General features: G+C 72.2%; 47 protein-coding genes (2 of these 47 cut by a window edge). 23 read left to right on the top strand and 24 right to left on the bottom strand.

Annotated elements, in window-relative coordinates; translation table 11 throughout:
* Nucleotides 1–1,367: the 5' portion of a bifunctional diguanylate cyclase/phosphodiesterase gene (locus tag HJC40_RS38790; RefSeq protein ID WP_250008561.1), read on the bottom strand. The gene continues 961 nt to the left of window position 1, outside the view; only the first 1,367 of its 2,328 coding nucleotides appear in the window; the start codon lies at nucleotides 1,365–1,367; its stop codon lies beyond the left edge, outside the window.
* 71 nt (nucleotides 1,368–1,438) lie between these two features.
* Nucleotides 1,439–3,082 (bottom strand): phosphoglucomutase (alpha-D-glucose-1,6-bisphosphate-dependent), encoded by a 1,644-nt coding sequence (gene pgm / locus HJC40_RS38785; protein WP_250008560.1) that lies wholly within the window; start codon nucleotides 3,080–3,082, stop codon nucleotides 1,439–1,441.
* Between the two features lie 281 nt (nucleotides 3,083–3,363).
* Between pgm and HJC40_RS38780 the strand changes: the two genes are divergently transcribed.
* Nucleotides 3,364–3,708 (top strand): STAS domain-containing protein, encoded by a 345-nt coding sequence (locus HJC40_RS38780; protein WP_250008559.1) that lies wholly within the window; start codon nucleotides 3,364–3,366, stop codon nucleotides 3,706–3,708.
* A 9-nt stretch (nucleotides 3,709–3,717) separates the two neighbouring features.
* Nucleotides 3,718–4,515, top strand: a complete 798-nt coding sequence (gene yaaA, locus HJC40_RS38775; protein WP_250008558.1) for a peroxide stress protein YaaA — start codon at nucleotides 3,718–3,720, stop codon at nucleotides 4,513–4,515.
* A 1-nt stretch (nucleotide 4,516) separates the two neighbouring features.
* On the opposite strand, the gene HJC40_RS38770 is transcribed toward yaaA, so the two are convergent.
* Nucleotides 4,517–5,146 (bottom strand): FKBP-type peptidyl-prolyl cis-trans isomerase, encoded by a 630-nt coding sequence (locus tag HJC40_RS38770; protein WP_250008556.1) that lies wholly within the window; start codon nucleotides 5,144–5,146, stop codon nucleotides 4,517–4,519.
* A 229-nt stretch (nucleotides 5,147–5,375) separates the two neighbouring features.
* Here HJC40_RS38770 and HJC40_RS38765 point away from each other — a divergent pair, with 229 nt between their 5' ends.
* Nucleotides 5,376–6,287: a hypothetical protein gene (locus HJC40_RS38765; protein ID WP_250008555.1), complete on the top strand. Its 912-nt coding sequence runs from the start codon at nucleotides 5,376–5,378 to the stop codon at nucleotides 6,285–6,287.
* A gap of 62 nt (nucleotides 6,288–6,349) precedes the next feature.
* On the top strand, nucleotides 6,350–11,386 hold the full coding sequence (locus tag HJC40_RS38760; protein ID WP_250008554.1) for an MMPL family transporter: 5,037 nt from the start codon (nucleotides 6,350–6,352) through the stop codon (nucleotides 11,384–11,386).
* Between the two features lie 100 nt (nucleotides 11,387–11,486).
* Here HJC40_RS38760 and HJC40_RS38755 read toward each other — a convergent pair whose 3' ends face one another.
* Both HJC40_RS38755 and HJC40_RS38750 read right to left on the bottom strand, forming a co-directional pair.
* Nucleotides 11,487–12,224, bottom strand: a complete 738-nt coding sequence (locus tag HJC40_RS38755; RefSeq protein ID WP_250008553.1) for an SDR family NAD(P)-dependent oxidoreductase — start codon at nucleotides 12,222–12,224, stop codon at nucleotides 11,487–11,489.
* 153 nt (nucleotides 12,225–12,377) lie between these two features.
* Nucleotides 12,378–13,274: a DMT family transporter gene (locus HJC40_RS38750; RefSeq protein WP_250008552.1), complete on the bottom strand. Its 897-nt coding sequence runs from the start codon at nucleotides 13,272–13,274 to the stop codon at nucleotides 12,378–12,380.
* An 87-nt stretch (nucleotides 13,275–13,361) separates the two neighbouring features.
* Here HJC40_RS38750 and HJC40_RS38745 point away from each other — a divergent pair, with 87 nt between their 5' ends.
* Nucleotides 13,362–14,273 carry a LysR family transcriptional regulator gene (locus tag HJC40_RS38745; RefSeq protein ID WP_250008551.1) on the top strand — a complete coding sequence of 304 codons (912 nt, stop codon included), beginning with the start codon at nucleotides 13,362–13,364 and terminating at the stop codon, nucleotides 14,271–14,273.
* 166 nt (nucleotides 14,274–14,439) lie between these two features.
* Complete coding sequence (locus tag HJC40_RS38740; RefSeq protein ID WP_250008550.1) at nucleotides 14,440–15,852, top strand: SDR family oxidoreductase; 1,413 nt, start codon at nucleotides 14,440–14,442, stop codon at nucleotides 15,850–15,852.
* Between the two features lie 133 nt (nucleotides 15,853–15,985).
* Here the strand turns inward: HJC40_RS38740 and HJC40_RS38735 are convergent, their stop codons facing one another.
* The 7 genes from HJC40_RS38735 to HJC40_RS38705 all read right to left on the bottom strand — a co-directional run bounded on the left by HJC40_RS38735 (nucleotide 15,986) and on the right by HJC40_RS38705 (nucleotide 23,606).
* The gene (locus HJC40_RS38735; protein ID WP_250008549.1) at nucleotides 15,986–16,546 is read right to left on the bottom strand and encodes a hypothetical protein; all 561 of its coding nucleotides are present in this window, start codon (nucleotides 16,544–16,546) and stop codon (nucleotides 15,986–15,988) included.
* 142 nt (nucleotides 16,547–16,688) lie between these two features.
* On the bottom strand, nucleotides 16,689–17,600 hold the full coding sequence (locus tag HJC40_RS38730; protein WP_250008547.1) for a hypothetical protein: 912 nt from the start codon (nucleotides 17,598–17,600) through the stop codon (nucleotides 16,689–16,691).
* 63 nt (nucleotides 17,601–17,663) lie between these two features.
* Entirely contained in the window at nucleotides 17,664–20,630 is a 2,967-nt protein-coding gene (locus HJC40_RS38725; protein ID WP_250008546.1) for a DEAD/DEAH box helicase, read from the bottom strand.
* Nucleotides 20,627–21,082 (bottom strand): DUF5990 family protein, encoded by a 456-nt coding sequence (locus HJC40_RS38720; protein ID WP_250008545.1) that lies wholly within the window; start codon nucleotides 21,080–21,082, stop codon nucleotides 20,627–20,629. Before HJC40_RS38720 ends, HJC40_RS38725 begins: the two co-directional genes overlap by 4 nt.
* A 36-nt stretch (nucleotides 21,083–21,118) precedes the next feature.
* Entirely contained in the window at nucleotides 21,119–22,357 is a 1,239-nt protein-coding gene (locus HJC40_RS38715; RefSeq protein WP_250008544.1) for a hypothetical protein, read from the bottom strand.
* Between the two features lie 25 nt (nucleotides 22,358–22,382).
* Nucleotides 22,383–23,201, bottom strand: coding sequence for an esterase family protein (locus HJC40_RS38710; protein ID WP_250008543.1), 819 nt, complete (start codon nucleotides 23,199–23,201; stop codon nucleotides 22,383–22,385).
* A gap of 54 nt (nucleotides 23,202–23,255) precedes the next feature.
* Nucleotides 23,256–23,606, bottom strand: a complete 351-nt coding sequence (locus HJC40_RS38705; protein WP_250008542.1) for an STAS domain-containing protein — start codon at nucleotides 23,604–23,606, stop codon at nucleotides 23,256–23,258.
* 215 nt (nucleotides 23,607–23,821) lie between these two features.
* Here HJC40_RS38705 and HJC40_RS38700 point away from each other — a divergent pair, with 215 nt between their 5' ends.
* Nucleotides 23,822–25,300: an amino acid permease gene (locus HJC40_RS38700; protein WP_250008540.1), complete on the top strand. Its 1,479-nt coding sequence runs from the start codon at nucleotides 23,822–23,824 to the stop codon at nucleotides 25,298–25,300.
* Nucleotides 25,297–26,163, top strand: coding sequence for a universal stress protein (locus tag HJC40_RS46440; protein ID WP_250008539.1), 867 nt, complete (start codon nucleotides 25,297–25,299; stop codon nucleotides 26,161–26,163). Before HJC40_RS38700 ends, HJC40_RS46440 begins: the two co-directional genes overlap by 4 nt.
* Nucleotides 26,164–26,183: 20 nt before the next feature.
* Here the strand turns inward: HJC40_RS46440 and HJC40_RS38690 are convergent, their stop codons facing one another.
* A complete protein-coding gene (locus tag HJC40_RS38690; RefSeq protein WP_250008538.1) occupies nucleotides 26,184–27,200 on the bottom strand; it encodes a serine/threonine-protein kinase in 1,017 nt (338 codons plus the stop codon).
* Between the two features lie 96 nt (nucleotides 27,201–27,296).
* Here HJC40_RS38690 and speB point away from each other — a divergent pair, with 96 nt between their 5' ends.
* Nucleotides 27,297–28,397: an agmatinase gene (speB, locus tag HJC40_RS38685; RefSeq protein ID WP_250008537.1), complete on the top strand. Its 1,101-nt coding sequence runs from the start codon at nucleotides 27,297–27,299 to the stop codon at nucleotides 28,395–28,397.
* Between the two features lie 329 nt (nucleotides 28,398–28,726).
* Nucleotides 28,727–29,287 (top strand): winged helix-turn-helix domain-containing protein, encoded by a 561-nt coding sequence (locus tag HJC40_RS38680; protein WP_250008536.1) that lies wholly within the window; start codon nucleotides 28,727–28,729, stop codon nucleotides 29,285–29,287.
* 122 nt (nucleotides 29,288–29,409) lie between these two features.
* On the opposite strand, the gene HJC40_RS38675 is transcribed toward HJC40_RS38680, so the two are convergent.
* Nucleotides 29,410–30,654: a GNAT family N-acetyltransferase gene (locus HJC40_RS38675; protein ID WP_250008535.1), complete on the bottom strand. Its 1,245-nt coding sequence runs from the start codon at nucleotides 30,652–30,654 to the stop codon at nucleotides 29,410–29,412.
* Between the two features lie 1,203 nt (nucleotides 30,655–31,857).
* Here HJC40_RS38675 and HJC40_RS38670 point away from each other — a divergent pair.
* Nucleotides 31,858–32,949, top strand: coding sequence for a M20 family metallopeptidase (locus HJC40_RS38670; RefSeq protein WP_250008533.1), 1,092 nt, complete (start codon nucleotides 31,858–31,860; stop codon nucleotides 32,947–32,949).
* Nucleotides 32,950–32,974: 25 nt separating this feature from the next.
* Here the strand turns inward: HJC40_RS38670 and HJC40_RS38665 are convergent, their stop codons facing one another.
* The 3 genes from HJC40_RS38665 to HJC40_RS38655 all read right to left on the bottom strand — a co-directional run bounded on the left by HJC40_RS38665 (nucleotide 32,975) and on the right by HJC40_RS38655 (nucleotide 35,743).
* Nucleotides 32,975–33,457 (bottom strand): response regulator transcription factor, encoded by a 483-nt coding sequence (locus tag HJC40_RS38665; RefSeq protein ID WP_250008532.1) that lies wholly within the window; start codon nucleotides 33,455–33,457, stop codon nucleotides 32,975–32,977.
* Nucleotides 33,458–33,816: 359 nt separating this feature from the next.
* Entirely contained in the window at nucleotides 33,817–34,728 is a 912-nt protein-coding gene (locus tag HJC40_RS38660) for a hypothetical protein (protein WP_250008531.1), read from the bottom strand.
* 79 nt (nucleotides 34,729–34,807) lie between these two features.
* Complete coding sequence (locus HJC40_RS38655; protein WP_250008530.1) at nucleotides 34,808–35,743, bottom strand: sulfotransferase; 936 nt, start codon at nucleotides 35,741–35,743, stop codon at nucleotides 34,808–34,810.
* Between the two features lie 827 nt (nucleotides 35,744–36,570).
* On the opposite strand from HJC40_RS38655, the gene HJC40_RS38650 reads away from it, so the two are divergent.
* The 5 genes from HJC40_RS38650 to HJC40_RS38630 all read left to right on the top strand — a co-directional run bounded on the left by HJC40_RS38650 (nucleotide 36,571) and on the right by HJC40_RS38630 (nucleotide 42,758).
* On the top strand, nucleotides 36,571–37,446 hold the full coding sequence (locus tag HJC40_RS38650) for a glycosyltransferase family 2 protein (RefSeq protein WP_250008529.1): 876 nt from the start codon (nucleotides 36,571–36,573) through the stop codon (nucleotides 37,444–37,446).
* 44 nt (nucleotides 37,447–37,490) lie between these two features.
* Nucleotides 37,491–38,456, top strand: coding sequence for a glycosyltransferase family 2 protein (locus tag HJC40_RS38645; RefSeq protein WP_250008528.1), 966 nt, complete (start codon nucleotides 37,491–37,493; stop codon nucleotides 38,454–38,456).
* A complete protein-coding gene (locus HJC40_RS38640) occupies nucleotides 38,453–39,802 on the top strand; it encodes a glycosyltransferase family 2 protein (RefSeq protein ID WP_250008527.1) in 1,350 nt (449 codons plus the stop codon). Before HJC40_RS38645 ends, HJC40_RS38640 begins: the two co-directional genes overlap by 4 nt.
* Nucleotides 39,803–39,876: 74 nt before the next feature.
* Nucleotides 39,877–42,309, top strand: a complete 2,433-nt coding sequence (locus HJC40_RS38635) for a hypothetical protein (RefSeq protein WP_250008526.1) — start codon at nucleotides 39,877–39,879, stop codon at nucleotides 42,307–42,309.
* Between the two features lie 74 nt (nucleotides 42,310–42,383).
* On the top strand, nucleotides 42,384–42,758 hold the full coding sequence (locus HJC40_RS38630) for a hypothetical protein (protein WP_250008525.1): 375 nt from the start codon (nucleotides 42,384–42,386) through the stop codon (nucleotides 42,756–42,758).
* On the opposite strand, the gene HJC40_RS38625 is transcribed toward HJC40_RS38630, so the two are convergent.
* From HJC40_RS38625 to HJC40_RS38615, 3 genes are read right to left on the bottom strand one after another with little or no spacing between them, the layout of a single operon-like run.
* Nucleotides 42,755–44,146 (bottom strand): right-handed parallel beta-helix repeat-containing protein, encoded by a 1,392-nt coding sequence (locus HJC40_RS38625; RefSeq protein WP_250008524.1) that lies wholly within the window; start codon nucleotides 44,144–44,146, stop codon nucleotides 42,755–42,757. The two genes, HJC40_RS38630 and HJC40_RS38625, sit on opposite strands and share 4 nt — an antisense overlap.
* Entirely contained in the window at nucleotides 44,143–45,147 is a 1,005-nt protein-coding gene (locus tag HJC40_RS38620) for a glycoside hydrolase family 26 protein (RefSeq protein ID WP_250008523.1), read from the bottom strand. Before HJC40_RS38620 ends, HJC40_RS38625 begins: the two co-directional genes overlap by 4 nt.
* Nucleotides 45,144–45,956, bottom strand: coding sequence for a polysaccharide deacetylase family protein (locus HJC40_RS38615; protein ID WP_250008522.1), 813 nt, complete (start codon nucleotides 45,954–45,956; stop codon nucleotides 45,144–45,146). The genes HJC40_RS38620 and HJC40_RS38615 overlap by 4 nt, the downstream gene beginning before the upstream one ends.
* Nucleotides 45,957–46,115: 159 nt before the next feature.
* Between HJC40_RS38615 and HJC40_RS38610 the strand changes: the two genes are divergently transcribed.
* Nucleotides 46,116–46,406: a hypothetical protein gene (locus tag HJC40_RS38610; RefSeq protein WP_250008521.1), complete on the top strand. Its 291-nt coding sequence runs from the start codon at nucleotides 46,116–46,118 to the stop codon at nucleotides 46,404–46,406.
* A gap of 118 nt (nucleotides 46,407–46,524) precedes the next feature.
* Nucleotides 46,525–47,130 carry a hypothetical protein gene (locus HJC40_RS38605; protein WP_250008520.1) on the top strand — a complete coding sequence of 202 codons (606 nt, stop codon included), beginning with the start codon at nucleotides 46,525–46,527 and terminating at the stop codon, nucleotides 47,128–47,130.
* On the opposite strand, the gene HJC40_RS38600 is transcribed toward HJC40_RS38605, so the two are convergent.
* Nucleotides 47,119–47,766 carry a ScyD/ScyE family protein gene (locus tag HJC40_RS38600; RefSeq protein ID WP_250008519.1) on the bottom strand — a complete coding sequence of 216 codons (648 nt, stop codon included), beginning with the start codon at nucleotides 47,764–47,766 and terminating at the stop codon, nucleotides 47,119–47,121. The genes HJC40_RS38605 and HJC40_RS38600 overlap by 12 nt on opposite strands.
* Nucleotides 47,767–47,853: 87 nt before the next feature.
* Here HJC40_RS38600 and HJC40_RS38595 point away from each other — a divergent pair, with 87 nt between their 5' ends.
* Both HJC40_RS38595 and HJC40_RS38590 read left to right on the top strand, forming a co-directional pair.
* A complete protein-coding gene (locus HJC40_RS38595; protein WP_250008518.1) occupies nucleotides 47,854–48,534 on the top strand; it encodes a nucleoside/nucleotide kinase family protein in 681 nt (226 codons plus the stop codon).
* Nucleotides 48,535–48,552: 18 nt separating this feature from the next.
* Nucleotides 48,553–49,737 (top strand): metallophosphoesterase, encoded by a 1,185-nt coding sequence (locus HJC40_RS38590; RefSeq protein WP_250008517.1) that lies wholly within the window; start codon nucleotides 48,553–48,555, stop codon nucleotides 49,735–49,737.
* A 206-nt stretch (nucleotides 49,738–49,943) separates the two neighbouring features.
* Here the strand turns inward: HJC40_RS38590 and HJC40_RS38585 are convergent, their stop codons facing one another.
* The gene (locus tag HJC40_RS38585; RefSeq protein WP_250008516.1) at nucleotides 49,944–51,071 is read right to left on the bottom strand and encodes an aminoglycoside phosphotransferase family protein; all 1,128 of its coding nucleotides are present in this window, start codon (nucleotides 51,069–51,071) and stop codon (nucleotides 49,944–49,946) included.
* Between the two features lie 115 nt (nucleotides 51,072–51,186).
* Here HJC40_RS38585 and HJC40_RS38580 point away from each other — a divergent pair, with 115 nt between their 5' ends.
* Nucleotides 51,187–54,669 (top strand): ABC transporter ATP-binding protein, encoded by a 3,483-nt coding sequence (locus HJC40_RS38580; RefSeq protein WP_250008515.1) that lies wholly within the window; start codon nucleotides 51,187–51,189, stop codon nucleotides 54,667–54,669.
* Nucleotides 54,670–54,715: 46 nt separating this feature from the next.
* On the opposite strand, the gene HJC40_RS38575 is transcribed toward HJC40_RS38580, so the two are convergent.
* Both HJC40_RS38575 and HJC40_RS38570 read right to left on the bottom strand, forming a co-directional pair.
* Entirely contained in the window at nucleotides 54,716–55,762 is a 1,047-nt protein-coding gene (locus tag HJC40_RS38575; protein WP_250008514.1) for a hypothetical protein, read from the bottom strand.
* A 204-nt stretch (nucleotides 55,763–55,966) separates the two neighbouring features.
* Complete coding sequence (locus tag HJC40_RS38570) at nucleotides 55,967–56,875, bottom strand: S1C family serine protease (protein ID WP_250008513.1); 909 nt, start codon at nucleotides 56,873–56,875, stop codon at nucleotides 55,967–55,969.
* 269 nt (nucleotides 56,876–57,144) lie between these two features.
* Between HJC40_RS38570 and HJC40_RS45840 the strand changes: the two genes are divergently transcribed.
* On the top strand, nucleotides 57,145–57,423 hold the full coding sequence (locus HJC40_RS45840) for a peptidoglycan-binding domain-containing protein (protein WP_284044333.1): 279 nt from the start codon (nucleotides 57,145–57,147) through the stop codon (nucleotides 57,421–57,423).
* A gap of 87 nt (nucleotides 57,424–57,510) precedes the next feature.
* Nucleotides 57,511–57,671, top strand: the 5' end (the start) of a protein-coding gene (locus tag HJC40_RS38560) for a TIGR03089 family protein (protein WP_250008512.1). 547 nt of this gene lie beyond the right edge of the window; 161 of the gene's 708 nt are visible here — the first part of the coding sequence; it begins with the start codon at nucleotides 57,511–57,513; its stop codon lies beyond the right edge, outside the window.

The raw sequence follows: 57,671 nt of genomic DNA, 5'->3' as shown, positions 1-57,671 counted from the left end.
TGCTCGCCGACCTTGAACGGCTCGGCCAGGGCCTGGATGAGGCGGTCGGCCGCCGCCTCGGCCGACGCCTCCTCCTCGATGTCGAGCAGCACGGCGAACTCGTCGCCGCCGAGCCGGGCCGGCAGGTCGACCTCGGCCCGCGTGCGCGACAGCCGCTGCGCGACCTGGTAGAGCAGTTGATCGCCGACGGCCGGGCCCATGGTGTCGTTGACCGTCTTGAAGTCGTCGATGTCGATGAGTAGCACGGTGGCCGGGTGGTGCCCGGTCAGGCGCTCGTTGAGCGCGCTGGTGAACCGGGCCCGGTTGGCCAGACCGGTCAGCGGGTCGGTCAGGGCCAGGCGTTCCAGCTCGACCTGCTGCTCGTGCAGCCCGGTGAGCATGCGCCGGTGGTCGCGCACGCCGAGCAGCTGGCGGGTCACCATCAGCGCGGTGATCAGCACGGCGCCGACGATCACGGCCCGTTCCCGGCCGCTCATCTGCTGGGCCGAGACGATGGTGACCAGCGCGGCGGTCACCACGATGGCGGCGAAGGGCAGCAGCTCGTAGACGGACCGGCGACGGCGTACGGGAGCCGTCCCGGCCGGGTCGTCCAGGGTCAGCCGCTGCCGGTGGGCCCCGGCCGCGAACGACAGGGCGACCAGCGGGCTGCCGAGCACCGAGATCAGCAGGCGGAAGAAGTCGTTGCCGGCGATCAGCAGGACGGCCAGGGCGACCGCGACGAGCGGGGCGACGGCCAGGATGCGCAGGGACACCGGGTCGACCGGGCCCTCCGGGCTGGCCCCGGCCTTGCCGATCACGACCAGGCAGAGCAGGCCGGCGACACCGACCGAGCCGGCCGCGGCGCGGGTCACCAGATCGGTGCCGGGCGGCGCGAAGCTGAGCACGACGTAGTAGAAGACCAGCCCGCCGGCGACGGCCACGGTGGCGCCGTCGAGCACGACCCGGGCCCAGCCGAGCGGCGTACGGTCGCCCATCGGCAGCCGCAGGAAGGCCGCCATGGCCCAGAACATGCCGGTCAGCAGCGGCACGGCGACGTAGAGGGACATGCCGGCGTTGTTGTTGGCCAGCGCCAGGGCTGTGGCCGATCCGACCAGCAGGATCATCGAGGCGTGGGCCAGCTGGCGCCAGAAGGCGCGGACCACCCGGGGCAGCATCACCGTGGCGCCGAGCCGGTGCAGCGACCACACGGCGGCCAGCATGGCGACCGGGCTACCGACGTAGCCCAGCATCACGTCCTGCTGATCACGCACCAGCAGCCACACGGCGACCGCCGCAGTGGCGGTCGCCGCGATCAGCAGGGGCGTGAGCCCGCTTCCCGCGCGCCGGACGGCGGTGCGCCGAGAGGCGGTGCCCACGGGTTCGGTCATGGGTGTCTACGGCTCCCCGGTCGGTGTCCTTACCGCCTTCCTGTCGGCCGCCGGGGGCGGGATCTGAGGTTTCAGCCCTTCAGCGCGGCCGAGACGACGGCGCGGGCCTCCTCCTGGATGCGGGCCAGATGCTCGGGTCCCTGGAACGACTCGGCGTAGATCTTGTAGACGTCCTCGGTGCCGGACGGGCGGGCCGCGAACCAGCCGGGCTCGGTGACCACCTTGAGCCCGCCGATGGCGGCGCCGTTGCCCGGCGCGGTGGTCAGCACCGCGGTGATCGGCTCGCCGGCCAGTTCCTTGGCCGTGACCTGCTCGGGCGACAGCTTGGCCAGCACCGCCTTCTCCTCGCGGGTGGCCGGGGCGTCGATGCGGGCGTACGCGGGCTCGCCGAACTTGGCGGTCAGGTCCCGGTAGTGCTCGCTGGGCGTGCGGCCGGTGACGGCGAGGATCTCGGAGGCCAGCAGGTCGAGCAGGATGCCGTCCTTGTCGGTGCTCCACGGGCCGCCGTCGCGGCGCAGGAAGGAGCCGCCGGCGCTCTCCTCGCCGCCGAAGCCGATGGAGCCGTCGAGCAGGCCGGGCACGAACCACTTGAACCCCACCGGCACCTCGTCGAGGCGGCGGCCGAGGTCGGCCGCGACCCGGTCGATCATCGAGGAGGAGACGAGCGTCTTGCCGATGGCCGCTCCGGACGGCCAGTCGGTGCGATTGGCGAACAAGTAGTTGATCGCCACCGCGAGGTAGTGGTTCGGGTTCATCAGGCCCCCGTCGGGCGTGACGATGCCGTGCCGGTCGGCGTCGGCGTCGTTGCCGGTGGCCAGCTGGAAGCGGTCCTTCTGCTCGATCAGGGACGCCATCGCGTACGGCGAGGAGCAGTCCATCCGGATCTTGCCGTCCCAGTCCAGCGTCATGAAGCCGAAGGTCGGGTCCACCGTCGGGTTGACCACGGTCAGGTCCAGCCCGTACCGCTCGGCGATCACGCCCCAGTAGGCGACGCTGGCCCCGCCCAGCGGGTCGGCGCCGATGCGCAGCCCGGCCGACCGGATCGCGTCGAGGTCGATGACCGCGGGCAGATCACCGACGTACGTGTCGAGGAAGTCGTAGCCGGAGACCGAGGACGACTGCCGGGCCCGCGCGGCCGGGATGCGCCGGACGTCCCGCAGCCCGCCGGCGATCAGCTCGTTGGCCCGGTCCTGGATCCACTTGGTCGCGTCGGTGTCGGCCGGGCCACCGTTCGGCGGGTTGTACTTGAAGCCACCGTCGTCCGGCGGGTTGTGCGACGGGGTGACCACCACGCCGTCGGCCCGCCCGGACGAGCGGTCGCGGTTGTAGGTGAGGATCGCGTGCGACACGGCGGGGGTCGGGGTGTAGCCGTCGCGGCTGTCGATCAGCGTGGTCACCTCGTTGGCCGCGAAGACCTCGATCGCGGTGATCATGGCCGGCTCGCTGAGCGCGTGCGAGTCCCGGCCCAGGAACAGCGGGCCGTCGGTGCCCTGGGCCCCGCGGTACTCGACGATCGCCTGGCTGGTCGCGGCGATGTGGTCCTCGTTGAAGGCGTTGCGCAGGCTGGAGCCGCGGTGGCCGGAGGTGCCGAACGCGACGCGCTCACCGACGACCCCGGGGTCCGGGTGCTCGGTGTAGTAGCGCGAGACCACCTTCGGCACGTCGATCAGATCGCGCGGCTCGGCGGGCTGTCCCGCGCGGGAGTTGACGGACATGGGCGGCCTCCAAGAAGTGTGGACGCGATAGTCGATCACGTCACCGGACCGGTCGGGCGGGCAGGCAGCACGGCCAAAGGCGGTGAACCTACCGGGAGCGTATCGATACCCCATGCCCCGGGCAGCGGATCGGTATGCGCCCCGCGACCGCCCGCCGGCCACCCCGATCGCAGCGAAGCTGAGCGACTGTCGAGTTCCGGTACCCCGACAAGGTGACTTTCGGTCACCGATTGGGCAGAGACATCCGTTGACAACACTGCGGGGAGAGAACGGGGGCCGTCGTGCACGTGTCTGTGGTCGACAACAGCGACGACTCGGTCGTCGTCACAGTTCGCGGCAATCTCGACATCGACAGCGGGACCACCCTGACGACGACGCTCGATCAGGTGCTCGACCGGCCCGAGCCGCGGGTCGTGATCGACCTGTCGGGCATCGATTTCTGCGACTCGACCGGCCTGAGCGCGCTGGTCGTCGGGCACAACCGGGCGGCCGCGAGGGGCGGCTGGCTCCGGCTGGCGGCGCCCGGCGACTTCCTCGGGCGGCTGCTCGACACGGTCGGGCTGACGCCCCGGCTGGCCGTCTACACCACCGTGGGCGACGCGCTGACCGGCCGCGGGGCCGATTAGTCTCGCGGGGTGCTGATCCTGCTGCCGCCGTCCGAGGGCAAGACCGCCGCTACGGTCGGTGATCCTCTCGATCATCCGTCGCTCTGGTTGCCGGGCCTGGCGACGGCTCGCAAGCGGGTGCTGACCCGGCTCGTGGCGATGAGCAAGCGGACGAGCGCCCGCGCGGTGGCCGACTCGCTGGCCACGCTCGGTCTCTCGGCGGGGCAGCGGGACGAGATCACCCGCAACGCGGAACTGCTCACGGCCCCGGCCGCGCCGGCCGCCTCGATCTACAGCGGCGTGCTGTACGAGGCGCTGGATCTGCCCGGCCTGACCGCGGACGCGCGGGCCTGGGTCGAGGCGCGGGCGGTCGTCTTCTCCGGCCTGTGGGGCGTGGTGCGTCTCGACGACCGCATCCCGGCCTACCGGCTCTCGGTCGGCGTCAGCCTGCCGGGGCTGGGCGGGCTCACCGCGTACTGGAAGAAGGCTCTGCCCAGGGCCCTCGACCCGGTGGCCGGGGCCGGACCCGTGCTCGACCTGCGATCGGGTGCGTACGGCGCGATGTGGACCCCGCCCGCAGGCTGCTCGGCAACCGTGCGCGTTCTCCACGAGCGCGTCGTCGACGGGGTCGCCCGGCGGTCGGTCGTCAGCCACTTCAACAAGGCGACGAAGGGCCGCATCGTGCGCGCCCTGGCCGAGGCCGGCGCGGCGCCGGCCTCGGTCGACGAGATCGTCACGGCGCTGCGCGACCTCAAGCACACCGTCGAGGAGCAGCCCACGGCACCGGGCCGCCCCCGTCAGCTGGACGTCGTCGTCAGCGAGCTGTGAACTACTGAGCGGCCAGGATGTCGACCACGAACCGCAGGTCACCCTGCTCGTCGCCGTAGGCCATGGCCGCGGGCACGTCGATCTGGATGCGGCTGCCGACCTTCTGACCCGGGATGCTCTTGTCCCAGCCCTCGATGACGCGGCCGGTGCCGACCGGGGTGCTGAACGGCTGGCCGCGCTGCCACGACGAGTCGATGATCTGACCGGTCTTGTAGCTGACCAGCACGTAGTTGGCGGTGACGGTCTGGCCGGCCTTGACCGCCGGGCCGGTGCCGGGCACCAGGGAGGTCACCTTAAGCTTGTCGACCGTGCCGGTGCCGCCCTTGACGACGGGCTGCTTGGACAGCGCGGCCGGGGTGTCGACCGGCGCGGGCTGACCCTCGGCGGGGCCTCCGGCGGACGGCGGGACCTCGGCGGACGGCGGGGCCTCGGACGGCACCGCCTCGGCGGTGGGGGCGGCCGACGCCGGCGCCGGGGCGGACGCCGGTTCACCGGAGTCGCCACCTCGTACGGTGATGAAGACGGTCACCAGGACGGCGACCACGGCCAGCCCGGCAACGGCACCGGCGACGGCCTGGCTGCGCCGCTTCGCCGTGTCGCCGGTGATGGGTCGGGCGGTCTCGCTGCTCATAAGTCGTCGACTCTCCTGTATTCGGCATCGGCCGGAAACTTCGGACACGGTACCTGTCCTCGTGACGAAGCCCACGCCGAACCTCGGCCGAACCACCTAGGCCCGTGATCACCCGAACGGACGGTCACGCATTCCGCTCTTCACCGTCACGCATCGAAGTGCGATTGTTGACGCCCCACACACCTTTCTTCGCGTTGTGAATTCGCGCTGTGAAACACAGGAGGGTCGGTTGCCGTCGACCGACGATGGTCGCCGCGGAAGCCGGACCGGCCACCGCGCCCCGCACACCGGCGTCCGCCGCCGCGCCGGTCTCACCGAGGACGGCCGCCAGTGGAACGAGTTCCTCTCGTCCGCCGCGGTGATCCTCGCCGGGGTGCTCGTCGTCATCGGGTTCGGCTTCGTCGCCGTCCGCGGCCTCAAGGGCAATGAGGAGGCGGCGCCGCCGATCGACCCGCCCGCGCCGGCGCTCGGCGACCTGCGGCTGCCGCCGCCGCCCAGCGCCGGGAGCAACCAGGGGCTCATCCCGCTGGGCAGCCCGTCGCCGTCCCCCTCGCGCAGCACCGCCGAGGCGACCGCCCCGCCGCCGCCCTCCCGTGATCAGCTCACGATCGTCCGGGACGCGGTGCCGTCGGTGGTCCGGCTGTCCGACGAGGGGGACAGCGACTGGGTGCACTGGGGGCTCGACGGCACGTTCTCCCTCGAACGCGACAAGAAGGGCGAGTTCCGCATCCTCGAGGGCGCCCCGACCGCCCCGCGGTTCCGGCACTCGCTCAGCCCGCAGCGGTTCGCCTGGAGCGGCGGCGACCCGGTGGCGAGCAACGCGGGCACGACCACCGGCATCCGCACCTGCGGCAAGGGCAACGGCTTCACCCTCTCGGCGCCGGCCGGCACCACGCCGCGGGTGCTCAAGCTCTATGTGGGAGCCGTCTCGGCCCGCGGAAAGCTGACCGCGCGGCTGAGCACGGGCGAGTCCCGCGGCACTACGGTTCTCGAACAGCGCGGCGCCACGTTGCGCACCGCGGTGCTGACCGTCGCCTACCAGGCGCCGAAGTCGGGCCAGGTGCGGCTGACCTGGACAACCGACGCCGCGTACGGGAAAGGTTGCTCAGGGGTGGCCCTGGAAGCGGCGACGCTTTCCTGAAGTGTTCTCATAGCACTCCAGCCGGGATCCGGCGGTAGTGAGGAACGACCAGAGGGGTTGACGTGTTCGCGGGCTGGGGATCGTGGGTCGCCCGCTTCCGGTGGCCGGTACTGATCGTCGCGCTCGTCGCGGTGATCAGCGCGGGCGTCTGGGGGCTCGGTGTTTTCGGCCAGCTCACCGAGGGCGGCTACAACGACCCGGACAGCGAGTCGTCCCAGGCCACCGAGGCCGTCCAGAAGGCGTTCGGCGCGCAGGGCGGCGACCTCGTGGTCATCTACACACCGACCACCGGCAAGATCACCGACGTCGACCTGGGCAAGCGCATCCGGGCCAAGCTCACCGCGCTGCCCAAGTCGGCGGTGAAGAACAGCACGTCGTACTGGTCGACCCGGTCCCCGCAGTTCGTCGCGAAGGACAAGACCAGCGGCGTCGCCCTGGTCACGCTGGCCGGCGCGGACGACGGCGCCAAGCTCGACTCGTTCCGCGAGATCGACGACAAGCTGGCCGTCGCCGGCACGAAGGTGCAGCTCTCCGGCGCTGTCGTGCTCGCCGACGCGACCTCCACCCGCTCGACCCAGGACCTGGCCAAGGCCGAGATCATCTCGCTGCCGGTCACGCTGATCCTGCTCGTGCTGCTGTTCGGCTCGCTGGTCGCGGCCTCCCTGCCGGTGCTGGTCGGCGGGGCCGCGGTGCTGGGCTCGCTGGGCGTGCTGAACGCGATCACCGGCGTGCACGAGGTCAACTCGTTCGCGGTCAACGTGGCCAGCCTGCTCGGCCTCGGCATGGCCATCGACTACGGCCTGTTCATGGTGGGCCGCTTCCGGGAGGAACAGGCGAGCGGTCGCACTCCGGCCGAGGCCGTCCGCCGGACCGTCGCCACCGCCGGGCGTACGGTCGTCTTCTCCGCGACCCTGCTGATGATCGCGCTCGGTGGGCTGCTGCTGTTCCCGCAGGGCTTCCTCAAGTCGCTGGCCTACGGCGGGCTCGCCGCGGTCGGCCTGGCCGCGCTGCTCTCGCTGACGCTGCTGCCGGCGCTGCTCGCCGTCCTCGGCCCGCGCGTCGACAAACTGCCGATCCGCCTGCCCGGCCGGGGCAAGGAGGGCTCGTTCTGGGGACGGACGGCCGCCGCGGTGCTCCGCCGCCCGGTCGTGGTCGCGCTGCCGATCCTGGCCGGCCTGCTGGTCCTGGCGGCGCCGATCGCCGGCGTCCGGTTCGGCGAGGCCGACGAGCGTACGCTGCCGGCCGGCGACGCGGCCCGGCAGGCGATCGAGACGCTCAAGGCCGACTACCCGCAGTTCACCGACAGCGGCATGCCGATCGTGCTGCGCGGCCGGGCCGACTCGGCCGCGTTCGCCGTCACGCTGCGCCAGATTCCCGGCATCGCCCAGATCAGCCCGGCCCAGCGCGCGGGCGACGTCACCGTCTTCAACGCGACGCTGCGCTCGTCCGACCCGTTCAGCACCGAGTCCCGCGACGTGGTCGACCAGATCCGGTCGCTGCCCGTGCCCAACGGCGCGGAACTGCTCGTCGGCGGCACCACGGCCCGGAACGTCGACAGCCTGGCGGCCACCGCCGCGAAGCTGCCGTGGATGGTCGCGATGCTGGTCGGCGCCACGCTGCTGCTGATGTTCTTCGCGTTCGGCTCGATCCTGCTGCCGATCAAGGCCGTGCTGATGAGCGCGCTCAGCCTGAGCGCCACCTTCGGCATCCTGGTCTGGATCTTCCAGGACGGGCACGGCGCGTCCTGGCTCGACGTGACGCCGGCGCCCCTGGAGGCAGGCATCGTCGTGCTGATGGCCGCGGTGGTGTTCGGCCTCTCCACCGACTACGAGGTGTTCCTGCTCTCGCGGATGGTCGAGGCGCGGGCCCACGGCGCGTCGACGAACGAGGCGGTCACGATCGGCCTGGCCCGTACCGGACGGGTGATCAGCGCGGCGGCGGTGCTGCTGATCGTGGTGACCGGGGCGTTCGCGCTGTCGTCGGTGACCACGATGCGGTTCGTCGGCGTCGGCATGATCGTCGCGCTGCTGCTGGACGCGACCGTCGTCCGCATGCTGCTGGTGCCGTCGGTGCTCGGGCTGCTGGGCAACGCGGCGTGGTGGGCGCCGGGGCCGCTGCGGCGGCTGCAGGAGCGGGCCGGGTTGTCGGAGCACGCCGGCGAGGAGGAGACGCCGGCGTTGCCGTCCGGGCGTCACGTGGCCGGCGAGGAAACGGCCGTGCTGGCGCTGCCGCCGGGGCCGTCGTCGCAGGTCTACAGCACGTGGGACCGGGAAGCGGCCGGGGTGATGCTGCTGCCGCCGGCGATGATGACGCGGTCCCTGCCGGCCGGGCCGGACAGCGCGACCGAGGTCTTCCCCAAGGTCACCGAGGAGTCGCCGGTTCCGGGCGGCGCGGCGGTCTCCCCCGTTCCGGACGCGGCCGACGACGACATCGTCGACGCGGAGATCATCGAGGATGACGAGCCGGTCGTCGCGGGGACGGCCTCGCCGGTCTCGGTATCGGCTTCGGTTCCGGCTTCAGTTCCTGCTTCGGTTCCGGCTTCCCTGGACGAGCACGTCGACGCGGAGATCGTCGAGGACGACCCTGTCGTCGCGTCGGTGGAGCCTGTTGCCGCCTCTGACGACGTGGTTGCGTCGCCTCACGAGGCCGACTCTGACGGGGACGCGGCGGCCGGAGATGTCGTCGAGGAGCGTGCCGCCGACAAGTCCGCAGCCGACGCCACGGGTGGCGAGCCGGAGGCCGACGTTCCGGTTGCCGAGAACGCCGTCGACGCGCCGGTTGGCGAGGTCGTCGCGGACGAGCCGGCCGAGGAGCGGCCCACCGACAAGCCGGATGCGACCGAGACTGCCGCATCGGCTGTCGCGGAGCCGGTCGCCGGAACTCTTGCGGCGGCACCGGCCCGAACCGACCCGGAGCCGCTCGCCGGAACCTTTGCGCCGTCGCCGGCCCCAACCGACGCGGAACCGGTCGCTGAATCCGACGGGGAGCCGGTCGCCGGCAACGTCGCGGATTCGCCTGACGGGCCGGTCGTCGAGGAGCCCTCCGGTGAATCGGGTGCGGCGGCAACTGCTGCGCCGGCTGTCCGGGAACCGGTTGCCGGGACCGCCCGGGAAGTGCCGGTCGTGGCGGAGCCGGATGCCTCGCGGGCCGGTGCGCCGGTCATCGAGGAGCCGGTCGTCGAGACCGGCGCGGGGCAGCCGGTCGCTGAGCGCCTCACCGACGAGCCGGATGCGGTCGAGACCGACGCCGATGAGGCCGATCGGCCGGTCGTCGTGGAGCCGGTTGGCGCCGTGGCCGAGGCCGTTCCGGACGAGCCGGTGGACGGCGACGAGGTCGACGGCGAGATCGTCGACGGCGAACCGGTCTTCACGCCCTACCTGCGGGAGCCGTACTACCCGATGCCCGGGGTGTACCGCTCGGAGTCGCGGAGCACCGCCCCCGACTACTCGGCGCCGGACGAGTTCTTCTTCGCGCCGTCGTCGGCCGGGACGTTCGCCAGCTCGCTGGAACTGCCCGCGGCGCCGGAGCCCACGGTTCCCTACTTCGGGGACCGGCCGGACTTCGACAGCACCCGGAACCTGGCCGACCTGGGTATCACGCGCAGCTTCGACGCTCCCGACCTGGACGCGACGTCCACGTTCGAGGCGCCGGTGTTCGAGCCGCCCACCTTCGAACCGCCCACCTTCGAACCCACGCCGAGTGACGACCCACCGGCCATCTTCGAGGCGCCGAACCGGCAGGTCGCGCGGACCTTCGAGACTCCCGACCCGGAGACGTCGGGCAGCATCGTGCTCCCCGATCTCGACCCGCCCGCGCCCGGAGCGGACCGGACGTCCCTGGTCACCGGGCCCGAGCCCGGGCTCGACGTCACGCGGAGCTTCGACGCACCCGACCTGGACGCCACCCGGCGGCTGCAGGTGCCCGGTCTGGAGTCGACCCGGCAGATGCCCGCGCCTCTGATCGAGCGCGCCCAACGCCTCGGCCCTCCCCCGGTGACCGACGAGGCCTCCCCGGCCCCGGCCGTCGAGCCCTTGCCGAAGCGGATCCTGCCACCGGCCGCGGCCGAGCCCGTCGTGCCCGCGCCCGCCGCTGAGCCGTTGCCCCCGGGCTTCATGCCGCCGCCCGCGGCTGAGCCCCTGCCCCAGCGCTTCACGTCACCGCCCGCAGCCGAGCCCCTGCCCCGTCGCTCTGTGCCGTCGGCTGCGGCTGAGCCGGTCGTCGAGCCGCTCCCCCAGCGGATCATGCCGGCCACGCCGTCGTTGCCGGCTCAGCCCCCGCGAATTGCACCGCCGCCGCCCCTCGCCGGGTCCGGAGTGCGCCGGTCGGAACTGGGCAGCGCCTTCACCGCGCGCCGGGCAGCCGAGCTGGATGAGCGCGAGTTCCCGCGCCGGCCCGTCGACGAGCCCTACCCGGTTCCCCAGCCCGACGACCGTCCGCTGTCGCCGCAGTCCGACGACCGGTCACCGACGCCGGACCCCGACGCGTTGTCACCGGCGCCGCAGCCCGGCGCCTGGTCACCATCGCCGCAGTCCGACGCCTGGTCACCATCGCCGCAGTCCGAGGCCTGGTCACCATTGCCGCAGTCCGAGGCCTGGTCACTGTCGCGGCCGTCCGAGGCCTGGTCACCATTGCCGCAGTCCGAGGCCTGGTCGCCGGCGCCGCAGGCCGAGGAAGTCGTGGAGCCGACGCCGCTGCGCCGGCCGGCCACGCTGGGCGATCAGCCGTACTCGTTCCGGCCCGGCCGCGAGATTGCCGAACCCCCCGCCACACCGATGACGCCGTCGGCCGGGGAGGCTCCGCCGGTGGGACCGCCGCCGGCGTACGCGTCGCCGGTCACCCCGCCGCCCCCGCGCCGGCCCGCCGACCTGGGTGACCACCTGCGGGAGACCCGGCCGGCCGACCTCGGGGACCACCTGCGGGAGTCACGCCCGGCCGACCTGGCTCAGTACAGCAGCCGCACCCGTCGCCCGACCTCGGAGAAGACCAACCGCCCGGCTGCACCGGAGGAGCCCGCGAAGCCCCCGCGCCGCCCGGCCACGCTGGCCGACCAGCTGCCCAAGCCGCGCCGCAAGCCGGAAGACGACCAACCCTCGCAGTAGGCGCCGCCGGTTGCCGGCTGCAGCGGCACGTCCAGCGACCAGGCGGCGATCGTCGCGCACCGACTTCCGCCCGGACCGGTCCTGGCCGCCCGCGCGGCGGTCAGCGGAAGACCAGGCCGCCGCCGACCTCGAGCACCTGACCGGTGAGCGCGCCCGAACCCTCCGAGACGAGCAGCCGTACGGTGGCCACCAGATCCTCGGGGACCAGGGCCCGCGGCAGGGCCTGGGTGGCCAGCAGCGGGGCGTGCGCCTCGGCGTCGCGGCCGTCGGCCAGCTCGGCCTCGCCCTCGGTGCGGATGGCGCCCGGGGACAGCGCGTTGACCGTGATGCCGGCCGGGCCCAGCGCCCGCGCCAGCGAGCGGGTCAGGCCGATCAGTGCGGCCTTGCTCGACACGTAGGCCGGGCCGGACGGGCCGCCCATGCGCACGGTCGGCGAGACCACGTTGACGATGCGGCCCCAGCCGCGCTCCGCCATGCCGGCGCTGAGCGCCTGCGCGAGCAGCATCGGCGCGGTGACGTTGACGGCGAACGTCTGCTGCCACTCGGCCAGCGGCAGTCCGGCGAAGTCGACGTTGGACGCCTTGGCCGCGTTGTTGACGAGCACGTCGATCGGGCCGGCCCGCTCGGCCAGGTCGCGGACGGCGGCGGCGTCGGCCAGGTCGGCGTCGAGCAGGGTGACCTCGGCGCCGAGGTCACGACAGAGACGTGCGACGCTCTCGGCCTCGTCGGCGGCGGCCAGGTGATGCAGCCAGAGCCGGTGCCCCGGGCGGGCCAGCCCGACGGCGATGGCCGCCCCGATGCCGCGTCGCGCCCCGGTGATCAGAATTCGCCGCCCCATGCCGTTCCCCCTCTGCCCATCACCCACGAAAACGACCCGGGGACGGTCGATGGAATGATCGACTCGACCGGCGCGGGCGGCGTGGCCGAGCGGCCCGCTGGCGCTGGGTCGCTCGGCCACGCCTGTCTTCATGGTGCCCGATGGCACCCGTCATCACACGCGACCGGCCGCCACCGGTTCGCCCACGGCCCCGATCGTGGCCGGAACCGGGCGGGTCGACAGCCAGCAGCCGGCCGCGACCAGGGTGAAGCCCACGATCGTGCTGACGCCGAAGTGCTCGTCGAGCAGCGCCACGCCCAGCAGGACGGCGACGACCGGGTTGACGTAGGTGACCAGGCCGGCGCGGGTCGAGCCGACCTGGCCGATGAGCTGGTAGAACGCGAGCAGGGCCAGAGCCGTGCAGAAGAAGCCGAGGACGGCCAGGGCGGCCCAGGCCTCGACGCGGACCGGCTCGGCCGGCAGCGAGAAGACGGCGAACGGCGCCAGCGCGAGCGCGGTGATGCCGGTCGTGGCGCCGACCAGGGACTCGGCGGGCACGTCGGCAAGGCGGCGCTGCACCAGCATGGTGGCGACGGCATAGCTGATCGCGGCGACCAGCACCATCCCGGCGCCGAGCAGGCCCAGGCGGTCGCCCGAGAGGTCGAGGCCGACCAGCAGCGCCACACCGCCGAAGCCCAGCGCCAGGCCGGCGACGCGGATCGGGGTCAGCCGCTCGGAGCGGATCATGAGCAGGGCGATGGCGACCGGTTCGACGGCGATGAGCAGGCCGGTCAGCGAGGAGCTGATGTGCGTCTCGCCGTAAGTGATCAGCAGGAACGGGCCGAGGATGTGCACGAACGCGAGCACGAAGACCGGTCCCATCCGGCCCCGCAGCTTGCTCAGCGTGCCGCGGGCGGCGGCGAACGGCAGCAGCACGATCGCGGCGATCGCGACCCGGCCGAAGACCACGAGCAGCGGCGACAGATCCTCGATGGCGATCTTGATGAGGAAGTACGGAATGCCCCAGAGCACCGAGACCACGAGGAAGAGAAACCAGGCGCGTCGATTCACACCTCGACCCTGCTCCCGTACGGTAGTAAGCGGTAGTACCGACTTGCTGGGGATGCTTGAAGGTGAGCTGATGATCGGGCTGAGTTTATGATCGACGTACGCCGGGTGGCCGTGCTGCGGGAAGTGGCGCGGCTCGGCAGCTTCAACCAAGCGGCCACCGCGTTACGTCTGACGCCGTCGGCCGTGTCGCAGCAGATCGCCGCGCTGGAACGCGAGCTCGGGACCCACGTGGTGCTGCGCAGCACCCGCGGCGTCGAGCTCACCGAGGCCGGGCGGGTGCTGGTCGAGGCGGGCGAGGCGATCGCGGCCGACCTGTCCCGGGCCGAGCGCGAGATCGCCCGGCTGGGCACGGTCGACAGCCTGACCGTGGCCACCTTCACCAGCGGTGGTCAGCGCCTGCTGCCCGCGGCGCTGACCCGCTTCGCCGCCGAACGGCCGGGCGTCGACCTCACCGTTCTCGAGAACGAACCCGAGGACGCCCTGCCCCTCGTCCGCTCGGGGGCCGCCGACCTGGCGCTGGTCTACCACTTCGACGAGGTTCCCCCGGTACGCCCCGGTGACCGCTCGGGCCTCACCTATCGCCCGCTGCTCGAGGACCCCATGTGGATCGTCTTCCCGGCCGCTCATCCGCTGGCCGGACGCGAGTCGGTCACCATCGCCGACCTGGCCGGTGAGCGCTGGGTGCACGGCTGCCTGCGGATCGTCGACATGCTCGGCCACTACGCGGCGATGGCCGGCTTCGAGATCCGCACCGCCTGCCGCGGGACGGACTACATCTTCGCCCAGTCCCTGGTGCAGGCCGAGGTCGGCATCAGCATGATCCCGCAGGTGGCGCTGACCGCCGGGGCCCAGCCCGGACTGGCCACGGTCCCGCTCGCCCCGCCGTGCCCGTGCCGCTACATCGGCGTGGTCACCCCGAGCCGCCGCACCCATCCCCTGGCCGACGCGCTCATCCAGGCCTTGCACGACACAGTCGCCGCCCTGCCGGTCCCGGCGTGACGATGGCTGAGATACCGCCGGGTGAGCGCGTGCCGCGTCGTCCACCGGCCCACGCCGGGACGAATGTCGATGGGAAGCTCTCCGGGTGGGACGCGGACGGCCGATGGTCCGGGCGGATCAGTACAGTTCCGGGGTCGGATTTTGCTGGTAAGGACGGTAAGTGAGCATGACGGGCGAAACTGGGACGACCACCGGGGTGGACCGGGAGCGGCTGGCGCTCTGCCTTGCGGTGATCGCCGAGGTGGAGGAGCTGCCCGCGGAGCACCCGGACGCGGTCGCGGTGCGGCGGGCCACGGCCGCCCTGTTCAAGACGGTGAAGCTCAAGCGCCGCCGGGAACGCCGGGACGCGATCCTGGCCAACGACCGCGCGGTGACCGAGGCGACCGCCACGGGAGCGCCCGGGCGCATCGACGACGAGACCGCGGGCATCCCGCTGCGCACCTCGATCGCGACGGGCCCGGCCGGGGTGCTGAAGCAGGCGCGCGGTTGCTACGTCTGCAAGCAGCGCTACACCCATGTCGACGCGTTCTATCACCAGCTCTGCCCCGACTGCGCCGTGCTCAACCACGACCGGCGGGATGCGCGCACCGACCTCACCGGGCGGCGGGCGTTGCTCACCGGCGGGCGGGCCAAGATCGGCATGTACATCGCCCTGCGGCTGTTGCGCGACGGCGCCGACCTGACGATCACCACGCGATTCCCGCACGACGCGGTGCGCCGCTTCTCGGCGATGCCCGACAGCGCCGAGTGGCTGCACCGGCTGCGCATCGTGGGGCTCGATCTGCGCGATCCCGCACAGGTGGTCGGGCTGGCCGACTCGGTGGCGGCCCGCGGCCACCTCGACATTCTGATCAACAACGCGGCCCAGACGGTCCGTCGCTCCCCCGGCTCGTACGCGGCCATCGCCGCCGCCGAGGCCGAGCCGCTGCCCCACGGCCCGCTGCCCGAGCTGGAGTATTTCGGCACCGCGGGCGCCTCGCCGGCCGCGGCCCTGACCACCGGGGCGCCGGTGCTCACGCCGCAGCAGATCACCGAGATGGCCCTCACCGCGCGGTCGGTCGCGATCGACGCCGGCGGCCTGATGCCCGACACCGCGCCGACCAACAGCTGGAGCGACCGGGTGCACGAGGTCGACCCGCTGGAGCTGCTCGAGGTCCAGCTGTGCAACGTGACCGCGCCGTTCGTGCTGGTGAGCCGCTTGCGCCGGGCGATGACCCAGTCACCGCACCCGCGGCGCTACGTGGTCAACGTGTCGGCGATGGAGGGCATCTTCGCGCGTGGCTACAAGGGCGCCGGCCACCCGCACACCAACATGGCCAAGGCGGCGCTCAACATGCTGACCCGCACCAGCGCGGTCGACATGTTCGCCGACGGCATCCTGATGACCAGCGTGGACACCGGCTGGATCACCGACGAGCGCCCGCACCCGACGAAGATGCGGCTGGCCGAGGAGGGCTTCCACGCCCCGCTCGACCTGGTCGACGGCGCGGCCCGGGTGTACGACCCGATCGTGCGCGGCGAGAAGGGCGAGGACCTGTACGGCGTCTTCCTCAAGGACTACGAGCCCGTCGCCTGGTGACGACGAGCGGAGCCGACGGGTCGCGCACCTCCCGCTGCGAGGGATCGCCCGGCGGCTGGTGGTCCGCAGGTCGGGGATGACGCGAACGAGCCACGACCCGAGGGTCGTGGCTCGCTTCACGTACTGACGGAAGTCAGCCCTGGCGGCCGCCGTCACGGCCATCGCGGCCATCGCGGCCATCGCGGTCGTCACGGCCGTCACGGCCGTCACGGCCATCACGGCCATCACGGCCGTCACGGCCATCACGGTCATCCCGACCGTCACGGCCATCACGGTCATCCCGACCGTCACGGCCATCACGGCCATCACGGTCGCGGTCGCCGAAGCGGTCGCGGTCGCCGAACCGGTCACGGTCGCCGAACCGGTGGCCGAACGGGCCGCCGTGGTGACGGTTGCCGTGCCGGAAGTCGCGGTCCCAGCTCACCTCGAGGGCGTAGGTCCGACGGCCGACCCGGTCACAGTCGAAGTCGTCCCAGCGGCCGAGCCGCTCGCCGATGCGGCCGGCGATGATGCAGCTGCGCAGGTCGTGGTAGTAACGGATGACGCGGTCACGGTCGGCGCCCTGGGTGGCCGCCGCCGGCTTGGAGGCACTCGCGTCCGTCCCGGTCGCCGCCACGGCCGGGCCGGCGCCGATGGCGACACCAGCGAAGAGGCCGAGGCCGGTGACGGAAAGCATCCGGGTAATACGGTTCATTTCACACCTTCTCTTGACAAAACGCCATGTCCCGAGAAGGAGATCATTTGCACGTTGAGTAACAGCAAGGTTTCGGAGGGTGTACCCCTTCTGGGGCAGAAGCCCACGTATGGGATTAGTCCGAGCGGCGGCGGGCCCTCCCCTATTCGTCGGGCAGGGCCAGATAGGCGGGTCGCAACACGTCGACGATCGGCTTCCCGTCCTGCGCCAGCGGCGGCGGATCGAGCTGGTCGAGAATCGCATCCGGCCTGCTCACAGACCCCGGCCGGCCGCCGACGGGCACCACGGCGGGCAACGGGCTCCCCCAGAACGCGTCCACCTCGCCGAGCCACTCCCCGAGGTCATCAGCCGCGGAGTGCGGCGCCGACCCCGTGGCCGGATCAGCACCGGAGGGAGGAGAGGTCCCGGAGGCCGAGGTCCTGGAGGCCAAGGTCCTGGAGGCCGAGGTCCTGGAGGCGGAGGGCCCCTCGGGAAAGCCGGAAGCAGACGCTGCGGACGATCGCGCCGAAGCCGTACGATCCGCAGCCTTGACGGCCTGGGCGTTGCGGAGCTCGCGCAGGTGGATCAGCAGCTCGTCCCGGCCGCGGCCGCGCCAGGCGAACGCGCCGAACGGGTCCTCCTGGAAACTGCGGGCCACCGCGTAGCAGGTCGCGGCCAGGTGCACGCACGGCATGGGCCAGCGTTCGCACGAGCAGTCCATGGCGACCTCGTCGAGCGAGAGCGGCACCAGACTCAGCCCGGCCGCGGCGAAGACGTCCGCGATGCCCGCCGGCATCTGCCCGCCCAGCAGAGACGCCGCATAGCGGGCCTCGGCCGCCAGCGTCGTCTCGATCGCCGCCCACTCGGAGGCGCCGAAGGCCCGCACCGCTATCCGCGACCGGAACGCGCGCGGGTCTTCGGGCCCGCGCACCTGCGCGACGACCAGGCTGCTCGAGATGGTCAGGCTGCGCACATGCCCCGAGCGCTCGTCGCGCCGCCCGCGCGCGAAGGTGGGCGCCATCCGCAGCGACTCGAAGGTGCCGAGGAACGCGATCGCGAGCCGATCGTCCGTCACCGTGAGCCTCCCGGGCCGGTGGTGGGCGCCCGCCGCGCCGATGCCGGGAGGCGGGGTCCGGTGTCAGTCAACGATGGCCTCCGGGGCGAGGGTGAGCAGCTCGCGCAGCTCGGTGGTGGACAGGGCGGTCAGCCAGCCCTCGCCGTTGCCGACGACGCGCGCGGCCAGGACGCCCTTGTCGGCCAGCAGGCGGTCGATGCGCTCCTCGAGCGTGCCCAGGCAGACCAGCGTGTGCACCTGCACGTCGCGCTGCTGGCCGATGCGGAAGGCCCGGTCGGTGGCCTGCTCCTCGGTGGCCGGGTTCCACCAGCGGTCGACGTGCACCACGTGGTTGGCCGCGGTGAGGTTGAGCCCCGTCCCGCCCGCCTTGAGCGAGAGCACGAAGACCCCCGGACGCTCGTCGGCCTGGAAGGAGGCGACCATCTCGTCACGGTCCTTTCGGGACGTGCCGCCGTGCAGATAACGCACCGGCACCCCGAACCGGGCGGCCAGGTGCGGGGTCAGCATCGACCCGAAGCGCGCGTACTGGGTGAAGCACAGCACGCTCTCGCCCTGCGCCAGCGCGCCGTCGACGATCTCCTCGAGGCGTTCCAGCTTGCCGGAGCGGCCGGGCAGCGGCGAGCCGTCGCCCAGCAGCAGCGCCGGGTGTACGCAGGCCTGTTTGAGCTTGGTCATCGCGGCCAGCACGATGCCCTTGTTCCACCGGTCGGTGCTCTCGTTCAGGCGGGTCGTCATGTCGTCGAGCACCGCGCGATAGAGGGTGCTCTGCTCGGCGGTCAGCCCGCACAGGTGCCGCACGTGGCGCTTGTCGGGCAGGTCGTGGATGACGACGGGGTCGGACTTGGTGCGCCGCAGCATGAACGGCCGGGTCGCCTGGCGCAGTCGCGCGGCCGCGTCCTCGTCGCCGAACCTCTCGATGGGCACGGCGAAGCGCACGCGGAACGTGTGGGCCGAGGACAGCACGCCGGGGTTGAGGTAGTCGAGGATCGACCACAGCTCGGCCAGCCGATTCTCCACCGGTGTGCCGGTCAGCGCGATGCGCATGCGCGACGGGAGCCGGCGGATCGCCCGCGCGGCCGTGCCGGCGCTGTTCTTGACGTGCTGGGCCTCGTCGAGCACCACCCTGTCCCACGCGATCGCCGCGAGCTGGTCGGCGTCCCGGACAGCGGTGGAATAGGTGGTCAGCACCAGATCGGCGTCGTCGGGCACGGCCCGCTCGGCGCCGTGCAGCACCGCCACCCGCAGCGTCGGGGCGAACCGGGCCGCCTCGCGCTGCCAGTTGCCCAGCACCGACAGCGGGCAGATCAGCAACGCCGGCCCGCTGCGACGGTGCAGCAGCAACGCCAGGAGCTGCACGGTCTTGCCCAGCCCCATGTCGTCGGCCAGGCACGCGCCCAGGTCCAGACCGTCGAGGAAGGCGAGCCAGGAGAAGCCCCGCAACTGGTACGGCCGGAGGGTGCCGCGCAGCTCGGCCGGCGGCTCGAGCAGTTCGAGCCGTTCATCGAGTTCGCCCGAGAGCAGGTCGGCCGCCCACCCCTCGCCGCTGGTCGCGGTGACCGGCAGCGGCACCTCCTCGGGCGGCAGCAGCTTGATCATGCGCAGCGCGTTGCCGGCGGTCATCGTGCCGCCGCCGCGGGCCAGGAAGCGCAGCCCGGCGTCGAGGCGGTCGGCGTCGAGGTAGACCCAGCGGCCGCGCAGCCGGACCAGGGGAACCTTGGCCTGGGCGAGGTCGGTCAGCTCCTCGGTGGTGAGCACCCGCCCGCCGAGGGCCAGATGCCAGTCGTAGTCGACCAGGTGGGCGAGGTCGGCCGTCTGGTCGCGCAGCACGGCCGGGATCGGGTCGCGCGGGCGCAGGTTGAGTCCCAGCCCGAGACCGGGCTTGTCGCGCCACCAGGCCGGCAGGAGCACGCCGTAGCCGGCCTCCTCGAGCGCGGCCGCGTGGGTGAGGAAGCGGTGCGCCTCCTCGGTGTCGAGCACCATGTCGACCGGCCGGGGCACGCGCAGGGCCGCCTCGAGGCCGGGGTGGAGCCGGGCCGCCCGGCCGAGCCCGCCCAGCAGGCGTTCCTGCGGGTGGCTGGTCCAGCGGCGCAGCGGGGCGTACCGGTCGCGCCAGATGTCGGCCGCGGTGACCAGGGCGCTCGGCTCGTCGACGGCCTGCAGCAGGAACTCGAGCAGCCAGGTGTCGCGGACCGCGACGTCGGCCGGGCGGGGGTCGACCGCGTCGGGCTCGTCGGGATCGGGCTCGCGCACGTGGCTGAGCCGGAAGCAGACCCGCACGGCGGCGCCCGTGACGGCGCCGGTGTGCCAGGCGTCGAGCCGCTCGGTCAGCTCGTCGACCAGGCCCGGGGCGGCAGTGAAGGAGGACTCGCCGGTGAGCGCGGCGAGCCAGCCGTCGCCCAGCCGCACGCCCGACTCGGCCAGCCGGGTGCGGACCAGGCCGTCGACCAGTCGTTCGAGCGCCGCGGCGAGGGCGTCCTCGGCGGGCAGGCCGGCCACGTCGCCCGGGCGGGCGCGCTCGGCCCGGGCAGCCGCGGGCAGCCGCCGCAGCAAGTCGTCCCGGTGGATCGCGTCGAAGCCGGTGAGCACCGGCCGCCAGCGCGCCGTCGGCCCGTGCGGGTGGACCGCGGGAAGCACGCGCCCGCGTCGTACGAGATCGGCCGCGAAGTCACAGAGCTCGATCAGCCACTCGACCGAGCGCCCGAGCCGCCCGTCGAACTCGCCCGCCACCTCGTCGTCGACGAACGGCACGACGACGGCCGGGACCAGCCAGGCCCGCAGGCGGGGGGTGCCCCGCCGGGGCGGCAGGCCGAGCTGGGGCGACGGCAGCGGGCCGGCGCTGGTCGAGGGCAGCACGAGCGTGGCCGGCGGCCGGGTCTCGCCCGCCGGCAGTCCGGTCGCCGGGAGGGCGAACGGGTGCTCGCCCCGGCCGGGCGACGGCAGCGGCGCCGCCTCGGCCCACAGGTTGATCGCGCCGTCGCGGCCCACGAAGCCGTGGAGCACCCGCAGCTCGGCCGCCACCAGGGAGGTCATCGCCACGACCAGACGACGTCGGGCGGGCGGACGCGGGCGGAGACGGGGTCGCCGGTGGCGTCGGTCAGCGCCAGCTCGGCGGTGAGGACGCCACCGGAGTGGGCCGACCGCAGCATCGCGGTGGGCACGTCCCCGAACAGCAGCTTGGCCCGGCGGAACATCGCGAAACTGTCGCCCGCGGCCGGGTCGTGGCCGACGTTGCCCCAGGTCAGGTACAGGAATCGGGCACCCGGGCGGCCGTGCACCCACGGGCCGCCCACGTCGAGCAACTCGTCGACCTCCCGCGACGTGATCTCGAACTCCCAGGTGGCCGCCGGGGCCCACGCGGGCACGAGCCCGACCGGCTCACGCTGCCGCTGCACCCCGACGTGCACATTGGCCAGGCGCAGGGCATCAGCCCGCGGCCCACCAAGCTGGGCCGGCAGGTCACGCCCCTCGATCCGGATCCGCACGCTGACGACCCTAGCCCGCGGGTCCGACAAATTTGCTCAGCGACTGTTGTCGCGGATCCAGGCGTCGGTGAGGCCGCCGAAGTGGGCGAGGAACTTCTCGTGCTCGTGCACCGGGTAGGTGGCCCGGATCGTCTCGCGCAGCAGCGACCGGTATTCGTCCGACGTCACCCACTCGTAGACGATCTCGTCGACACTGCCCAGGTGGCGGGCGCAGAAGTCGGCGTACCGATCGGCTTCGAAGTAGTCGTCGGCGAGCTTGCGATAGGCGGCCAGCTTCTCGGCGTACGAGAGGGAGGGGTCGTCGCCGATCGCGAAGTAGGCCGACGTGTCCATGTCGAGGCGCGGTTTGCGACCGGTCACGACGCAGAACACCGACCAGCGCAACAGCGCCGCCATCGCCCACGGGAAGTAATAGTGCAGCGAGGTGATGGCCACGTCGGGGCAGGCGTTGGCGTAGTCGATCGGGTACACCTCGTCGCCCCGCACCAGCGACTCGCACGAGTTGAACTCCCAGCGGAAGAACGCGTTGACCAGCCGCGAGATGGTGATCACCTCGTCGCCCTGGGCGGCGCCGAGGAAGCCGTGGTCGACCTCGTAGCGGTTGTGCATCGGCTGCTCGGGGCGGAACTTCATCACCATCGTCTCGGGCCCGATCGACAGCGACCGGGCGAACACGTCGTAGCCCTCGACCGAGGCCTGCAGGTGCATCAGCCGCTCGCCCGACGCGTCGTAGGCGGCGTGCAGCTCGTCCGGGTTGCGGATCTTGGAGACGCCGACCCAGGCGCCGCCGTCGTAGGGCTTCATGTACATCGGATAGCCCACCTGCGCGGCGGTCGCGTCGAGGTCGAACTGCTGGTTGTACCGGGCCGCCGTGTACGCGTACCGGCTGTTGTCCAGGGGGTTCTTGTACGGCACGAGGACCGTCTCGGGAACCTTGAGGCCGAGCCGCATCATCGCGCAGTAGGCCGCGTGCTTCTCCATCGACTGGAACGTGAACGGGCTGTTCAGCAGGTACACGTCGTCCATCAGCGCGATCTTCTTGAGCCACTCGCGCGGGTGGTAGTACCAGTAGGCCAGCCGGTCGATGACCAGGTCGTGGCGGGGCTTGTCGCGCAGGTTGAACGGCTCGATGGTCACCCGCTCGGCGGCGACCCGGTGCGATTTCCCGTCCGGCCCGCTCACCACCCCGAGCCGCCGCATCAGCGCCTCGTAGGCCCGTGGCCAGTCGTCCTCCGTTCCCAGCAAGAGTCCGATGGTGTGCTCGACGTCCGCCACGGCTGCCTCCCCGGAGATAGAGCGTTTAGTCGTTGGTCGTGCGGTGGTGGGGTGGATGGCCGGAGGGCCAGATCCTGCGCAGGAGCGCGGTCAGGTGCGGGTCGAAGGCGTCGCGCCACGCCGGCCAGTCGTGGCCGCCCTCGATCTGCGCCAAGGTGACCTCATAGCCTTGCGCGCGCAACGCCTCGGCCATGCTGCGGTTGTTGGCCAGGTTCTCCTCGAGGCTGCCGCAGGTCATCGTCACCGGCACGCCGGGGCCGTCGTCCGCCCGCATCACCCGCCCGGTCCAGCGGACGATCGGCAGGTAACGCCCGAACCCCGACTCCTGGCGGTCGAAGCGCGGCTGGAAGAAGCTGCCCGACTGCAGGAAGAGCCCGGCGAAGGACTCGGGGTGACGGCGCTGGCAGTGCAGCATCGCGAGGGCGCCCAGGCTGGCGCCGACGCCGGCCACCGGCCGGCCCGGCGACAGGCGGTCGGTGAGTCGCGGCAGGATCTCCTGTCCGAGCCCCCGGGCGTACGCGGGAAAGGCCGCGTACCAGTCGAAGCGGTCCCCAGCCGGAAGCAGCACGAGGTGACACGGCTCGATCCGCCCGGCGGTGATCGAGGCGGCGACGTAGCGGCTCAGCCCGGCGTGCTTGTCGTAGTCGGGGCCGTCATGGACGACCAGCACGCGCGCGGTCTCCTGGGCCGGTGACCACACGCGAGCGGTGAGCTCGGTCCGCAGGTTTTTCACGGGCAGGTCGAGCGACCACCATCGACCGGCGGCCGCCGGGAGAGTCAGCCAGTCGGGATCACGTCGCAGCGGGACGGCGCTGTCGATGCTCGCTCCGGCCGCGCGTTCCATGAACGCACTCTAAGGGCCGCAGGGGCCGAACGCGCGGCTTGTCGGGGAAGGGATTCAGGGGGTGTAGGTCTGGCTCGACGACGGTTCCGCGGGCAGGCCGAACATCTCGGTCAGCCCGGTCACCCGCAGTTGCCGGTGGACGAACTCGCTCGGGTTGCGCAGCACGAACCGGGTGCCCACCTCGCGGGCCGCGTTGTAGCCGCTGACCAGCGTTCCGATGCCCTGGGAGTCCATGAAGGTGACGTACAGCAGGTCGACGATCAAGGTCACCGGGCGTTCACGGTGCACCGTGCCGAGCAGCGTGTCGCGCAGCGCGCCGACAGTGGCCGCGTCGAGGCTGCCGCGCACGTCGACGACGAGCGCACCGTCCGCCTGGCGCCGCGTGGTCATCACCGCCTCGCCCATCACCGAACCTCCGTACCTTCGGCCCCGCTCGTCGCCACGGTACCCCGCAGTTCGCTGTTCTCGCAGGCTGCCGTCTGTTTCCACCGCCTCGGCGGACACCCGGTGCGTACCTATTTGGTCCGATGTCACTCCGATCGATGTCGTCCCCGGGTTGCGCGGTGACCACAGGTATGCCCAAAGTCACATAGGCGTGAGCCGATGACGGGAGAGGCGACATGGCGACTACTTCGGGACGGCCGGGCATCTTCGCGGTGCGCGACGTCCGATCCCTCATCACCGAGACGGCGGAAGAGGGGCACGGCCTCAAGAAAGCGGTCGGCGCGACGCAGCTGACCGCGATGGGCGTCGGCGCGATCATCGGCACCGGCATCTTCGTGGTGATCGGCGAGGGGGCCGGCATCGCCGGGCCCGCGGTCATCCTGTCCTTCGTGCTGGCCGCGGTCGCCTGCACGTTCTCGGCGCTGTCCTACGCGGAGCTGGCCTCGTCCATCCCGGTGTCCGGCAGCGCCTACACCTACACCTACGCCACGATGGGCGAACTCGTCGCCTGGATCATCGGCTGGGATCTGATCCTCGAGTACGGGGTCTCGGTCGCCGCGATCGCCGTCGGCTGGGGCGGCAACCTCAACGCGTTCCTCGACGCGGCCTTCGGCTTCGCGCTGCCGGACGCGATCGCCAAGTCGCCCGAGGACGGCGGCATCTTCAACCTGCCCGCCGTGTTCGTGGTCCTGGCCATCACCTTCCTGCTGGTCCGCGGCGTGAGCGAGAGCGCCCGGGTCAACTTCGTCATGGTCGTGGTCAAGCTGGCCGTGCTGCTGTTCTTCATCGTCGTCGCGTTCGCGAACTTCGGCACCGGCAACTTCCAGCCGTTCGCCCCCGAGGGAACCGACGGGGTGACCACGGCGGCGGCGGTGATCTTCTTCGCCTACATCGGCTTCGACGCGGTCTCCACCGGCAGCGAGGAGGCTCGCCGGCCGGAACGGGACCTGCCGCTGGCCATCATCGGTTCGCTGATCATCTGCACGATCTTCTACGTGGCCACCACGGTCGGCGCGATCGGCATCGCCTCCCCCGAGCAGCTCGAGTCGAGCGACGCCCCGCTGGCCGCCGCCCTCGACCAGGGCGCCGGCATCAGCTGGGCGGCCGCGGTCCTGGCGCTCGGCGCGGTCGTCGCGATCACCAGCGTGGTGCTGGTCATCATGTACGGCCAGACCCGCATCTTCTTCGCGATGTGCCGCGACGGCCTGCTGCCCCAGCGGCTGGCCAAGGTCAACCAGCGTTACGGCACGCCGGCCCGGCTGACCATCATCCTCGGCGTGCTGATCGCCATCCTGGCCGCGCTGGTGCCGCTCAGCGAGATCGTCAAGCTGGTCAACATCGGCACGCTGTTCGCGTTCATCCTGGTCAACATTGGAGTGATCGTGCTGCGGCGCACCCGTCCCGAGATGCCGCGGCCCTACCGGGTGCCGTGGTCGCCGCTGCTGCCGCTGATCGGCATCGCGTTCGCGATCTACCTGATGACCGACCTGCCCTGGGACACCTGGGTCCGATTCGTCGTCTGGCTGGCGATCGGCGTGCTCATCTACTGGCTGTACGGCTACAAGAACTCCCGCCTGCGCCGCGAGGCGAGCTCGACGCCGAACTGGGCGCGCGAGAACGACCCGCACCGGCCCGAGGACGGTGACCCCCGGTGACCGGGCCGGTGATCGTCGGGGTGGACGGCGGTCCCACCTCGCCCGACGCGGTGACGCTGAGCCGGTGGTTCGCCGAGACGCTGGCGGCGCCGCTGGTCGTGGCCGTCGTGCACCCGGCGCCGGCCGCGCTCGGCTCGGGCCGGATCGACGCCGAATGGGTGGCCGACCGGCACCGCGCCGCCGAGCGGGTGCTGGAGGGCGCCCGCAAGGATCTCGAGGGCGTGGCCTGTGAGGTCACTTATCGGATGGTGGCGTCGTCGTCGGCCGCGCACGGGTTGCACGACCTGGCCGAGCAGCTCGGCGCCTCGATGGTGGTCATCGGCTCGGGCCGCAACGCCGCCAAGGAGCGGCTGATGGCCGGGAGCACGGCCGAGCGCCTGCTGGCCGGCAGCGTCTGCCCGGTCGCGATCACCCCGGCCGGGCTCCCCGCGCCGCCCGGCGAGCGGCGGCGCATCGGGGTCGCCTATGTGGACACGCCCGACGGCCGGGCCGCGCTGAGCGTCGCCGCCGAGATGGCCCGCCGCACCGGTGACACGTTGCGGCTCTACACCGTGGTCGCCGAGGGCGACGCGAGCCTGCCGTTCCTCATCGGCGACGACGTCGAGCGGGCGTTCCTGGAGACCGCCCGGGAGACGTACGAGCTGTCGTTGCGACGGGCCGCCGAGTCGGTGCCCGACCTCGAGGCCGAGTGGGAGGTGATCGCCGGCGACGTCGTCGACGCTCTGGCCGACCTGACCGAGGTCGACGTGCTCTACTGCGGCTCCCGGGGCTACGGCCCGGCGCGGCGCGTGCTGCTCGGGGGCGTCTCGACCCGGCTGGTCCGCCGGGCCTGCCGTCCGCTGGTGGTCGTGCCCCGGGGTTAGCAGACCGCGGGGAGCCGGGCTCAGTCGGCCCGGTGCTTGCCGCCGCCGACCTGCACAGCCTCGTCGGCGGCGTGATCGGCCGGCGGTCCGTCGGCCGGCGGGCCGTCCGGCACCGCGACCGAGGTCGGGGTGTCGGCCGCGCGCTGATCCCACGGCGAGATCGACGAGCGGGCCGACATGGCGCCGAGGTCCTGGATGGGCACGTAGACGCGCGCGTCCACGGCCTCGGCCAGCAGCAGAGCGGCCACCATCGCGGTCGGGCGTTCCCGCGGGTCACGGTTGAGGCAGCGCGACAACAGGTCCTCCACCTCGGTCGGCAGGCCGTCGAGCTCGGGCAGCGGGTCGGGATCGAGGTAGCGCTGGGCGTGCACCAGCTCGGTCGGCGACTCGGCCCGCCACGGCAGGCGCCCGGTGATGCACTGGTGCAGCACCGTGCCCAGCGCGAACATGTCGCTCGCCGGGGTGGGCGGCACCCCCTCGAAGAGCTCCGGGGCCACGTACGCCGGAGTGCCCATCACCGGCCCGTCCGGGTCGGGGTCGGGAACCCCGGCCGAGGCCGCGATGCCGAAGTCGAGCACCTTGGCGCCGGACGGGGTGAGCATGACGTTGGCCGGCTTGATGTCCCGGTGGACGACCTCGTGAGCGTGCGCGGCGGCCAGCGCGGCGGCCACCTCGGCGCAGATCCGCACGCCGATGCGCCAGTCCATCGGCCCGGCGGCCAGGTGCGCACCGAGCGTCTGCCCCTCCACCAGCTCCATCACGATGTAGGGCACCTCGCGCGTGGCCGGGTCGGGCCGCGAGGTGCCGAAGTCGTGCACCCCGGCCACATTGGGGTGAGCCAGCCGGGCGGCCGAACGGGCCTCGGCCCGGACGAGATCGACCCCCGAGACGTCACCCAGGGTGCCCTCGACCGTGGGTGCCATGATCTTGACAGCGACCGGGCGGTCGAGCACCCGGTCGTGGCCGCGCCACACCTCGGACATGCCGCCGACGCCGATGCGCCGCACGAGCTGGTAGCGCCCGCCGAGCGTCCGCATGTACCGACCTCCCTGTAAATCTTCGGATCGCGGTACCCGTCGATCAGCGCGGAGAAACGCTGTACCGAGCCACTGTATGGAGATACAGTCCCGAGCGTGACACGCTACGGACCGATGTTCGGCCCCGATTACACGTTCCTGGGTGTCCCCGCCTGCGACTGGGAGGACCCCCAGACGTACGCCGGCGCCGATGTCGTCATCCTCGGCGCGCCCTTCGACGGCGGCACCTCCCATCGCCCCGGCGCCCGCTTCGGACCGCAGGTCATCCGCGGTACGGACTACCTGCCGCACGACGCCTCACGGCCCCATCTGGCGATGCGCGTCGACGCCCTCGGCGGCGACCTGACCGTACGCGACGCCGGCGATCTCGAGGTTTTCAGCGGCGACATCCAGCGTAGCTGCGACACGATCGAGGACGCCGTCGCCTTCGTCACAGCTCACGGCGCGATCCCGGTGATCCTCGGCGGCGACCACACGATCACGTGGCCCGACGTGGCCGGCGTGGCCCGGCACCACGGCGCCGGACGCGTCTCGGTCATCCACTTCGACGCGCACGCCGACACCGGCGACATCGAGTTCGGCTCGCTCTACGGCCACGGCCAGCCGATGCGCCGCCTGATCGAGTCCGGGGCGGTCCGCGGCGACCGGTTCCTGCAGCTCGGCCTGCGCGGTTACTGGCCCGGCCCCGAGACGCTGGACTGGATGGCCGACCAGGGCATGACCTCGTTCCACATGAGCGAGATCGTCCACCGCGGACTCGACGCGGTGCTCGACGAGGCCTTCGCCATCGCCCTCGACGACTGCGACGGCGTCTTCCTCTCGGTCGACATCGACGTGTGCGACCCGGGCCACGCCCCCGGCACGGGCACCCCCGAGCCCGGCGGTCTCACCGCGCGGCAGTTGCTCGACAGCGTGTCCCGCGTCTGCCACGAGCTGCCGGTGGTGGGCATGGACATCGTCGAGGTGTCGCCGCCGTTCGACCACGCCGAGATCACCGCGATGCTGGGGAACCGCGTCGTGCTCGAGGCGCTCTCCGGGATGGCCCGGCGGCGCAAGGACGGGAACGGCCCGCGCTGGGACCGCGCCACCCCGCTGCTGGAGGGCCGGGGCACCCAGCCGCCGCTGGGCGCCCGGAACGCCCACCGGCCCCTGACCGGCCGTGATCCCCAGCACTCGCTCCCGCCCGCGGAGAGCTGAGCCGCCTCCTCGGAAGCCGATCGGGTCCGACGATCCTGCTGGTGTCGCACGACCTCGGGGTGGTGGCCGAACTCTGCGAGCAGACCGCCGTGCTGGAGGGCGGCCGGCTGGTCGAGCAGGGCCCCACCCGCAGATCCTGGGAGCGCCCACCCACCCGTACACCAGGAAGCTCCTCGCCGGCGTCCCCCGCCTGCCAGATTGACGCTGAGTGACGGCTCTCTTGCATCCGGCCCGGCTCCGCCACAGGCTCCGGCCTGCATAGACCGGCGCTCGTGATCCCACGCACTTGCGCACTTGTTCCCGTCCGGCCGGTCACGCAGGGTGCAGGAATGTCCCCCGACACCGCCACCGCCCTGTCCCCCTACCAGCAGATCGCCGCCGAGCTCCGGCACCAGATCTTCACCGGCAGCCTGGCCGTCGGCGCCAAACTCCCCTCCGAGCACACGCTCGCCGGGGAACACCGCGTCGCCCGCACCACGGTCCAATCGGCGCTGCGCGTGCTGCGTACCGAAGGCCTGATCTCCTCCCGCAAGGGAGCCGGCAACTTCGTCACCAGCCTCGCCGTCGTCGACTCGCACCGCTGCCCGGCCCGTGTCGAACTCGACCATCTGCAGGTCGGCTGGCTCAGCCGGCTGCCGCGACCGCCCCACGGTCTCGACCGGATGCTGCACTGCGAGCTCGAACACCCCCACCCCGGCGCCCACGCGGGCCTGGGCCAGCACGCGGCGGGCATCGGCTGGTGGGTGCAGTGGTCGCTCTCCGCCTCCGAGATCAACGCCATCGCCAACTGCACGGCCGTCCGCACGGCCGGCCACGAGGACGACAACCACTGCCTGCTGTACCGCGACCACCCCGGCCGTCACCTCTTCGGCAGCGACTTCTCCGCCTGACCCGGCCCCTGATCCGCAGTCACCGCGACTGAATCTTCAGCTGAGGCAATGCCTCGAGGGTCGGCGGCCGGGCCGTTCTTCATCGGAGGCCGGCGTCCCGCTCAACCGCTCGCCCGGCACGTTCAGTCCAACTGTTCCGGAGCACCTGCCCCGACCATGGAGTCGCGGTCAGCCGGCGCCCGATGCTGTTCCTGCGTAACCCGCTTGGTGTAGCGGCGACACGGTACGGCGATCGTCTCCGTCCCGTGGGAGATCGCGCGGTCGAACCCTCCCGCGTCGGCCCAGCCCGACCGCTCGTAGAAACGCCGGGCCCGGGCGTTGCCCGGCACGACAGCCAGCCACGCCGTCGGATGTCCGCCCGCGGCGACGAGCCGTTCCGCCTCGGTCAGCAGCAAGCGGGCCACGCCGCCGCCCCGGAAGGCCGCGTCGACGTAGACCTGCTCGACCTCGTCGCCGACGACCATCACGAAGCCGGCCACCACGCCGTCGACGACCGCCACGGTGGTGTCGGCGCTTCGAGCTGCGGCCCGGACCTCGAACGACTCCGGGGTCCTGGCCGCGACGAGGGCGTCCGGCACGTTGCCCAGATGCCCGTCGCGCCAGCCCGCCGCCCAGATGGCCGCCACGGCGGGCGCATCTCCTTGTCGGGCCGCCCTCAGCACCGGCGCGTTCACGTCCTGGGCCGGGCGCCGGGTGTCCGCGTCACCGGGCCCAGCCGGCAGCGGGCTCCGACCATCCGCGTCACTCGGCTCGAGCGGGGTTGATGCCGTGACGCTGCGGCCCAGCAGGCGGCTGAGCGCGTCGATCAGCAGGTCGCGTGCGTCCTCGCGCCGGACCGTGGGGTCGCCCAGCACCACCGGTAGCGCCAGCCCGTCGATGAGCGCGAGCGCCTGGCGGGCCACGTCCGCCGGTGGGGCCTTCGTCGTGAAGCCGCCGTCGCGTACGCCGGACTCGATCTCCGTTGCGATCAGGCCGCGCCATCGCGTGTAGTCGCCCAGCACGTCCGCGCGCAGCTCAGCATCGCGCAGGGCCCACCGCCAGGACTCGACCCACAGGCGCCAGGACGAGTCACTGCCGACCGCGCCGGTCAGATAGGAGGCGATGACGACGAGACGTGGCCAGGGCTCCTCCCGCTCCGCGAGCAGTCCCGCGACGGCGTCGAAGTCAGCCCGTGCCGCATGCCGGAACACGGCGTGGAGCATGTCCTCGCGGCTGCCGAAGTAGTACTGCAGTGTCGACACGCCGACCCCGGTAGCGGCCGTCACGTCGGAGAACCGCGTCGCGTCGGCCCCGCGCTCGGCCACCACCGCACAAGCCGCGGCCAGCACATCCTCGCGCCGGCCCGCAGTCCGCTGCACTTCCTGCACGGCGCATGTCTACCACGCCGATCCCATCGAGGTCCGACTGCTCGGACGCGCACGTTGCGACGAGCTTTCGCGTTGGTGGGGCCGGGACGTGGGCGCGCCCTCGCGGGTGCAGACCCTGGTCCTCCACCGTCGAGTGCCGGCCGTAGTGTGCCACCTGAGCAGCTGAAATGGCTTCAGCGGACTTTTCCGAGGTCGTCGCTGAGACTGCCGCTGGTTTGCCGGTGGGCACCGATGACCGCATCCGAGCGGGTGCGGTCCCGGCCCAAACGCTGAGGCGCCGGTCGGGTGCTGCCTTGGCCCAAACGCTGAGGCGCCGGTCGGGTGCGGTCCCGGCCCAAACGCTGAGGCGCCGGTCGGGTGTTGCCTTGGCCTGGAAGCGGCCAACGTCGCCGACCGGCGATCGGAGGGAGCCGAGTGGCGATCGGAGAGACCGGCCGTCCGGACGTGGAAGCACGGTCTGTTCCAACGGAGTTCCAGAGGTGTCATACCCGTCCGGCCCGCTGTGATCATCGCGTTGGGTGTTCCGACGCAGCGGCGAGGTTCACGTGCCGTTGACGCATCGTGGCGGGATCGCTGCACAGTGCAATTTCTGAGCGTCACGACCGCCCACGGTGCGTGATCAGGCTGCACGCTCGGTGATGAGGCACCGTCCGATATTTGTTCGCAAGCGCGATATCTTTTTCTTGACCGAGCAAAAGATTGTCTAATGCCGGCCGGCGATCGCGTTGCTTGTCGACTGTGCACAATCGCCAGCTTTTCCGTCGCGTGAGGATCTTACGCAATGTTGCGGGGAGATTACGCGCAGAAATGGCGTGAGAATATCCGTGGACCGCCGGTGCTCGACTCCCCAATTCGGTCGCGAGCCAACATACCGGTCCGCCGATACACCGAGGGGACACCCCTGCGCCGGCACAGCGGGCAAGGCCAGAAGGCTGACGCAGCAAAGTGACCAGCGAGAACGCCGGCATCACAGCCATCGTGGACGACTCCGCGCTCGTCCCGGACGACACCTGACGGCCGCCGGCACGCGTCAACCGGACCCCAGCCGCGGCCAGCCGCTCAGGGCCACCGCCCGACTGCTGCCTGTGGACAACGGCGAGACGCCGCCTCCGCCCGGCGGCGACGCTGTGGACAGGGGCGGTTCGTCCCAAGATCGCGCGTAAGGTGACCCCCGGGTGGGTGGGCAGGCTAGGAGGCGTAGGGATGGATCACCTGGTTGAGCGGGCTTGCGAGCTGATCGCGATTCCGTCCACCGCGGACCGCCCCGACCAGCTGGAACGCGCGCTGGACTTCGTTCTGCGGTTCGTGGGGGCGGGCTTCGAGGTGCGGCGGTTCTCGTCGAACGGCAAGCCCAGCGCCCTGGTACATCCGGCGGGCGCCGAGCGGTTCCGCGTGATTCTCAACGCCCACCTCGACGTCGTTCCGGGGTCGGCCGGGCAGTTCGTGCCGCGTGTCGAGGGCGACCGGCTCTACGGGCGCGGGGCCCATGACATGAAGGTCGCGGCCCTGGTGCTGGCCGACGTGTTCCGTGAGCTGGCGCCCCGGCTCGCCGTTCCGATCGCGTTGCAGCTGGTCACCGACGAGGAAGTGGGCGGCGCGGACGGCACGGCCCATCAGATCGCGGCGGGTGTGCGGGGCGATTTCGTCGTCATCGGGGAGCAGAGCCGGCTCCAGGTCGTCAACGAGTCGCGCGGGCTGGCCCATGTGCGGCTCACCGCGCATGGCCGGGCGGCCCACGCCGCGTACCCCTGGCTCGGGGAGAATGCCCTGGTCACCGTGGCCGAGGGGGTCGCGCGGCTGTTGCGGCGCTATCCGGTGCCCGAGGCCGAGGTGTGGCGCACGACGGTGAACGTCGCCCGGCTGGACACGCCGAACCAGGCGGTCAACCAGGTCCCGGACGAGGCGAGCGCGTGGCTCGACGTGCGATTCCCGGCCGAGGATGCCGACTTCGCGGGTCGTACGCCGGAGGAGATCGCCATCCACCTGGGCGCGATCACCGGCGTGCCGACCGCCGTCGAGGCGCTGGGTCACCCGCATCACGCCGACCCCGGTAGTCCCGAGGTGGGCCTGCTGCGGGCGGCCGCGCGCGACGCCGGCTTCCCGGGGAACCTGCTGGCCAAGCACGGCGCCGCGGACGGACGGCACTACTCGGCGGTGGGTGTCGACGCCGTCATCTTCGGGCCGGGCGGCGACGGCCAGCACAGCGCGCAGGAGTGGGCCGATCTCACGACCATCACCCCGTACGCGAACGCGTTGCGCTCCTTCCTCGAAGCTCTGCCGGCGGCGCCGCGCTGACGGAGCTGAAAACGCTGTGCCGGGGTCAGAGCGCCCCGGGCAGGTCCTCGTTGGCCAGCAGCAGCCAGCGGACGCGGCGCACCAGCTCGGCCGGGTTGAACGGCTTGACCAGGTAGTCGTCGGCGCCGACGGTCATGCCCAGGTCGATGTCGACCTTGCGGCCGTGCCCGCTCATGATCAGCACCGGGATCCGCGAGGTGTCGGCCGACGAGTGCAGCTCGTAGCAGACGCTCAGGCCGTCGAGGCCGGGCATCGACACGTCCAGGATGATCATGTCGGGCTGTTCGGTGACCACCATGCGCAGCGCGGAGGCGCCGTTGTCCGCGGTGACCACCCGGTAGCCGGCCGCGACCAGCTTGTGGGTGACCAGCTCGCGCACCGCCTCGTCGTCATCGGCCACCAGGATCGTCGGCTCCGCGAGGTCGGTGCTCCAGTCCGCGACGGGCGCGGGGTGGCCGAGCTCGGGCTCGATGAACGTGGGAACGATGGAAAGCGCTGCTCCGACCATTGATCTCTCCCCTTGACCGTCCGTTGCTGTGTCGAACGCCAGCCACCATCGGCGGGCCTGGGGAGGCCTGCAGGGGAACGCCGGTTGCACGACGGGTGCAGCTTGGATCAGGGGCGTGGCCGAGAGGTGGAGCCGGGCTGCAGCGTGGCCGGCCGCACGCCGGAAAGGCCCGAATCATCGGGTGCAAAAAGAATGGCGGAGTCCCTCCTTGTGGGAGGAACCCCGCCACCGACTGTGCGGCCGTTATTCCGCGCGCACCTCGCGTCAGTCCGGAACGCTAGTGCACCCGGATCGATCCCCGGGCACGGAGGCCGGGCATCGTGATAACGCTCTCACCTGCCGTCACCTGCGGTGACACTTCAGATCAGCTCTGTACGCAGGTCGTGCGCGCCGTCCTGCCGAGTGGCCTCGTAGTAGACCCGGCGGCGGCCGTCGGGCAGCGCGATCAGGCTGAGATAGCGCAGCCCGTTGGGTGCGTGCGGGCTGCCCAGCGGCTCGCCGGGCTCGGCCGTCAGCTCGCCGAAATTGCCGTCGGCCAGGCGCTCGCCCCGGGCCACGCCGGTGCGCTCCTCCCAGTTCTCGCCGGCCGTGGCCCGCCCGTCGTAGGCCACGGTGATCTCGTCGCCGTCGACCTGGACCGACGAGACCCGTACGCCCCGGGCGTCCCACTCCCCCGGCCGGCCGGCCAGCGCGGTGCCCCGCCAGGTCCAGTGCAGGCCGTCCGGGCTGGTGGCGTACTCGGTGGTCATCCGGTCGGCGTCGTCCCAGCGCTCCAGCGGGTGCACGGAGGCCCACAGATGCCATCCGTGGGCGTCGTGGTGGATCACCGGGTCCTTGACGCCGACCGTGTCGTCGCCGGCCAGCACGACCCGCGGCGTGGCCGTGGCCAGGCCTTCCGGGGTGGCCGCCTCGAGCAGCTCGACCCGCCAGTGCTTGGTGCCCGGGGTAGCCGCGCTGACGTAGAGCCGCCAGCGGCCCTCCGCCGTGCGCACCAGCGCGGGCCGTTCCAGCGACTCGGCGCCGAACTGCTCCTTGGTCACCTCGGCGACCGTCTCGAAGGTGACGCCGTCGGCCGAGCGGGCCACCACGTTGGCGATGCCGCGCCCCTCGCCGATCGGGAGCCGCAGCCGGTACGCCAGGTAGATGTGACCGTCCGCGACGATCGAGCTGGGCGCGCCGGACCACGCTCCCGGTTCGTCACCGGGCGGCTCGACCACGACAGTGGAGTCGTCCCAGCGCGGCAGGGGCAGGGTCGTGATTCCCGTGGACAAGGCGGCTCCCAGGCGTGTCGGCGTTGGCATCGCGAAGAGTATCCGGACAAGTTTGCAACATCTATGGGGAAAGTGGGGATTAACGGGACGCGGCGTGTCGGTCCACCGACAACCAGTCGTCATAGGACTCGCCGGTGACCTCGGTCAGCAGCGCGATGTCGTCGGCGAAGTGCGGCAGCAGCGCCGCCCTCTCCCCGGGCGTGGTGACCGGCCGGTTGCCCTGCTTGCGGTGCAGCAGCGTCAGCAACGGGCCGCGGGCGGCCAGGCGCAGCGGCACCGGGAAGCGATGCCCGAACGTGCCTCCGCCGCGCAGGAGAAAGCGCAGAACCCGGTTGACGCCGTTGTCCTCGACGACGTGCCGGTTGACGTTCTCGCGCGGCACCGTCGTCAGCACCCCGGCCCGGACGCCGAGGAACTCGCACACCCGGTCGAGCGTGGCCGCCGGCGCGTCCTTGAGCTCCTTGTACCGCAGCAACAGCACCTGCTCGCGCGGGATGTACTCGTAGAGGTGGCGCAGCTGGGCGCCGTACCGGCCGAGCCCCACGTAATGCCAGAACGGCGCCCAGCCCGCGGCGATGCGGGCCGGCTCGGCCCGGCAGGCGGTGAGGAAGTCGGCCTCCGGCTCGAGCCCGGCGTTCCACAGGTGCGTCCAGTTGGAGTGGGCCCGGTCGACCGGGTCGCGCAGCAGCACGATCAGCCGCGCCTTGGGCACCAGCGACCGGATGCGCTCGTGCGACGCGAGGTCGTGCAGATAGAACGGGGTCGCCTCGCCCAGCACCGCACCCGGCGGCGCGGGAGCGAAGAGCGCCTCGTAGTCGGGCTGCCGCCAGACGTGTTCCTGATAGGTCTGCACGTCGCCCGGGCCACCGTGAGCCGGCGGGGGCCCGTCGGAGAGGAAGAACTTGGGTTCCTTCACCGACGGCAGGAAGAGCTCGGGGTGGCCGGCCAGCGCGGCGTGCAGGGCGGTCGTTCCCGCCTTGGGCACGCCGGCGATCAGGAAGTCGGGGAGCGCCATGAAGGCCCCTCTCGTCGTGCGCAACTCGCTGAGAGTTCGTGCGCCGCTCGCTCGAAGCGAGCCTTAGCCTACAGAACTAGTAGGCATTGCGCGCGGCGGCGGCCGGCCTCACGGGCGGGACAGCAGGCGGCGCCACCAGGTGACGCGCCGGTATCGGGGGCATTCGCCCGGCCCGCACAGAGAGCATTCGGTTCCTGGCCGGTAGTGCCGGTGAGCCTGCGGCTCATGCCCACAGACACACAGGGCTTCATCAGCGTTCATCGTCTCACCAACGGTAAGGCGGCCCGAAAGCTACGGGGACGGGACGGTTCGGTGACCCGGGCTGATGTGTACCCCGGCCGGCGCGCTCCGACTCATCGATGGACCGGCAACCAACCTGCAACCGAAAGAACACGCTCCGTATTGTCGGCCGGCGGTGACTCAACTCACTGGTAGTAATCCGGCATTTTCTACATGGCGGCATTGAGCACTGGTCGACATCTATGCGAGCCTTGTCCCCTTGATGGGTGACACGCCCCTCGCGGCCCAAAATGTCCGTTACCGACGGTAACGATGTGACAAAAATCTTCTCCAGTTGCCCATGTGAATACACTGCGGTCACCCGATTGGCGACGAAGATCCATCCGGCCGCCGGTAGGTTGTCTTTTCGGTCGGTTGACGCTTGGTAGCGGCTTGCTACGTTGGTCGACAGAAGCGAAAGCCCTACGCTTCTTGCCGCCAGATTTGCCGATCGAACCGCTTTGCCGCCCCGGGAAGGGACCGACATGGAGTTTTCGACGCCCGCCACGAACACGTGGGGTGACGGAAGTACGTCACCGACTGTAAGCGTGGTGATTCCGACCCTCAACGAGGAGCGCAACCTCCCGCATGTCTTCGCCAAGCTGCCGGCGAACATCGACGAGGTGGTTCTGGTCGACGGCGGCTCGAAGGACCGGACTGTCGAGGTCGCCCGCGAGCTGCGTCCCGACGTCGTCGTGGTGCAGCAGACGCGTACCGGTAAGGGCAACGCCCTGGCCTGCGGCTTCGCGGCGTGCACGGGCGACATCATCGTGATGATCGACGCCGACGGCTCGACCGACCCGGCCGAGATCCCGCTGTTCGTCAAGAAGCTGACCGACGGCGCCGACTTCGTGAAGGGCAGCCGGTTCAACCACGGCGGCCACAGCCACGACATCACCAAGCTCCGCAAGCTCGGCAACGACGGCCTCAACGTCGTGGTCAACGTCCTGTTCGGGACGAAGTTCACCGACCTCTGCTACGGCTACAACGCGTTCTGGCGCACCGTCGTGCCGGTGCTCGATCTGCCCGACACGACGCTCCCCCGCAAGACCGACGGCACCAAGCACTGGGGCGACGGGTTCGAGATCGAGACCATGATCAACATCCGGGCCGCGGTCGACGGGATGAAGGTCGGCGAGGTCGGCAGCATCGAGCACCGCCGCATCCACGGCGAGACCAACCTCAACACGTTCCGGGACGGCTTCCGCGTGCTGCGCACCATCTTCAGCGAGTACGGCCGCATGCGCGGCCAGAAGCGCGCCGGCCGGCGCGCCCCCGGTGGCGTCATCGTGCACCAGCAGCCCGGCTCCCGCGTCCACGGCGTCAAGCCGGCGCCGGCCGCCACGGCCGAGCCGCGCCCCCAGGCCCCCCGCGAGCGGGACGAGGTCGGCGCCGTGAGCACGGACATCACGCCGCTGAACTGATCCGCCCGCGCCCGTCCCCACCCCTCGCTTCAGGAGACGCTCCCGTGGATTCCACCCCCCTCGACACGACCATCGTGATCCCGACGCACACGGAAGAACGCTGGTCCTCGCTCGTGCGGACCATCGCCTGCGCCAAGTCGCAGCAGACGGAGCCCGCCGAGGTCGTCGTGGTCGTCGATCACAACCCCGGCCTGTTCGGACGCATCCAGCGTGAGCTGCCGGGCGTGACGGTCCTCGAGAACGCCTACGCCAAGGGCGTCTCCGGTAACCGCAACACCGGCGGCTTCCACGCGAAGACCGCGCTCGTCGCCTTCATGGACGACGACATCACCGCCGGTCCGGACTGGCTGGGCCGGCTCATCGAGCCGTTCGCCGACCCCACGGTGGTCGGTACCGGTGGCGGCATCCTCCCGGACTGGGAGGGCGCGGCCCCCCGCTGGATGCCCGACGAGTTCCTGTGGGCGGTCGGCGGCTCGTACGCCGGCATGCCCACCGAGACCTCACCGATCCGCAACGTCTGGTCGGCCAGCATGGTCGTCCGCCGGGCGGTCTTCGACGCGGTCGGCGGCTTCCGGGTCGGGTTCGGCAAGCTGGGCGACCGCAACCGTCCCGAGGACACCGAGCTCTGCCTGCGGATGAGCGCGCAGAGCGGCGGCCACTGGATGTACGTGCCGAGCGCGATGATCCGGCACGAGGTGCCCGCGAACCGCTCGACGTTCCCGTGGTTCGTCAAGCGGTGCTACGCCGAGGGCCGCGGCAAGGTCCAGATGGCCGGGCTCGACGGCGGCGGCGACGACACCCTCGGCGCCGAGCGGTCCTACCTGTGGTCGCTGCCCAAGGCGGCGCTGCGCAACCTGGGCGCCGGCCTCACCGGCAAGGGCGCCGACAACTTCCTGCGCGCCGGCGGCATCGTCGCCGGTGTGGCCGCGGCCGGCTGGGGCGGCGTGGTCGAGACCGTCGCCGCCAAGCGTGCCCCCAAGACCGCGAAGAGCCTGGAGACCGCCCGATGAGCGCCGACACCAACCGCGTCGTCGTCCCCGCGCAGCGCACCGGCGCCGTCGACGACGCCACCGTCGTACCGGGCATCGTCCGCGACCTGGAGCTCTCCGAGCCGCTGCCGGCGATCCCCGCTCTGCAGCCCGAGGGCCGCCGGGCCGAGCAGGTCTGGCTCCTCGTGCGGCTGTACTCCGAGCCGCTCGGCGCGCTGCTGCTCGACCTGCCCGAGCACGGGCTCACCCCGGCCGACCTGGCCGCCGCGGTCGAGTCCGAGCTGGGCGACGTGGTCCGCCCGCGCCTCGGCGGCGCCGCCGTGCCGGTGCACGGCCTCAACCCGGCGAGCGAGCCGGAGTTCCTGGCCGGGCGGCGCGCCGTGCTCACCACCGCGCCGCACATCACCGTCGTGGTCTGCACCCGCGAGCACCCCGGAGAGCTGGCCCGCTGCCTCGACAGCCTGCTCGTGCAGCAGTACCCGTCGTACCGGATCCTGGTCGTCGACAACGCCCCGGTGAGCCAGGCGACCGCCGAGGTGGTCCGCTCGGCCGCCCGCCGCGGGCCGGTCGACTACCTGCTCGAGCCCAAGGCCGGCCTGTCGTTCGCCCGCAACACCGCGGTCAAGGCCGCGCCCGGCGAGATCCTGGCCTGGCTCGACGACGACGAGGTGGCCGACCCGCACTGGCTCGCCGAGGTGGCCCGCGCGCTGCACGAGCACCCGGACGCCGACGTCGTCTCCGGGGTCATCGTCCCGGCCGAGCTCGAGACCAAGGCACAGATCTGGTTCGAGCAGTTCGGCGGGCACAGCAAGGGCCGCGGTTTCAAGCCGGCCGAGTTCGGCCCGCACACCGCGCACATCCAGAGCCCGCTCTACCCGCTGCCGCCGTTCGGCACGGGCGCCAACATGACCTTCCGGCCCGGCGTCATCGAGCGGATCGGGATGTTCGACACCGCGCTCGGCGCCGGCACCCCGGCGATGGGCTCCGAGGACACCCTGGCGTTCACCCAGGTGCTGCTCACCGGAGGCACGATCGTCTATCAGCCCAGCGCGGTCACCCGGCACTATCACCGGCGCGACCTCGAGGGCCTGCGCAAGCAGATGGTCGGCTACGGCACGGGGCTGGTCGCCGCGTACACGAGCCTGCTGATGTCCCGTCCGGCTCTGATCTTCCCGCTGCTCAAGCTCGTGCCGAGCGCGCTGAAGGACATGACCGGAAAGGACACCGCGCGGACCGCGACCATCCGCGACGACTTTCCCCAGGAGCTGCTCTCGGCGAACCGCCGTGGCATGCTGTCGGGGCCGCGCGCCTACCTCAGCTCGCGCCGCGCGGCACGGGCCAAGGTACGCGCCGCCACCCAGGCTTAGCTCCACCGACCGGGCGCGTTGCCCGTAACGCGTCCCGGCCTACAGCGCCACGACGTTCACGGAGGCCCACCCCCATGCAGCAACGCTCGGCCGAAACGCCGGAACAACCGGCGCCGGACTCCACCGTCCGGATCGTGGTCGGCGACGCCGGCGAAGCCCACCCGGCGCCCGACGCGACGGCGGTGATCTCGACCGTCGACAAGGACGCGACGACCCGCCTCGAGGTCAGCGACAAGACCGTCCAGATCCCGATGGGCCCGGACGACTCGTCGGAGACCCGGACCATGCCGGCCCCGGTGCTCACCACCGCGGGTCCGGCGGCCACGCCGGCCGAGGAGCCGGCCGCCGAGCCCGAGACCAGCGCCGACCACCGGCCCGAGTTCGCCGTCGCCGGCGCCGTCGCCGGGCTGGCCGGCCTGCTGGGCATCGCCGTGCCGAACGGCCCGGTCAGCATGCTGCTGGCCCTGGTCTTCGTCGTGTTCGGCCCGGGCGCGGCCATCATGTCGGTCGCCAACGTCGGCAACCGCCTCATCTCCTGGGCGCTCGGCGTGTCCGGCAGCCTCACGGTCGTCACGATGGTCTCGGTCCTGACCCTGTGGGCCCACGTCTGGCAGCCCACGGCCTGGATGGCCGTGCTGGCCGGCGCCACCGTGGCCGGCTCGGTCGCCCAGTTCGCCCGGCTCACCCGCGCCGGTGTGCCGATGATCCTGGGCCGGGTCGGCCGGCGCCGGGACACCGTGGACAACGGCCCCGTGCTGGGCGCCGTCCCGTTCGTCACCCTGGTCCTCGGCGTCGGCCTGTGGGCCCTGGAGCTGGCCCAGCTCCAACCCGGCGAGGTCGGCCTCTACGGTTTCAGCGCCGCGCTCGGCGTGCCGTTCATCGTGGGCGCCGTGCTGCTGTTCATCGGCTTCGCGGTCGAGCTGTTCGGCCGGGCCCGCCCGCTCGTGCTCGTCGCCCACCTGGTCGTCGTGCCGATCATCATGCAGGCCACGGTGCCGCTGCTGGACGGCACGATCGAGTACGCCTGGACGTACAAGCACATCGGCGTCGTCGACCTGATCAACACCAACGGCAGCCTGATCAGCGGCAGTGACATCTATCAGCAGTGGCCCGGCTTCTTCGCCGCGGTGGCCATGCTGTCGCACGTCTCCGGCCTCGACGGGCTCTCCTTCGCGGCCTGGTCGTCGCTGACCTTCGCCCTGATCACCTCGCTGATGGTGGCCGCGCTGCTGCGCCAGTTCACCCGGGACCGGCGGATCATCGCGCTGGCGGTGCTGCTGTTCCAGGCCTGCATGTGGGTCGACATCGGCTACTTCTCGCCGCAGGCGCTGGTGTTCGCGCTGATGCTGGGCTTCTGGGTGATCGTGACCCGCTGGCTGATCGGCCCGCCGGTGATCGCGGCCGAGCCCAAGGGCCGCATCGGCCGGCTGCGGGCCTGGGCCGTGCGGGGCATGCCGCAGGGCCGCGAGACCGATCCCCGTACGCGTCGCTGGGCCGCTCTCGGCGCGGCCGGCATCTTCACCGCCATAGTCGTGACGCACCAGCTCACCCCGGTGCTCATGATGGTCCCGCTGTTCGCGCTGACGATCCTGGGGATCCTGCGCCCGCGGGCGTTCCTGGTCGGTCTGGTCGCGATCATGCTGATCTTCTTCGTGCCCCGCCTGGGCTCGGTGAACAGCCAGTACAGCCTGTTCAGCTTCGACCTGCTCTCCAACGCGTCGGGCAACGCGGCCAGCTGGAAGACGCCGGAGCAGGAGTTCTCGGCGACCGTCTCCCGGGCGCTGGCCATCGGTCTCTGGCTCGCCGCCCTGGTCGCCGTCTGGCTGACCCGCAAGAAGCTGGGGCGGGTGCTGGTGCCGGCGCTGATCGGCTTCCTGCCGATGGTCACGCTGGTCGCCGGCAACTACGGCGGCGAGGCGATCTACCGAGTCTTCGCGTTCTCGATGCCCTTCGTCGGTCTGCTGATCGGCGTGCTGTGGGCCGGCAAGGGTCGCCGCGGCGTGCCGGCGATGCTGGCCTCCGGCGTGCTGCTGGCCATGCTGATGCTCGCCGGGTTGCAGGGCCTGCAGGGCCAGCTGATGGTGCACCAGGTGCGGGCCACCGACATCGAGGCGGCGCAGTACTTCTACGCCAACGCCGAGCCCGGCTCCGGCCTGGTGCTGGTGGCACCGAACTTCCCGACGAAGCTCGAGGCCAACTACGGCTCGTTCAACAAGGGCCACGTGTCGGTCGACATCTCGCTGATCGGCGACCCGCTGTTCACCGGCAACATCAACGGCGGCCGGCTGCCCGACATCGAGACGTACATCCGCGCGATGAACTACCCGACCAACTATCTGGTGGTCAGCGACGCGATGGACGACTACACCGACTACTTCGGCACCGCCGACGACAACGCCATGCAGTCGCTCGACGCGGCGCTGCGGGGCTCAGCCGACTGGCAGGTCTTCTACCAGGGCCCGGGCGTGGCGATCTTCAAGCTGGTGGGTGCCCCGGCGGCCGGCTGAGCCGCCGGAAAAGAGCGATGAGTGAACGCCCGCCCGGTATGCCGGGCGGGCGTTCGTCCGTTTAGCCTCTTCTTGTGAAGCTCAAGCTCAAGATGGGCAGGAAGCAGATCGCCGCCCTGGTGATCGCCGTTCTGGTCGTCTTCGCCCTGCTCGTCAACCGCGCCGGTGGCGGCGGGACCGACGATGAGCCGGCCGCCGGCACGCTCGACAACGGCGCCGTGCGGGCCTGTGACGACTTCGCGGCCGGATCGTCCAGGGCCCGCAGCGAGACGACCCGGCTGGCGCTGGCCGACAAGGTCACCGCCTCGGCCACCGAGAGCGACAACGACGCCGTCCGGGCCCGGGCGATGGAGCTGGGCCGCAACGCCGACGAGGGCAACGCCGCCTGGCGGACGAGCTCGAACGCCCTGACCCAGGCCTGCGAGGACGCCGGCTGGCGAGCGCCCTAGCGCTTCAGCGTCGAGGCCTTGTCGAAGCCGGTGCGGGCGACCCACTGGTCGTACGTCACCGAGGCCTCCGACACGCTGCCGTTGGGGATACCGAAGTTGTTGTCGCCGGTCTCGTAGCTGTTCTTGTCGATCACCATGTTCGGTGACGCACCCCCGTCGATCTGCAGCCGGTAGACGGCCGCGTTGTCGTTCCGGGTCACCGTGTTGCCGGTGATCTTCACGCCCTCGATGCTGCCGGCGAAGTCGCTGCCGGTGGCCAGCAGGAACGTGAACTTGCTGAGGTCGCTGAAGGTGTTGCCGCTGACGGTCAGCCGGGCGGCGCAGCGCAGCACCAGGCCGGTGTCGTTGTCGAAGCCGTCCGGCCCGGTGCCGCCGATCGCCCGGTTGTCGCTGAAGACGTTGTCGGCGCAGCCCCCGCCGTTGCCGGTGCCGGTCTCCATCACGCCGTCGTTCGTCTCGAAGGTGTTCCCGGTGATCGTGGTGTTCGCGGCGTCGTAGATCTCGACCCCGCCGCCGTCGATGCCGTAGTCGGTGGACGGGCCGTAGTTGCGGCGCACCGTGTTGCCGCGGAAGACCGGTCCCGGCTTGACGGTGATGAAGGTGGCCGACAGGCCGTACCCGCCGAAGTCGTCGCCGTCCGGGTCGGTGTTCTGGATGATCCGGTCCTGGTCGTGCACCTGGTTGCCGTCGACCAGCACGCCCCGCCCGCCGCGGCTGACCGAGATGCCGGCGCCGTTGTGGAAGACGTCGGACCCGGTGACCCGGACGTCCTGCGACTCGGTCACCAGGATGCCGTAGCACCCCACCGGTTTGCCGGCCGCGTTCTCGCCGTGGCTGTCGCGCACGGTCACGCCGCGGATCGTCACCTTGCTCGTCTTGTGCACGCGGATGCCGCTGCCGTGGTCGCCGGTGATGTTCACGTCGGCGTTCGGCTTGGGCACGCACCCTCGTACGGTGAGGTCGGCGATCGTCGTGTCGCCGGCCGCGACCAGCACGCCGTCGCGCACGCCGGCCACACCCTCGACCGTCGCCTCCTCGCCGGGCGCGCTGCTCACGGTCAGGCCCGGCCGCGACACCGTGAACGGGGCGTAGGTGCCCTCCCGTACGAAGATCTTGGAACCGGCCGGGGCGACCTGCACGGCGTGGGCGATCGACTTCCACGGCTTGTCCGGGGTGCCGCCGGCGTCGTCCTCGCCGTGCGTGGACACCCAGTAGCCGGGACCGGCGGCGGCGACGTCCGGCGGGGCCTCGTACACGTAGGCGCGATATCCGGCGGCGGCCGTGCCGCCGAGAACAAGCGCGAGCACGACGAGCAGACCCAGCCACCGGCGGCGGGGACGAACCGGAGCGCGATGGCTGGGGCGCCCGGTCCGATGCGCTCCGCTCACCCGATGAAGACCGGGTCGTTCGACATCGCCTTGTACGCCGCCAGGCTCGCGGCCGTCGAGTCGATCCGCCAGTTCTCCCGCGACGTCGGGTGCGTGTCGGTGTCGAACCAGACCGCCGCGCCGACCGCGGGGTGCGCCTTCACCCACGTGCGGAACGAGGCGATCCAGTCGGGCTTGGTGCGGCCGCCCCGGTCGATGGCCGAGACCTCGGAGATCATGATGGGCTTCCGGGTCGCGTACGTCTGGTAGAACTCCTCGAACATGCCGGCCGGCGTCTGGGTCTGGGCGAAGCCCGAAACCCCTGCCCAGTCCACATATTCATCACCGGGATAGTAGTGCTCGTAACTGTTCCAGTCCTCGCCGGGGCGGGAGGTCCCGTTCGGGCTCCACACCCACGAGACGTTGTCCGCGCCCTCGTCGGCGAAGATGTCGTGAACGCGCCGGAACGCCGTGATGTAGCCCGCAGTGTCCCGGTTGTTGGCCGGTCCGCCCCATTCGTAGAAGTCGCGGTTCATGTCCCAGGCCCAGCGCACCAGGGTCGGCCGCCCGCGCTCGGCCAGGCGCCGGGCGGCCCGGGCGATCAGCTTGTCGGACCCGCCGCCCACGACCTCCCTGTAGGCCGGCCCGCGCCACGAGATCATCAGCGTGCTGCGAGACGACACGTAGGGCACGCCGACCGGCAGCTCGTCCTCCCAGGAGTAGTACCGGTGCACGATCCGCTCGGGACGGCCGAGCTGGCGGCGGCGCAGGTCCAACCCCTCACGGACACTGCGACCCGACAGATCGACGTACGCCCCGAGCAGCACCTTGCCCGGCTCGAAGGGGACAGCTCCCCCGCCCGCGGTGACCACCGGCGTCCCGCCGACCGCCTCGCCCGACGCGAAGGCCGAGGGCGGCACCACCGGCGGTACGGCGTCGTCCGAGCGGTACTCCTTGCCGCAGCCGGCGAGCGGCGCGGCGGCGGCCAGCGCGCCCAGGCCCAGCAGCTGCCGGCGCCTCATGTCAGGTTCCGGCCGAACGTGCGGGCGACCTTGCGGACCACCCGCCACCCCGGCTGCGCCACCTGTTTGGCCTTCGGGATCAGGCCGGTCTCCCCCGTCCGGACCAGCTCGACCAGGTCGGCGCCGCTGTGGCCGGGGGTCGGCTGCAGGCGCGGGATCGCCAGCCGCTTCTCGCCCGGCGTGTGCAGCCGGCGGCCCACCTCGGTGGCGTTCTCATGCCCGGTGGCCGCCACGATGTCCCGTACCCGCCGGCTGTTGTATCCGTGCGGGTAGGCGAACGACCGCACCTTGACCTGCAGGCGCTGCTCGAGCTCGTCGTGGCTGTCGGCGATCTCGTGGCGCAGCTGATCGGGCGGGAGCACGTCGAGCGGGTGGTGGATCAGGCTGTGGTTGCCGATCTCGACGCCCGCGGCGGCCACCTCACCCAGCTCGTCCCAGGTGAGCATCGGCCCGAAGTCGGGTGCCGACGCGCCGAGCCAGCCCGCCGTGCCGCCCAGGTGACCGACGGAGGCGTAGAGCGTGGCCCCCGCTCCGGTCTCCTTCAGCACCGGCACGCCCGCGGTGAGGAAGTCGCGATATCCGTCGTCGAACGTGACGGCGATCAGCCTCTCGGTGCTGCCGGCGGCCAGCAGGTCGAGCGCCTCGGTCAGCCCGACCAGGCGGTAACCCGCGCCGCTCAGGGCCTGCAGCTGCTCGGTGAGCAGGGCGGGGGGCACGGCGAGATCGCGCATCGGCCCGCCCACGGCGGACACGGAGTGGTACATGAGCGCCGGAAGGGTGCTCCAGCCCGGCCTCGTCGTCACGGTCACGCGGAAGTCCTCGTACGGCTTGTGGTCTGAGGTCCCACGCTAGGTGGAACCCCTGCGCTGGTTGCGGGTTTCTCCGTTTTGTCCCTCTGCCGAAAGTCGTAGGCGATGTCCCGCTCCGGGCAGAGGCGCGCGGGGATCTCCACTCGGAAGAGTGAGGCTATGACATTCGATCCGCTGCGCTGCGCGGAGGCTACGGGCCAGGCGGCCGTGGTGCTGGGGACGACCTTGGTCCCGGCCGCGTGGCGAGCCCTCGATCCGGTCCTCGCCGCCGTCCTCGCGACCATGTTCGTGGTCGTCTCGGCGGGCATCTACGCCCTGCACGCGGTCACTTTCGACTCGTTCCGGCTCACCGGCCGGCGACTTCTCCCCTCCGTCGCGCGCGCTGGGCGACTTTTCCCATCTGGCGTGCGCGCTGGGCGACTTTTCCCATCCGGCGCGCGCGATGAGTGAACCGCCGGGCACCCGCGCCCGTACCCCCCGTCGACGACGGTCCTTCACCACCTGGGGGCGACGGGATATGTTTCGATTGATCCATCTGCAGGCCGATAGCGGTATACCGCGGATAAGCGTGGCTTCCGACGGTTACGCCAACGCCCGGATCGCGCTGACCCGATATCGCAGTGCCCCGGCCGCCTATTTCGGGGTCGGCCGCTTCGACCACGAGGGCACCCTGGCCGAGATCATCCTCGACCGGCTCTGCGGCCCGCTCGGTGACTGCCCCCGCCCGGCGACCCTGGTGCACGCGGCCACCTACTACCGCCTCTGCGAGACCTGCGCGACCGGGCTCGACGTGCTCACCGTGCCCGAACTGGCCCGGCTGCTCGGCATCTCCTGCCGCCTCGCCCCCGTGCCGGCCCGCGCCGGCCGGCACGCCGCCCCCGAGGAGCCGTCGCCCGCCGGCAACCGGATCGCCCGCGAGTTCGCCACCCGCGTCGACGACCCGCGGTGGCGCCGCGAGCTGTGCGACGAGCTGACCCGGACGCCCGGCGCGGTCAACGGCCTGCTGATCGGCGTGGGCGCGCTGACCCACCGCGACGTGTTGGACCTCTATCCCCGGTTGCGCGCGCTGGCCGACGAGCTGCCCGCGGTCGTCCGCGAGGAGCTCTCCCGGGCCACGGTCCGCCCCCTGTCCCCCGCGGGCGTCGCCGGCCTGCGCCTGGGGTTACCCGCTTAGCGCTATCCGGCGTACCGTCCCCTCGCCCGCGCAGTCGCCGCAGGTGGTGACGTAGGCATAGCGGCCGCGGATGGTCAGACCCGACGGCGCGATCAACCCGGCCGAGGCGACGACCCGGTGCGGGCCTTGATCGGGCACGTGCAGCAACGCGCCGGTGCGGTCGCCGCTGAGCAGCCCGTTCCGGGCGATCTCGAGCACGTACAGGCCGCCGGGACCCCAGGCCAGATCGACCACGGCGGTCAGGCCACCCGCGTACACCTCAGGCGGCCGGCCCGGCACCACCCGCCACACCCGGGCCCGGCCCGGCGGGTACGGGAACCCGGTCAGCTCGGCCACGTAGAAGGCGCCGTCCGGCCCCTGCGTGACCGCACTCGGCACCGCTCGCATCCGCACCGGCATGCCCCTTGGGGTGCCGTCGGGCAGCCGCGCGGGCGCGGGCACCATCCGGCTCGGGAACGACGCGACGGTGGCCCGCCGGCCTCGCGGCGCGAGCCGGACCAGCGTGTCCCCCTCGGTCACGTAGATCCGGCCCCGCCGGTCGACCGCGGCGTCGAACGGGCCCGTGGCGACGCCCGGTTCGAGTGGCCCGGCCGGAGCACCCATCAGGACGGCGACGAGCACAGCAGTCAGCAACATGTGAAACCCCCGTGCCACCGGTTATAGGCCCCTCCGGGCCGGGCTGGGCCTGTCAGTCCTCGATCCGACGGCACTACGGTGATCGGCATGACGCTCACGTTCGAGGCGCTGGCTTCGCGGGCGCGGGGCCTGGTGCCCGGCGGGCGCCGGGCAGTGCTCGGCATCACCGGACCGCCCGCCGCCGGCAAGACGACCCTGGCCGAGGAGCTGGTCGCCGCGCTCGCCCCGGCCCCGCCGGACGGGCTGACCGCCGGCGCGTGGGTCGCGCACGTGCCGATGGACGGCTTCCACCTCGCCGACGCGGAGCTCGACCGGCTCGGCCGGCGCGACCGCAAGGGCGCGCCCGACACGTTCGACGCGCTGGGCTACGCCGCGCTGCTGCGTCGGCTGCGCGACGACGAGGACGATCCGATCTACGCCCCCGGCTTCGAGCGCACCATCGAGCAGCCGATCGCCGGGGCCGTCCCGATCGGGCGGGCGGCCCGCCTGATCGTCAGCGAGGGGAACTATCTGCTGCTCGACGAGCCGGCCTGGCGCCCGGTGCGGGCGCTGTTCGCCGAGGTCTGGTACGCCGACCTCGACCAGCCCGAACGCCTGCGCCGGCTGATCGACCGGCACCGGCGTTTCGGCAAGGACGAGACGGCCGCCGTCGAGTGGGCCACCGGCACCGACGAGCGCAACGCGACGCGGGTCGCCGAGACGCGCGGGCGCGCCGACCTGATCGTGCCCGCGGCACTTATCCACAGGGTGGGCGATCCACCGTCCTGAGGTGTCATAGTTCAACGCGTGTCCGTGGGTGAAGCAGTCGAGACCGAGCCGCGCCGCCGCCGGCCGGGCCGGGTGATCAGTTTCGCGCTGACCGTGACGGCGGTGTTGCTGCTGCTGTTCGGCGTGCCGTGGTTCTTCCTGTTCTTCTCGGGCAACGACTGGCCCGGTCCGGTGCGCGTCGCGGGCACCGTCGTCTTCGCCGTCGCGCTGGTCACGTTCCCGATCCTGATGATCCAGGGCCACGGCCGGCACCACCGCGACGGCCCGTCGGTCATCGCCGACACGACGCTGGGCGTCCTCTGGGTGCTGTTCGTCTGGTCGCTGCTCGGACAGGTGCTGACGCTGATCCTCTGGGCCGCCGGGGTCGACGGGCCGGCCCGCTATCGCATCGCCACGGTGGTGATCGCGGCGATCTCCCTGGTCCTGCTCGTCTGGGGCTATGCGGAAGCCAGGCGCGTGCCCCGGGTCCGCCGGGTCGACGTGGTGCTGCCGCGGCTCGGCGCCGGGCTCGACGGCCTGCGACTAGTGCTGCTGACCGACACCCACTACGGTCCGATCGAGCGTTCACGCTGGTCACGCCGGGTCATCGAGGTGGTCAACACGCTCGACGCCGACGTGGTCGCCCACACCGGCGACATCGCCGACGGTGAGGTCGCCCAGCGCCTGGCCCAGGCCGCGCCGCTGGCCGACGCGCGCGCGTCGATGGCCCGCGTCTACGTCACCGGCAACCACGAATACTTCAGCGGCGCCCAGCGGTGGGTCGAGCACATGGCCGAGCTCGGCTGGGAGGCCCTGCACAACCGGCACGTGGTCGTCTCCCGCGGCGGCGACTCGCTGGTGGTCGCCGGGGTCGACGACCGCACGGCCGCGGGCTCGGGTGTCCCGGGCCACCACGCCGACCACGAGGCCGCGCTGGCCGGCGCCGACCCGTCGCTGCCGGTCCTGCTGCTGGCCCACCAGCCGGCCCAGATCGCCGGGGCGGTGACCCACGGCGTCGACCTGCAGATCTCGGGCCACACCCACGGCGGCCAGATGTGGCCGTTCCACTACCTGGTGCGGCTCGACCAGCCGGTGCTGCAGGGCCTGTCCCGGCACTCCGAGCGGACGCAGCTCTACACCAGCCGGGGCACGGGCTTCTGGGGGCCGCCGTTCCGCATCTTCGCCCCGAGCGAGATCACGCTGCTGACGCTGCGCTCACGCTGACCGTGCCGCGGCCGCACTCACGCTGACCGTTCCGGGGCCGCGCTCACGCTCACCGTTCCGGGGCTGCAGCAGCTCGCGCCCGGGGGCGGCCGCGCAGGTCGCGCCCGGGACGGCCGCCGGCGCCGCGGCCCCGCAGCCGAGCCTGTCGGGGGTGCCTTCGGTCGGCGCGCCGACGGTGAATCACAGCCGGGCGATCCGACGGTGAGTCACAGCCGGGCGATCTGATCGGCGGCGGCGAGCATGTCGGCGGCCACCGGCTTCAGGCCGACGGCGGTCAGGACCAGGCCGGTGCTGACGCGTTCGGCCAGGCCCCACTCCCAGATGGCCCGGGGATCGGTGCCGGTGCGGGCGGCCAGGCGGTGGGCGCGGTCCCAGGGGTCCGCGGCCATCAGCTCGACCGGGTCTTCGCGCATGAGCACCCCGAGATCGCACTCCGGTTCCGCCCACAGGCCGTCCGGGTCGACCAGTTTGAAGCCGTCGCCGGCTCTCTCCCGCAGCGCGTTCCATTGGTGGATGTCACCGTGAACGAGGACCGCCCGCGCGGGGTCGTGGGCCCTCTGGCGGCTCTCCGCGGCCGCCACCGCCTGGTCGACGGCCGCTTCGGAGCAGGGCCGCCCGAGCTCGAGCCACCCGCGCCGGATATATCCGGACAGCGACGCGGCCTTCTCCGCTCCCGTCGGCAGGCCCGGCGTCGGGACGCTTTCGCTGTCAGCCGCCCCGCCGGGGCGTTCGTTGTCGGCCGTCCCGCCGGGGCGTTCATTGTCGGCCGTCCCGCCGGGGCGTTCATTGTCGGCCGTCCCGCCGGGGCGCCCCCTGTCTACCGCCCCGACGGTGCGCTCGCTGCCGGCGACCCCGACGGTGCGCCCGCTGTCAGCCGCCCCGACGGTGCGCTCGCTCCCTGCAACCCCGGCAGCGCCATCGTCGTAGCCGGCCCAGACGCGCTGGGCGAGATCGCAGAGGATGTCCAGGCGCTCGGGCTGCGGCAGGGCCAGGTCGGCCATCGAGGGGCCCAGGCGCTCGATCAGGAGGGCGCCGCGGGACTCGTCGGCTCGCAGCAGACGCGCGCACCCCGCGCCGCCGGCCCGGCGCAGGACGGCGATCTCGTGGCGGGCCGGGTCGCCGGGGCGGGGCACGACGAGTTTCAGGACGGCGGGAACACCGTCGGCCCGGGTGACCGTTACGACGTACGCCTCTGTGCCGTCGCCCAGGGCCTTTCCCGGGGTCAATTGCCAGCGGGTCGTGAGATCGTCGATCAGGGCGGGCAGGGTGTCGAGCCATTCCTGGGCGCCCGCCTGGACGGCCTTGGCCCGCACGGCGGCCGGAAGATCTCGCACAACCCGCGATGGTGACAGGCGCCATGCCTGTTGGCCACGTAATTCCGTTGAAGACCTCCCGTTCGACGATGAGGATGGGAAGACCGCCTCCCCCACAACCCAGAGGACTACGTCTATGCGCCTGCTTCGCGATCTGTGGGCCACCTCGAGGAGCCGCTCGGCTCTCGCGGTGGCTCTCATCCTGCTCGGCGCGGCGGGGGCGGCGGGGGCGCTGGCGCTGGCCGGTCAGGTGCTCGTCAACCGGTCGATGCCGTTGTTCACCGTGCTCGCCGCCGCGCTGGTGGCGTCCGTGCTCAGCGACGTCTTCGTCAGCCTCGTCGCGGCGCGGCTGACCGCCGACTGGACCGCCCGGCTGCGCCGCGGGCTCAACCGGGTCGCCTTCGGGCAGGACCTGCCCGCGCTCGAGAACACCCCGGTCGGCGAACTGCTCGACCGCATCGACTCCGATGTCTACGAGGTCGGCGCCCAGTTGCGCGGCAGCGGCGTACGGATCGCGCAGTCCGTGGCCGTCGCCGTGTTCTCGATCATCACCGCGTTCTTCGTGTGGTGGCCCGCGGGGGTCGGCATGGTCATCGTGTCGGCTCTGCTGTTCGTCGCGCTCAACAAGCCGATCCAGCGCATCTCCCCGCTGCGCATCTCGGAGGAGGAGTCCTGGTCCGACCTGGCCGCCGTCATGGAGGAGTCCATCCACGGTCAGGACGACGTGCGGACCAGCCTGGCCGCCCCGTACGTCCGCCGGCTCTACGCCCAGCGTGCGGCCGAGGTGCTGCGGCGGGGACGTCTGGTCTGGCGTTCGTCGGCGCGCATCACCATGGGCGCCGGCACCATCACCCGTACGCTGATCGCGATCCTGGTCGTCGTCGGCGCCTGGGCCCTGATCAACGGGCACATCGACGGCGCCCGGCTGACCGCGGTGTGGCTGCTCGCGCTCGGCTTCGGCGGCACGCTCGAACACGTCACCCGGATGGTGCCCGAGCTGCAGAACGCGCTGGGCGCGTGGAGCCGCGTGCAAATGCTGCAGGACCTCCCGCAGGAGCCCACCGAGGGCGTGCCCCCGGTCGACGGCGACCTGGTCGTGCGCGATCTGACCTTCCGCTACGGCGAAACCGACAGCGGCCGCCCGCCGGCGCTGCGGAACATCAGCCTCACCTTCGCGCGCGGTCGGTCGTACGCCCTGATCGGGCGCACCGGATCGGGCAAGTCGACGCTGGCCAAGGTGCTGACCCGGGCGGTCGACGTGCCGCGGGGCACGGTCTTCCTGGGCGGCATCGACCTGAACGACATGGCCGTCGAGGGTCTGCGCCGCTGGACGGCGATCGTCCCGCAGCGTACGGAGATCCTGGCCGGAACCCTGGCCGAGAACATCGCCCTCTTCGATCCGGTGTTGCTGCCGAAGGCCGCCGCGGCGCTCGACGAGCTGGGACTCACCCCGTGGGCGGCCGGCCTGCCCGAGGGCCTCGGCACCAAGCTGGGCGAGGGCGGCTACAAGCTGTCGGCCGGGCAGGAACAGCTCGTCGCGTTCGCCCGCATCCTGGTGCGCGACCCGCACGTGGTGATCCTCGACGAGGCCACCGCCCGGATGGACCCGGTGACCGAGTCGTGGGTGCAGCGCGCCACCGACCGGTTGCTCACCGGCCGCATCGGCGTGATCGTCGCGCACCGGTTGTCGTCCGTGCAGCGCTGCGACGAGGTCGTCGTGCTGGCCGACGGTGAGGTGCTCGAATCCGGTCCGCTGCGCGAGTCGCGGCGCTTCGCCGAGCTGATGGCGAGCAGCAACCTGGCCGTCCCGGCCGCGACCTCCGGTGGCGGCGCCGTGCTCGTCGACGAGCACGACTGGGACACGGCGGCGCAGGTCGAGCTCGGGGCCGAGGCCCTGGCCAACAAGCTGCCGCCGGTCGAGCCGCCTCCGCTGCCCGACGAGCCGCCCGCGCGCACGATGCGCGAGATCGCCCGGCTCACGCTGAACGACAAGAGGTACGGGCTGGGCGCGGTCGGACTGTTCGTGGTCCTCGTGCTGCTCGGGCTGGACGGCGCGATCCTGCCGCTGCTGTGGGCCAACGTCGTCGACGGGGCCGGCAGCCCGCTCTACCCGGCGGTGGGCATCGCGGCCGGTCTGATCGTCGCGATCCCGACGCTCTACTACACCGGCGCGTGGTTCCCGGAGTGGTGGGTCCGCCAGATGCTGCGGATCAGCCTGCGCCTGGTGCACGGGCAGATCGGGCCGCGCCGGGTCAGCAAGCACACCCCGGCCGAGGTGGTGGCCCAGGGCGGCGACACCGAGCGCGTGGTCATGCTGGCCGACAACCTCATCGACACCTCGACCAGCCTGGTGATGGTGGTCGCGATGACGCTGGCCGCCCAGTCCTTCGTGCCCGCGATGTTCTTCCTGGGCACGATGATCATCTCCGGGCTGGCCGCCACCCTGTTCGGCCCCCGGCTCGAGAAGGCGGCCCGCCGCACGGTCGCGGCCCGGGCGGCGTTCGCCACGTCGCTGGTGTCGTCGCTGTCGGCCGCCCGGACGGTCAAGCTGGCCGGCGCCACCACGCCGGTGCTCGACCACCTGGCCCGGCTCGACGCCGCGCGCAGCGACCTGCAACGGCGCGAGATCGCCATCCAGGTGTGGGCGCGTTCCACCCCGTCGATCGCCAGTGGCCTGCTGCCGATCGCCGCCTGGGGGCTCTACCTGTCCGGCAGCCTGTCGGCCGCCGCCACCCTCATCGCGGTGGCGACGCTGGGCGCCGCGCGCTGGTTCGCCTGGACCACGGCGTCGCTGGTGTCCCAGTTCCCGTCGGCCCGCGTCTGGACCCGCCGGACGGTGGCGATGACCGGCGTCACCAGCTACTCGGCGGACGTTCCCGGCGTCGACCTGGCGACCGGCGCGGCCCCCGCCCCGCCGACGGCGCCCCGCAACCCGTTGCGCACGCTCGAACTGCGTCACTTCAGCGCCGTGCACGAGAACGGCACGGTCGGCGCCCAGGACGTGGACCTCACGGTCGAGCGCGGCCAGCTGGTCCTGGTGGTGGGGCCGGTCGGCGCCGGCAAGTCGTCGCTGCTGCGGGCGCTCGCCGGCATCGTCCACCACGCCGGTGAGCTGCGATGGAACGGCGAACCGGTGAACGAGCCGGAGGTGTTCCTGCGGCCCAACCAGGTGGGCTACGTGGCCCAGCTGCCCCGGGTGCTCTCGGGCACGGTGGCCGACAACATTCAGCTGGGGCACGAGGTGGACGCGGCCGACGCGGTGTCGACGGCCCAGCTGGAACACGACCTGGCCGCGGCCGGCGGCGGTCTGCAGCTGCTGATCGGGCACAAGGGCACGAGGCTGTCCGGCGGTCAGTTGCAGCGTCTGGCGCTGGCCCGGGCCCTCGCGCCCCGCACGGAGCTGCTGATCGCCGACGACGTGTCGTCGGCCCTGGACGTGACCACGGAGCTCGAACTGTGGCGGGCTCTGCGGTCGCACGGGGTGACGGTGGTCGGCTCGACGTCGAAGCGGGCCGCGCTGAGCCAGGCCGACCGGGTGGTCGTGCTGATCGCCGGCAAGGTCGAGGACCAGGGCACGTGGCAGGAGCTGGAGGACCGCTGGGGGCACCTGGCAGGCTGACCCGGGGCGGGCCGAGGCCGGAGCGGGAGGGGGGTCCGCTCCGGCCTCAGCCCTGGGAGGGTGGCTTGTCCGCGGGCGGCGGCGTGAGGTCGGCCGGCTGTTGGGGCAGCGGCCCTTGGTGCTGGGGTGGCAGCCCCCACGGCGGCTGGGGCTGCGGCGCCCATGCCGCCTGAGGCTGCGACGCCTCTGGGGGCTGGGGTGGCATCCCCCACGGCGGCTGCGGCTGCGGTACACCGGGGTGCTGGGATGGCGGCCCCCACGGCGGCTGCGGCTGCGATACCGCCGGGTGCTGATACTGCGGCCCCCACGGCGGCTGCGGCTGCGACGCCCACATCGGCGGCGGAGGCGGCGGGGCGGGATACCAGAAGCCGTCCGGATAACTGGGCGGCGCTCCCGCGTACCGGAAGGGTTGGGGTCCTTGGGGAAAGTGGCGACCCGGGCGGAAGAAACGGTCGGCCGGGCCGGTCAGCAGGAGCACGGCGGTCGCGATCGCCAGCAGGACTGCGGCCGCCACTGCGCAGGCCAGGACGGCGTCGTAAGCGATCGACCAACCGCCGCTGTCGAGGTCGTAGAGACGGTCGTAGAAGCCGGCGTCCTCGGGCGTCATGACGTCGCCGTCCTCGAACGAGTAGTCCTCCTCGCCCGGGACCGGCTCGTCGAGGGAACTGAAGGCCAGCAGGCCGAACAGTCCGATCATCCCGCCGAACAAGCACGACAGCACGAAGAGCCCGACCGGCGCCCCCAGCCCGACCCAGGTCAGCACGCGCGCGACGTGGCTGCCCCGGCGCAGCCAGGCGACGGTCAGCCCCAGCCACAGCGCGAGCACGACCATCGGCAGGCCGAACAGGAGCACGAAGGCCACGTTGCCGTCCCGCTCGCCCGACACTTCCGACGGGTCCGCGTCGCCGAACCGGGCGGCCTCGTCGATCAGCCCGTCGTAGTGGATGGCCTCGGCGATCATCACCCCGACGACCAGCACCAGCAGCCCCACCAGCGCCACCTGGAACCACACGGCGAGGGTGACCACCGACGGCCGCGCAGGTGGCGCGGCCGGGGGCGGTACGGAGGGGTGCAGGGCAGCAGCCGAAGTCACGGACGCACCGTACGGGCCGGTAACCGCCGACGGCAGACCCGATCGGCCACATTTGGATCAAGACTCGTCCGGGGCGGCCCGGCTTCACCCGCTGGACATCCGAGGTGCTCCGGGCTTCTGCCTGATCGACCGCTCGGCTGCTCCGGGCTCGCAACCGTCAAGGCAGCTCAGCTGCTCCGGGCTTCCAGCCGTCTGACGGCTCGCTCAGCTGCTCCGGGCTTCCATCTGCTGGACGGCGGCCACGACGGTGTCGGCCGGGATGGCGAAGCCGACGCCGATGCTGCCCGAGTCGGACTGGCTCGCGGTGGCGATCGCCACGTTGATGCCGACGACGTGACCGGAGAGATCGACCAGCGCGCCGCCGGAGTTGCCCTGGTTGATGGCGGCGTCGGTCTGCAGCAGACCGGTCAGCTTCTCGCTGCCGCCGCCGGTGGCCGACTCCGTGGCGGTGTCGATGCTGCGGTCCAGGGCCGAGACGATGCCCGAGGTCACCGTGTTCTCGAGGCCGAGCGGCGCCCCGAAGGCCAGCACCGTGTCCCCCACGGCGACGCTGTCGTCGGTGCCGAACGTGACCGGGTTCAGCCCCGACAACCCGGAAGCCTGCACGAGAGCAAGGTCGTGGGTGGTGTCGGTGGTGACGACCCGGGCGGGCACGGTCCGGCCCGAGGACAGGCGCACGCTGACGGTGCCGCCGCCCTCGACGACGTGGTTGTTGGTGAGGATGAGCCCGTCCGAGCGGAGCACCACGCCCGAGCCGAGCGACGACGACTGGTCGGAGTCGACCAGGACGGTGACGACGCTCGGCTGCACCTGCTTGACGATCGCGGCCAGGTCGGCGTCCTCGGTGACGGTCCTGGTGCTGCTCGCCGTGGCCGCGGTTGCCGCGGTCGTGGCCGGTTGGTCGATCAGGTACCGCTCGGCGACCACGCCGCCCGCTGTGCCGCCGGCGCCGATCAGCGCCAGCACCGCGGCCCCACCGGCCACCCGGCGCGGCCACCGGCGGCCGCCGTCCGACGGTACGAACGGGGGCCCGGGCGGAGGCGGCGGCGTCACATCGTCGTGGTCGCCACCGGAGTGGTCGGGCTGGGTGGGCCGGGTCATCAGGTCGGTCATGGCGACGCCTCGCTTCGTTGGCTGATGAGCCAACAGTGACCCGCGACCTTGTCGGAAACCGGTGAGGCGTCTGTGGGTTCCCTGTACGCGGCGGCACCCCGGCGCAGCCCGGTCCGGCCCCTGTTTCCGCCGGTCGCCCCACCTGGTCGCACTCCGTCATCAGCCGAAAGTTGCATCGGCGGCCGGCGTTCCGAGACGCCGGTCCGATGCCGCGCACAGGCGGCCGCCGGATGCTGGAGTCATCCCCCGACACCAGCAGGAGGCACGAGATGTCCGCACGAGGAATGCTCACGGTGGTCGGCTCCGCGGTCGGCGCCGTGATCGGCTGGAACGCTCCCCCGCCGGCGGACCCCGCCGTGGTCCGCGCGCTGCTCGCCGAGATCGGCCGCCCCGCCGGCGAGACGGACGACGAGCTCACCACGGCCGTACGGGCTTTCCAGGCCCGCGCCGGTCTGACCACCGACGGCGTCGCCGGCCCGCGCACCGTCCACGTCCTCAACCGGTACGCGATGGACCGGCGCGCCTGGCAGCGCGACCTCGCGGCGTAGCCGGTCCGTCCGACCTCACGATCGGCGCGGCCGATCACGCCGGGCCGCAGCCCGGTGCTGGTGGCCACCCGCCCTAAAGTCTCAGGCATGACGTCGGGTGACCTGATCACGTACTACGACGACGCGACCGGCGAACGGTTCGGGCTGACCGCGGGCGAGCTCGGTGGCTGGACGTCGGCGACGACGGCGCTGCTCACCGAGGGGTGCGGGCTCGGCCCGGGCGACACCGCCGCGGTGCTGCTGCCGCC

Origin of the sequence: Actinoplanes sp. M2I2 (assembly GCF_023544445.1) — a bacterium.
GTDB lineage: Bacteria > Actinomycetota > Actinomycetes > Mycobacteriales > Micromonosporaceae > Actinoplanes.
Note: the sequence above shows the minus strand (reverse complement) of the source record. Positions and strands in the feature narration are given on the sequence as shown.

What these genes read in the sequence shown, in the direction of transcription:
- pgm (WP_250008560.1), bottom strand. Translation starts at nt 3,082, where the DNA reads ATGTCCGTCAACTCCCGCGCGGGACAGCCCGCCGAGCCGCGCGATCTG.
- HJC40_RS38770 (WP_250008556.1), bottom strand. Translation starts at nt 5,146, where the DNA reads ATGAGCAGCGAGACCGCCCGACCCATCACCGGCGACACGGCGAAGCGG.
- HJC40_RS38755 (WP_250008553.1), bottom strand. Translation starts at nt 12,224, where the DNA reads ATGGGGCGGCGAATTCTGATCACCGGGGCGCGACGCGGCATCGGGGCG.
- HJC40_RS38745 (WP_250008551.1), top strand. Translation starts at nt 13,362, where the DNA reads ATGATCGACGTACGCCGGGTGGCCGTGCTGCGGGAAGTGGCGCGGCTC.
- HJC40_RS38740 (WP_250008550.1), top strand. Translation starts at nt 14,440, where the DNA reads ATGACGGGCGAAACTGGGACGACCACCGGGGTGGACCGGGAGCGGCTG.
- HJC40_RS38735 (WP_250008549.1), bottom strand. Translation starts at nt 16,546, where the DNA reads ATGAACCGTATTACCCGGATGCTTTCCGTCACCGGCCTCGGCCTCTTC.
- HJC40_RS38725 (WP_250008546.1), bottom strand. Translation starts at nt 20,630, where the DNA reads ATGACCTCCCTGGTGGCGGCCGAGCTGCGGGTGCTCCACGGCTTCGTG.
- HJC40_RS38710 (WP_250008543.1), bottom strand. Translation starts at nt 23,201, where the DNA reads ATGGAACGCGCGGCCGGAGCGAGCATCGACAGCGCCGTCCCGCTGCGA.
- HJC40_RS38705 (WP_250008542.1), bottom strand. Translation starts at nt 23,606, where the DNA reads ATGGGCGAGGCGGTGATGACCACGCGGCGCCAGGCGGACGGTGCGCTC.
- HJC40_RS38700 (WP_250008540.1), top strand. Translation starts at nt 23,822, where the DNA reads ATGGCGACTACTTCGGGACGGCCGGGCATCTTCGCGGTGCGCGACGTC.
- HJC40_RS38690 (WP_250008538.1), bottom strand. Translation starts at nt 27,200, where the DNA reads ATGCGGACGCTCGGCGGGCGCTACCAGCTCGTGCGGCGCATCGGCGTC.
- HJC40_RS38680 (WP_250008536.1), top strand. Translation starts at nt 28,727, where the DNA reads ATGTCCCCCGACACCGCCACCGCCCTGTCCCCCTACCAGCAGATCGCC.
- HJC40_RS38670 (WP_250008533.1), top strand. Translation starts at nt 31,858, where the DNA reads ATGGATCACCTGGTTGAGCGGGCTTGCGAGCTGATCGCGATTCCGTCC.
- HJC40_RS38665 (WP_250008532.1), bottom strand. Translation starts at nt 33,457, where the DNA reads ATGGTCGGAGCAGCGCTTTCCATCGTTCCCACGTTCATCGAGCCCGAG.
- HJC40_RS38655 (WP_250008530.1), bottom strand. Translation starts at nt 35,743, where the DNA reads ATGGCGCTCCCCGACTTCCTGATCGCCGGCGTGCCCAAGGCGGGAACG.
- HJC40_RS38640 (WP_250008527.1), top strand. Translation starts at nt 38,453, where the DNA reads ATGAGCGCCGACACCAACCGCGTCGTCGTCCCCGCGCAGCGCACCGGC.
- HJC40_RS38635 (WP_250008526.1), top strand. Translation starts at nt 39,877, where the DNA reads ATGCAGCAACGCTCGGCCGAAACGCCGGAACAACCGGCGCCGGACTCC.
- HJC40_RS38620 (WP_250008523.1), bottom strand. Translation starts at nt 45,147, where the DNA reads ATGAGGCGCCGGCAGCTGCTGGGCCTGGGCGCGCTGGCCGCCGCCGCG.
- HJC40_RS38610 (WP_250008521.1), top strand. Translation starts at nt 46,116, where the DNA reads ATGACATTCGATCCGCTGCGCTGCGCGGAGGCTACGGGCCAGGCGGCC.
- HJC40_RS38600 (WP_250008519.1), bottom strand. Translation starts at nt 47,766, where the DNA reads ATGTTGCTGACTGCTGTGCTCGTCGCCGTCCTGATGGGTGCTCCGGCC.
- HJC40_RS38595 (WP_250008518.1), top strand. Translation starts at nt 47,854, where the DNA reads ATGACGCTCACGTTCGAGGCGCTGGCTTCGCGGGCGCGGGGCCTGGTG.
- HJC40_RS38580 (WP_250008515.1), top strand. Translation starts at nt 51,187, where the DNA reads ATGCGCCTGCTTCGCGATCTGTGGGCCACCTCGAGGAGCCGCTCGGCT.
- HJC40_RS38570 (WP_250008513.1), bottom strand. Translation starts at nt 56,875, where the DNA reads ATGACCGACCTGATGACCCGGCCCACCCAGCCCGACCACTCCGGTGGC.
- HJC40_RS45840 (WP_284044333.1), top strand. Translation starts at nt 57,145, where the DNA reads ATGTCCGCACGAGGAATGCTCACGGTGGTCGGCTCCGCGGTCGGCGCC.